Origin of the sequence: Streptomyces cinereospinus, assembly GCF_042430725.1 — a bacterium.
GTDB lineage: Bacteria > Actinomycetota > Actinomycetes > Streptomycetales > Streptomycetaceae > Streptomyces > Streptomyces cinereospinus.
Genome location: NZ_JBHMCY010000028.1, coordinates 1 through 56,718, shown reverse-complemented (window position 1 = coordinate 56,718; position 56,718 = coordinate 1). Strand labels below are relative to the sequence as shown.

General features: G+C 70.9%; 52 protein-coding genes (1 of these 52 only partly in view). 28 read left to right on the top strand and 24 right to left on the bottom strand.

Features of this window, described 5'->3' with window-relative positions; translation table 11 throughout:
* Positions 1 to 1,135, bottom strand: the 5' end (the start) of a protein-coding gene (locus tag ACFF45_RS16590; protein ID WP_381346813.1) for a ThuA domain-containing protein. 2,336 nt of this gene lie to the left of the window's left edge; only the first 1,135 of its 3,471 coding nucleotides appear in the window; its start codon is at positions 1,133 to 1,135; its stop codon lies beyond the left edge, outside the window.
* 2,676 nt (positions 1,136 to 3,811) lie between these two features.
* Here ACFF45_RS16590 and ACFF45_RS16585 point away from each other — a divergent pair.
* From ACFF45_RS16585 to ACFF45_RS16570, 4 genes are all read left to right on the top strand, one after another.
* Positions 3,812 to 4,198, top strand: coding sequence for a CPCC family cysteine-rich protein (locus tag ACFF45_RS16585; RefSeq protein ID WP_381346812.1), 387 nt, complete (start codon positions 3,812 to 3,814; stop codon positions 4,196 to 4,198).
* On the top strand, positions 4,195 to 4,926 hold the full coding sequence (locus tag ACFF45_RS16580) for a HEAT repeat domain-containing protein (RefSeq protein WP_381346811.1): 732 nt from the start codon (positions 4,195 to 4,197) through the stop codon (positions 4,924 to 4,926). Before ACFF45_RS16585 ends, ACFF45_RS16580 begins: the two co-directional genes overlap by 4 nt.
* 3 nt (positions 4,927 to 4,929) lie before the next feature.
* The gene (locus tag ACFF45_RS16575) at positions 4,930 to 5,562 is read left to right on the top strand and encodes a DUF6000 family protein (protein ID WP_381346810.1); all 633 of its coding nucleotides are present in this window, start codon (positions 4,930 to 4,932) and stop codon (positions 5,560 to 5,562) included.
* A gap of 195 nt (positions 5,563 to 5,757) precedes the next feature.
* The gene (locus ACFF45_RS16570) at positions 5,758 to 8,082 is read left to right on the top strand and encodes an RNA-binding domain-containing protein (RefSeq protein WP_381346809.1); all 2,325 of its coding nucleotides are present in this window, start codon (positions 5,758 to 5,760) and stop codon (positions 8,080 to 8,082) included.
* 92 nt (positions 8,083 to 8,174) lie between these two features.
* On the opposite strand, the gene ACFF45_RS16565 is transcribed toward ACFF45_RS16570, so the two are convergent.
* Together ACFF45_RS16565 and ACFF45_RS16560 are read right to left on the bottom strand one after the other, a co-directional pair.
* Positions 8,175 to 8,705, bottom strand: coding sequence for an NUDIX domain-containing protein (locus ACFF45_RS16565; RefSeq protein WP_381346808.1), 531 nt, complete (start codon positions 8,703 to 8,705; stop codon positions 8,175 to 8,177).
* A 1-nt stretch (position 8,706) separates the two neighbouring features.
* Positions 8,707 to 10,062, bottom strand: a complete 1,356-nt coding sequence (locus ACFF45_RS16560) for an NsdA family TPR-like regulatory protein (protein ID WP_381346807.1) — start codon at positions 10,060 to 10,062, stop codon at positions 8,707 to 8,709.
* A 223-nt stretch (positions 10,063 to 10,285) separates the two neighbouring features.
* Here ACFF45_RS16560 and ACFF45_RS16555 point away from each other — a divergent pair, with 223 nt between their 5' ends.
* The 5 genes from ACFF45_RS16555 (at position 10,286) to ACFF45_RS16535 (ending at position 14,853) form a co-directional block, all read left to right on the top strand.
* Positions 10,286 to 11,035, top strand: a complete 750-nt coding sequence (locus ACFF45_RS16555) for a hypothetical protein (RefSeq protein ID WP_381346806.1) — start codon at positions 10,286 to 10,288, stop codon at positions 11,033 to 11,035.
* 83 nt (positions 11,036 to 11,118) lie between these two features.
* The gene (locus tag ACFF45_RS16550; protein ID WP_381346805.1) at positions 11,119 to 12,030 is read left to right on the top strand and encodes a phosphotransferase family protein; all 912 of its coding nucleotides are present in this window, start codon (positions 11,119 to 11,121) and stop codon (positions 12,028 to 12,030) included.
* A gap of 1 nt (position 12,031) precedes the next feature.
* Positions 12,032 to 12,724, top strand: coding sequence for a class I SAM-dependent methyltransferase (locus ACFF45_RS16545; RefSeq protein WP_381346804.1), 693 nt, complete (start codon positions 12,032 to 12,034; stop codon positions 12,722 to 12,724).
* Between the two features lie 35 nt (positions 12,725 to 12,759).
* A complete protein-coding gene (locus ACFF45_RS16540; protein WP_381346803.1) occupies positions 12,760 to 13,305 on the top strand; it encodes an HAD domain-containing protein in 546 nt (181 codons plus the stop codon).
* A gap of 249 nt (positions 13,306 to 13,554) precedes the next feature.
* Complete coding sequence (locus ACFF45_RS16535; protein ID WP_381346802.1) at positions 13,555 to 14,853, top strand: hypothetical protein; 1,299 nt, start codon at positions 13,555 to 13,557, stop codon at positions 14,851 to 14,853.
* A 173-nt stretch (positions 14,854 to 15,026) separates the two neighbouring features.
* Here the strand turns inward: ACFF45_RS16535 and ACFF45_RS16530 are convergent, their stop codons facing one another.
* The 4 genes from ACFF45_RS16530 to ACFF45_RS16515 form a co-directional block, all read right to left on the bottom strand.
* On the bottom strand, positions 15,027 to 16,724 hold the full coding sequence (locus ACFF45_RS16530) for a relaxase/mobilization nuclease domain-containing protein (RefSeq protein WP_381346801.1): 1,698 nt from the start codon (positions 16,722 to 16,724) through the stop codon (positions 15,027 to 15,029).
* On the bottom strand, positions 16,714 to 17,289 hold the full coding sequence (locus tag ACFF45_RS16525) for a MobC domain-containing protein (protein ID WP_381346838.1): 576 nt from the start codon (positions 17,287 to 17,289) through the stop codon (positions 16,714 to 16,716). The genes ACFF45_RS16530 and ACFF45_RS16525 overlap by 11 nt, the downstream gene beginning before the upstream one ends.
* A 317-nt stretch (positions 17,290 to 17,606) precedes the next feature.
* Entirely contained in the window at positions 17,607 to 18,860 is a 1,254-nt protein-coding gene (locus ACFF45_RS16520) for a DUF3631 domain-containing protein (RefSeq protein WP_381346800.1), read from the bottom strand.
* A 499-nt stretch (positions 18,861 to 19,359) separates the two neighbouring features.
* Positions 19,360 to 19,554 carry a helix-turn-helix transcriptional regulator gene (locus tag ACFF45_RS16515; protein ID WP_381346799.1) on the bottom strand — a complete coding sequence of 65 codons (195 nt, stop codon included), beginning with the start codon at positions 19,552 to 19,554 and terminating at the stop codon, positions 19,360 to 19,362.
* A 121-nt stretch (positions 19,555 to 19,675) separates the two neighbouring features.
* Between ACFF45_RS16515 and ACFF45_RS16510 the strand changes: the two genes are divergently transcribed.
* Positions 19,676 to 20,176 carry a helix-turn-helix domain-containing protein gene (locus tag ACFF45_RS16510; RefSeq protein WP_381346798.1) on the top strand — a complete coding sequence of 167 codons (501 nt, stop codon included), beginning with the start codon at positions 19,676 to 19,678 and terminating at the stop codon, positions 20,174 to 20,176.
* A gap of 24 nt (positions 20,177 to 20,200) precedes the next feature.
* The gene (locus ACFF45_RS16505; protein WP_381346797.1) at positions 20,201 to 21,319 is read left to right on the top strand and encodes a tyrosine-type recombinase/integrase; all 1,119 of its coding nucleotides are present in this window, start codon (positions 20,201 to 20,203) and stop codon (positions 21,317 to 21,319) included.
* Between the two features lie 108 nt (positions 21,320 to 21,427).
* On the opposite strand, the gene ychF is transcribed toward ACFF45_RS16505, so the two are convergent.
* Positions 21,428 to 22,516 carry a redox-regulated ATPase YchF gene (gene ychF / locus ACFF45_RS16500; protein WP_381346796.1) on the bottom strand — a complete coding sequence of 363 codons (1,089 nt, stop codon included), beginning with the start codon at positions 22,514 to 22,516 and terminating at the stop codon, positions 21,428 to 21,430.
* A gap of 394 nt (positions 22,517 to 22,910) precedes the next feature.
* Between ychF and ACFF45_RS16495 the strand changes: the two genes are divergently transcribed.
* Complete coding sequence (locus ACFF45_RS16495; protein WP_381346795.1) at positions 22,911 to 23,303, top strand: DUF6542 domain-containing protein; 393 nt, start codon at positions 22,911 to 22,913, stop codon at positions 23,301 to 23,303.
* A 20-nt stretch (positions 23,304 to 23,323) separates the two neighbouring features.
* Here the strand turns inward: ACFF45_RS16495 and ppgK are convergent, their stop codons facing one another.
* Together ppgK and ACFF45_RS16485 are read right to left on the bottom strand one after the other, a co-directional pair.
* Positions 23,324 to 24,070, bottom strand: coding sequence for a polyphosphate--glucose phosphotransferase (gene ppgK / locus ACFF45_RS16490; protein WP_381346794.1), 747 nt, complete (start codon positions 24,068 to 24,070; stop codon positions 23,324 to 23,326).
* A gap of 149 nt (positions 24,071 to 24,219) precedes the next feature.
* The gene (locus ACFF45_RS16485) at positions 24,220 to 25,239 is read right to left on the bottom strand and encodes a 4-hydroxy-3-methylbut-2-enyl diphosphate reductase (protein WP_381346793.1); all 1,020 of its coding nucleotides are present in this window, start codon (positions 25,237 to 25,239) and stop codon (positions 24,220 to 24,222) included.
* 390 nt (positions 25,240 to 25,629) lie between these two features.
* On the opposite strand from ACFF45_RS16485, the gene xseA reads away from it, so the two are divergent.
* The 3 genes from xseA (at position 25,630) to ACFF45_RS16470 (ending at position 27,898) form a co-directional block, all read left to right on the top strand.
* Entirely contained in the window at positions 25,630 to 26,853 is a 1,224-nt protein-coding gene (gene xseA / locus ACFF45_RS16480) for an exodeoxyribonuclease VII large subunit (protein ID WP_381346792.1), read from the top strand.
* A 4-nt stretch (positions 26,854 to 26,857) separates the two neighbouring features.
* Positions 26,858 to 27,121 carry an exodeoxyribonuclease VII small subunit gene (locus tag ACFF45_RS16475; protein WP_381346791.1) on the top strand — a complete coding sequence of 88 codons (264 nt, stop codon included), beginning with the start codon at positions 26,858 to 26,860 and terminating at the stop codon, positions 27,119 to 27,121.
* A 186-nt stretch (positions 27,122 to 27,307) separates the two neighbouring features.
* Positions 27,308 to 27,898 (top strand): malonic semialdehyde reductase, encoded by a 591-nt coding sequence (locus tag ACFF45_RS16470; RefSeq protein WP_381346790.1) that lies wholly within the window; start codon positions 27,308 to 27,310, stop codon positions 27,896 to 27,898.
* Between the two features lie 72 nt (positions 27,899 to 27,970).
* Here the strand turns inward: ACFF45_RS16470 and ACFF45_RS16465 are convergent, their stop codons facing one another.
* Complete coding sequence (locus tag ACFF45_RS16465; RefSeq protein WP_381346789.1) at positions 27,971 to 28,507, bottom strand: DUF4245 domain-containing protein; 537 nt, start codon at positions 28,505 to 28,507, stop codon at positions 27,971 to 27,973.
* A gap of 126 nt (positions 28,508 to 28,633) precedes the next feature.
* Here ACFF45_RS16465 and glpX point away from each other — a divergent pair, with 126 nt between their 5' ends.
* The gene (glpX, locus tag ACFF45_RS16460; protein ID WP_381346788.1) at positions 28,634 to 29,665 is read left to right on the top strand and encodes a class II fructose-bisphosphatase; all 1,032 of its coding nucleotides are present in this window, start codon (positions 28,634 to 28,636) and stop codon (positions 29,663 to 29,665) included.
* A gap of 89 nt (positions 29,666 to 29,754) precedes the next feature.
* Here glpX and ACFF45_RS16455 read toward each other — a convergent pair whose 3' ends face one another.
* Both ACFF45_RS16455 and ACFF45_RS16450 read right to left on the bottom strand, forming a co-directional pair.
* Positions 29,755 to 30,132 carry a WhiB family transcriptional regulator gene (locus ACFF45_RS16455; protein WP_381346787.1) on the bottom strand — a complete coding sequence of 126 codons (378 nt, stop codon included), beginning with the start codon at positions 30,130 to 30,132 and terminating at the stop codon, positions 29,755 to 29,757.
* A 174-nt stretch (positions 30,133 to 30,306) separates the two neighbouring features.
* The gene (locus ACFF45_RS16450; RefSeq protein WP_381346786.1) at positions 30,307 to 30,990 is read right to left on the bottom strand and encodes a DUF1707 SHOCT-like domain-containing protein; all 684 of its coding nucleotides are present in this window, start codon (positions 30,988 to 30,990) and stop codon (positions 30,307 to 30,309) included.
* A 146-nt stretch (positions 30,991 to 31,136) separates the two neighbouring features.
* On the opposite strand from ACFF45_RS16450, the gene ACFF45_RS16445 reads away from it, so the two are divergent.
* The 4 genes from ACFF45_RS16445 (at position 31,137) to ACFF45_RS16430 (ending at position 37,446) form a co-directional block, all read left to right on the top strand.
* Positions 31,137 to 32,813, top strand: a complete 1,677-nt coding sequence (locus tag ACFF45_RS16445) for a fumarate hydratase (RefSeq protein ID WP_381346785.1) — start codon at positions 31,137 to 31,139, stop codon at positions 32,811 to 32,813.
* A gap of 76 nt (positions 32,814 to 32,889) precedes the next feature.
* Positions 32,890 to 34,275, top strand: a complete 1,386-nt coding sequence (locus ACFF45_RS16440) for a class II fumarate hydratase (protein WP_381346784.1) — start codon at positions 32,890 to 32,892, stop codon at positions 34,273 to 34,275.
* 83 nt (positions 34,276 to 34,358) lie between these two features.
* A complete protein-coding gene (gene fomD, locus ACFF45_RS16435) occupies positions 34,359 to 35,051 on the top strand; it encodes a cytidylyl-2-hydroxypropylphosphonate hydrolase (protein WP_381346783.1) in 693 nt (230 codons plus the stop codon).
* A gap of 289 nt (positions 35,052 to 35,340) precedes the next feature.
* A complete protein-coding gene (locus tag ACFF45_RS16430) occupies positions 35,341 to 37,446 on the top strand; it encodes an ATP-binding SpoIIE family protein phosphatase (protein ID WP_381346782.1) in 2,106 nt (701 codons plus the stop codon).
* 126 nt (positions 37,447 to 37,572) lie between these two features.
* On the opposite strand, the gene ACFF45_RS16425 is transcribed toward ACFF45_RS16430, so the two are convergent.
* A complete protein-coding gene (locus ACFF45_RS16425) occupies positions 37,573 to 39,903 on the bottom strand; it encodes a transglycosylase domain-containing protein (protein WP_381346781.1) in 2,331 nt (776 codons plus the stop codon).
* Between the two features lie 231 nt (positions 39,904 to 40,134).
* On the opposite strand from ACFF45_RS16425, the gene ACFF45_RS16420 reads away from it, so the two are divergent.
* From ACFF45_RS16420 to ACFF45_RS16405, 4 genes are all read left to right on the top strand, one after another.
* A complete protein-coding gene (locus ACFF45_RS16420) occupies positions 40,135 to 41,070 on the top strand; it encodes an SPFH domain-containing protein (protein ID WP_381346780.1) in 936 nt (311 codons plus the stop codon).
* Positions 41,067 to 41,312 carry a type II toxin-antitoxin system antitoxin gene (locus ACFF45_RS16415; RefSeq protein WP_381346779.1) on the top strand — a complete coding sequence of 82 codons (246 nt, stop codon included), beginning with the start codon at positions 41,067 to 41,069 and terminating at the stop codon, positions 41,310 to 41,312. The genes ACFF45_RS16420 and ACFF45_RS16415 overlap by 4 nt, the downstream gene beginning before the upstream one ends.
* A gap of 79 nt (positions 41,313 to 41,391) precedes the next feature.
* Entirely contained in the window at positions 41,392 to 41,934 is a 543-nt protein-coding gene (locus ACFF45_RS16410; RefSeq protein ID WP_381346778.1) for an ATP-binding cassette domain-containing protein, read from the top strand.
* Positions 41,931 to 42,188 (top strand): hypothetical protein, encoded by a 258-nt coding sequence (locus ACFF45_RS16405; RefSeq protein ID WP_381346777.1) that lies wholly within the window; start codon positions 41,931 to 41,933, stop codon positions 42,186 to 42,188. The genes ACFF45_RS16410 and ACFF45_RS16405 overlap by 4 nt, the downstream gene beginning before the upstream one ends.
* Here ACFF45_RS16405 and ACFF45_RS16400 read toward each other — a convergent pair.
* Positions 42,133 to 43,146, bottom strand: coding sequence for a LysR substrate-binding domain-containing protein (locus tag ACFF45_RS16400; RefSeq protein WP_381346776.1), 1,014 nt, complete (start codon positions 43,144 to 43,146; stop codon positions 42,133 to 42,135). The genes ACFF45_RS16405 and ACFF45_RS16400 overlap by 56 nt on opposite strands.
* A gap of 139 nt (positions 43,147 to 43,285) precedes the next feature.
* On the opposite strand from ACFF45_RS16400, the gene ACFF45_RS16395 reads away from it, so the two are divergent.
* Positions 43,286 to 43,840: a peroxiredoxin gene (locus ACFF45_RS16395; RefSeq protein ID WP_381346775.1), complete on the top strand. Its 555-nt coding sequence runs from the start codon at positions 43,286 to 43,288 to the stop codon at positions 43,838 to 43,840.
* A gap of 7 nt (positions 43,841 to 43,847) precedes the next feature.
* On the top strand, positions 43,848 to 44,381 hold the full coding sequence (locus ACFF45_RS16390; protein ID WP_381346774.1) for an alkyl hydroperoxide reductase: 534 nt from the start codon (positions 43,848 to 43,850) through the stop codon (positions 44,379 to 44,381).
* Between the two features lie 71 nt (positions 44,382 to 44,452).
* On the opposite strand, the gene ACFF45_RS16385 is transcribed toward ACFF45_RS16390, so the two are convergent.
* The 6 genes from ACFF45_RS16385 to ACFF45_RS16360 all read right to left on the bottom strand — a co-directional run bounded on the left by ACFF45_RS16385 (position 44,453) and on the right by ACFF45_RS16360 (position 52,689).
* Positions 44,453 to 45,775: an AI-2E family transporter gene (locus tag ACFF45_RS16385; protein WP_381346773.1), complete on the bottom strand. Its 1,323-nt coding sequence runs from the start codon at positions 45,773 to 45,775 to the stop codon at positions 44,453 to 44,455.
* 135 nt (positions 45,776 to 45,910) lie between these two features.
* Entirely contained in the window at positions 45,911 to 46,630 is a 720-nt protein-coding gene (locus ACFF45_RS16380; protein WP_381346772.1) for an aggregation-promoting factor C-terminal-like domain-containing protein, read from the bottom strand.
* A gap of 449 nt (positions 46,631 to 47,079) precedes the next feature.
* Positions 47,080 to 48,405 (bottom strand): RNA 5'-3' helicase PhoH2, encoded by a 1,326-nt coding sequence (phoH2, locus tag ACFF45_RS16375; protein WP_381346771.1) that lies wholly within the window; start codon positions 48,403 to 48,405, stop codon positions 47,080 to 47,082.
* Between the two features lie 312 nt (positions 48,406 to 48,717).
* Positions 48,718 to 49,491 carry an isoprenyl transferase gene (locus ACFF45_RS16370; RefSeq protein WP_381346770.1) on the bottom strand — a complete coding sequence of 258 codons (774 nt, stop codon included), beginning with the start codon at positions 49,489 to 49,491 and terminating at the stop codon, positions 48,718 to 48,720.
* 784 nt (positions 49,492 to 50,275) lie between these two features.
* Positions 50,276 to 51,085: a methyltransferase domain-containing protein gene (locus ACFF45_RS16365; RefSeq protein WP_381346769.1), complete on the bottom strand. Its 810-nt coding sequence runs from the start codon at positions 51,083 to 51,085 to the stop codon at positions 50,276 to 50,278.
* 731 nt (positions 51,086 to 51,816) lie between these two features.
* Positions 51,817 to 52,689, bottom strand: a complete 873-nt coding sequence (locus ACFF45_RS16360) for an LLM class flavin-dependent oxidoreductase (RefSeq protein WP_381346768.1) — start codon at positions 52,687 to 52,689, stop codon at positions 51,817 to 51,819.
* A gap of 145 nt (positions 52,690 to 52,834) precedes the next feature.
* Between ACFF45_RS16360 and ACFF45_RS16355 the strand changes: the two genes are divergently transcribed.
* The gene (locus tag ACFF45_RS16355; RefSeq protein WP_381346767.1) at positions 52,835 to 54,022 is read left to right on the top strand and encodes a DUF418 domain-containing protein; all 1,188 of its coding nucleotides are present in this window, start codon (positions 52,835 to 52,837) and stop codon (positions 54,020 to 54,022) included.
* A 119-nt stretch (positions 54,023 to 54,141) separates the two neighbouring features.
* Positions 54,142 to 54,507, top strand: coding sequence for a DUF192 domain-containing protein (locus ACFF45_RS16350; RefSeq protein WP_381346766.1), 366 nt, complete (start codon positions 54,142 to 54,144; stop codon positions 54,505 to 54,507).
* Positions 54,508 to 54,958: 451 nt separating this feature from the next.
* On the opposite strand, the gene ACFF45_RS16345 is transcribed toward ACFF45_RS16350, so the two are convergent.
* From ACFF45_RS16345 to ACFF45_RS16335, 3 genes are read right to left on the bottom strand one after another with little or no spacing between them, the layout of a single operon-like run.
* Positions 54,959 to 55,597, bottom strand: a complete 639-nt coding sequence (locus ACFF45_RS16345; RefSeq protein ID WP_381346765.1) for an OmpA family protein — start codon at positions 55,595 to 55,597, stop codon at positions 54,959 to 54,961.
* A gap of 7 nt (positions 55,598 to 55,604) precedes the next feature.
* Positions 55,605 to 56,186, bottom strand: coding sequence for a hypothetical protein (locus ACFF45_RS16340; protein WP_381346764.1), 582 nt, complete (start codon positions 56,184 to 56,186; stop codon positions 55,605 to 55,607).
* Positions 56,187 to 56,220: 34 nt separating this feature from the next.
* On the bottom strand, positions 56,221 to 56,667 hold the full coding sequence (locus ACFF45_RS16335; protein ID WP_381346763.1) for a hypothetical protein: 447 nt from the start codon (positions 56,665 to 56,667) through the stop codon (positions 56,221 to 56,223).
* Between the last annotated feature and the right edge of the window lie 51 nt (positions 56,668 to 56,718).

Genomic DNA, 56,718 nt, shown 5'->3' with positions numbered 1-56,718 from the left:
TCACCACCCGCTCGCTGGACATGACCAGCGCGTCGCCGGACACCGTGAACCGCGAGATGCGCGCGATGTCCTGGGTGCCGCCGGCCGGCGAGTACATCAGGTAGATCCAGCGGTTGGTGGCGAAGTCCGGGTCGAGCGCCAGGCCCGTCAGGCCGTCCTCGCCGCCGGTGTACACATTGAGCGTGGCCGCGGTGACGACCCCGCCGCCGTCCGGCTTGTGGATCTTCACCTTGCCGCCGTACTCGGCGTAGAACACCCGGCCGTCGTCGGCGACGTCCAGCGCGGCCGGACCCACGGTGCTCTCGTCCAGCGCGACCTTCTCGTAGCTGGACCACACCGTCGGGCCGCAGTCCGCCGCGAGCTTTCCTCCCGCCGTCTCGACGCCGCCCGCGACGTGGTCGCGGAAGAGCGGGTCCGAGTAGGTGGCGTCGTCGTGGCCCATGGCGGTGGCCCAGACACTGCCGCCCTCGGCGTTGCGGCACCAGGAGATCGGGTGGTCGTGGCCCATGGCCTCGCCGCCCGGGTTGTACGTGGTCTCGTCGGCGGTGACCAGGACGTGCACGTCACCGCGCGGGTTGGGGTCGAAGTTGTACCACTCCTCCGTGCGCTGCCAGCGGTCGGGAAGGTGCGCGGTGGAGGGGTGGACCCGGTCGGCGACCTTGGCGGTGCCCTGTTGGCCCCCGGCGGCGTGGGCGGGCATGTGGGCGCCGCCGTTGACCAGTTCGTCCCACCACGGGAACTCGTTCTCGATGCCCATGTCGAGCGTGTTGTGGATGGCCGCGATGCCGCCACCGTTGTTCACGTAGGTCTGCACGGCCTGCCGCTGGGCGTTGTTGTCCCACACCATGCCGCTCGTCTGCAGCATCACCACGACGTCGTACCTGGCCAGCTCGGCGTCGTTGAAGACCGCCGAGTTCTCACTCTTCGTCATCTCCCAGTCGCGGTCGGCGGCAATCCGATCGAACATCGCGATGCCCGCCGGGATCGAACCGTGCCGGAACGCCCCGGGCGCGGTCTTCGTGAACAGCAGGACCTGGAGGTCCCCCGGAGCGGCGGTGACCGGAGAGGCCAGCCCGGTCATGAGAAGGACTGCGCCTAGCATGGCCAGTAACAGTCGTACGGGTCTTGATCGCATTGCGGCTCCTTTGCGTGTCGGTTGTCTGGTGTCGCCGCGTGCGTGCGACGGTGGCCGGCCGGCTGCCGACCACCCGGGTCGCCGCGGCTTGGGAACGCAGCAACTCGCTGCTTCGGGTGTCGGGTGGTTTGTGCCGCGCGGGTCGCGGGCTCGGTCGACGCGTTCCAGTCCGCCCCGGCCCACGGCGTACAGGCGATCTCGGGCCGGTTCCGGGCCCTGCCGCAGGCCCGGAGGGCGCCGATGCCCTGGTCGCCCCAGTCGTCGACGTCGTACATCGCGGTGCGCCGGCCGCCGCAACCCTCCGGCGTCACGGTGACACCGAGTCCGCTGCCCCCGGTCCACGCCCGGCCGCCGTCGAACGAACGGCCCAGCCAGACCTCGTCGCCGCGAGCACCGTTGTCGATGGAGGCCCACCCCCGTCGAGTCGCCGCCGGTGAGGTGCAGGGCGATGGTGCGTGCGTGGAGCGTGGCGCCGACCGGTACGCGGTCGTCCGAGGCGTACTGCGGATCGCGGGCATCACCGTGGATGTCGCGGATCTCCGCCGCCGCTGCGGCGGCCACTGGCGTCGCGGAGTCTCCTGGCGTTGCCTTCTCTGCCGTCGCCGACACCTGAGACACGTACAGCAGGCCGGACACCACCACCGGCACCGCGAGGGGCCTACGGAAGGCGGACTGAGTCTCTTCTCCGCTCGCGTGCCGACCCGGCGACGGCCTGCTCCCGGTGCCGTGGTCAGCGGCGATGGCGTGCGTCTGGCGTGCAGACGCGCTCTCGCGGGCCGGCGCCCCGCCGAGTGCCGCGGCCCCCGCCCCGCCTGCCGGGGCCGCAGCCGCGAGCCGGGCGCCCAGCGGAAGGGCGCCGGGCGCGACAGAGCTGAGCGGGAGGACTGGGAACGTTCAGATGCTGAAGGCCCGGCGCGCACGGAGGTCTCCCAAGGTGGGGATGTCAGCGGGAAAACGCTGACCTGCTGGGAAAGTGGGTGTGCCAGGAGCGTGCGGACTCACCGTTCGCCATGGCATGACCCGTGCAGAACTAGTAACCAGAACAGAAGGTAGCGAGCTTAGTCCTGTGACGTAATCCCTTTCGCGCTTGATCCTCAATCTTTTTCCTTGATCAGGACAAAGCCTGGGATACCCTCGCCGTCAGACCGCACCACGCGCAAGAAGACACCCCGGCGGCGCTCCCCCCACGGGCGGCGGCGAGAGCAGCCCAGCGGGGAGCCGGCATCCAGCGGCGGCCGCCATTGGGCGATCAAGGCCGGTTGCCCCGCCGCCCGGTCGCCCAGTCGCCCGGTCGCCCAGTCGCCCGGTCGCCCGCCCAAAATCGGGTCGGGTTCCCGCTCGTGGTGCAGCAGCGATCTCCGCGAGCGTGATCTGTGCACCGGTCGTCCAAGGAGACCGGCGGTCGTGCGGCACTGTCTGTGCGGGCTGACGTCCTGCCAGAGAGCGGAAGCCGGCAGAAGCTTGCGATGGGTATCGTGACCTGCGTCTTTGGGTTTGTCGCTGCTACACCACTTGGCGGACGCGATCCCCGGCTCACGTCCGCTGAAGTGGTGTACCAGCCTCGGCGTTTCGGTTGGGTGCGCTGACCTGGGGTTTGGTGCTGCTGGGCGGTTCGTGGGGAGCGGGCGTGGCTGGGGGCCGAGGCTTCACGTCGGTGGTGCGGCCTTCGTTGACCCCGGAACTGTAGGGGGCGGCGATTCCCTGGGCGACGGCCTGCCGGTCTTCACGCAGGGCTCCGGCGAGGCCGGCAAGAGGGCGCAGTCCGCTGTCTGTGAGGTCGTCGAGCCAGCCCGGGAGGGCTGTCGCGTCCTAGACATCCTTCAGGACGTACGGGGCGCCGGCGGCCTGCGGCAGCTTCTCCAGTGGTGCACGGATGGCGCATTCGGGCCAGGGAGTGTCGATCATGAAAGGTCCGCGGGTCTTCACACAGCACCTCCAGCCATCGATCGGGACCGTCACCCATCTCGCCCTCGAAGACTGCCGCGTTCTTCACGGCCCTCGGCCAACAGCCTCACCTCTCGGTCGAGATACCCGCCGTCGATCCTCCCGGTCCACGGCGACGCGCACCCGAAAGGCCTGCACCCGCACCGTCCGAGTCGTAACGCGGCCGAGGTGCGGATTAAGCAGGTTCGTCCAGGGCGGCTTGCCACGCACCGACGTCGCGCAGCGCCCAACGGGCACACCCGTTTCCGCACAAAGAGCCCCACCCCAGGAAAGTCCCCGCTCAGAGCCCTGGAAGCAGACGAGCCGGGCACTACGCGGGGTTCAGCCCCAGCACGAGCAGCTCACCCACAGCCCAGCGCAATCCCGGCACGCGGTAGGGACGAGCAGGGGTGATGACAGGTCACGAAAGGTCAGTTACCCAGCACCATCCCAGCACGGGAAGCAGGCAGGGGCCCGGCTCCGAGGAGCCGAACCCCTTCCAACTTGCACATGTGCCAGATCAGCGACGTAGCGGTATCTCACCCGCTAGACATTGAAGCGGAATGTCTGAAGCCAGATCCTGACCTGCGGCGGAGCCCCCTCCAGGGCTCTGAACTGGGATTTCCTGGTTGGCACGCGTTGGCTCCCGACGGCCGTTTACGGGTGTCCTGCGGACTGGCTGCGGACTGCCCGAGGGCTCCGAGGCGGCGAAATCCCTGGCACACCGGCTGGGCCTGCAAGGAGACTGCGCAGGTGAGCGACTCCTACCCCTGTCCCTGTTGCGGGCACCGCGTGCTGGACGAGATGCCCGGCTCGTACGAGATCTGCCCCGTCTGCTTCTGGGAGGACGACGGGGTCCAGTTCCGCTGGCCCACCATGAGCGGCGGCGCGAACAAGGTCTCCCTGATCGAGGCCCAGCGGAACTATCAGGACTTCGGCGCCTGCGACGAGCACGGCCTCCGGTACGTCCGCCCGCCGGCCGAGGATGAGCCGCTCGACCCCGCCTGGCGGCCCATCGACCTGACGCGCGACTCCTTCGAGGACTGGGAATCCGAGGACCGCGCCCCGTGGCCAGACGACCGCTCGGTGCTCTGCTGGTGGCTCCCCACCTTCTGGCGCCGGGACCACTCCGCGTCATGACCTCCCACATCGAGACACTCGTCCAGCAGCTCGACGGCAAGGCCGACGAGTCCTACGACGCCCGCGCGGAGCTGATCTGGATCGGCGCCGACGCCATACCCGCCGTCATCGACGGCCTGCCTTCCCTCGGCGGCTTCGGCCAGCTGACCGCCATCGAGGTCTTCGAGGAGGTGGGCGATCCCCGTTGCGGCCCCGCTCTCATCGGCCTGCTGGACAGCGACAACCCGACCGTCCGCGAATGGGCGGCCATGGCCCTGGCGAGCCTGGAGATCGACGGCGCCATCGAGCCCCTGCGCCGCGCCTACCGCGCCTGCCTGGAACGCGCGACCCCACCGGACTGGACCGAGTCCGTCGGCATCCGCTGGGCGCTGACCGAACTCGGCGCCCGCACCCCCGTCGTCCCGCCGCTCACCGCGCACCTACGCACCACCGTGGCAGACGACGCCCCGGGCTGGCCCTCGGCCCACTTCACCGAGATCATCAACGACCTGGCCGACCACGCCCAGGTGATCCTTTACTCCCAGCTCTGGCGCGTGGACTCCGGCCGCACCTACGGCATCTCCGGCACCGGCCTGGACTGGGAACTCGACTGGACCGCACCGTGGGGGCACCTGGTCGAGGAGTCCCGCACCTGGTCCCTGCTCGAAGCATCCGAAGCCCCCGCCGGCGACAACATCTTCGTCGCCCCCACCTGGATCGACCGTACCGACCTCTACCCGGAAAGGTGACCGATGCCATCCCAGCACCCCGAGGAAGTTGGCTACGGCCATGTGGTCGAGAGCTACGTGACGAGGATGTACGGCGGCCTCCCGCGCTACCTCGTACTGAACGGCGGGCGGTTCCTGGGCCCCCGGTGGTGGCACACCACCCGCTTCACCCGACACCTACTCAATGACGCCGCCGCGATCACCGACGAGGAACTGGAAGCCCTCCTCGGGTACGAATGGCGCTCGCGCCTCACCGCCGCCTGGCTGATCGGCATCGACCGCCGCGAACGGTTCCGGGCACACATCGGCGACCTGCTCCTGGCCAGCGAGGTCTGCTACTCCGGCAGCGCCTACTGCTTTGCCCTGGCCCGCTTCGGCACGCACGCCGACGCCGAGATCCTCACCGCCTACCTCGACCGCTACCTCCCCCGCACCGACCTCCGCTACGACCAGCCCGCAGCCCTCGGTGCCCTCCTCCGCCTCGACGCCCACCTCGACACCCACCACGCCGACCGCTTCACCCAGCCCGGCGGCCTCTGGGACCAGTGGGTCAACGCCCTGACCCACCTCCGCGACCATCCCGCTTACACCCCCGCCGAGCAGCGCCGCTGGACGAACCTCCACTGCGACTTCGCCAACAGCTGGTCCCGTTCCTGAGCGTCCGTTGGCGGTCATGGGGCGAGGGAGGGATGCAAAACCTCACAACGCAACTGGCGTCTCGTCACTTTCGTTCAGGCACAAGGACTTGGCGTGGTCAACTTGGCGCCAAGACACTGCTCTTCGGACACGCCGTACCGATACGATGCTGATCCTGCGACGTCCGGCCGTTGGCCAGAGAGCGAGTAGCCAAGAATGAACCTCGCCACGATCGAGCGGATGGTTCGAGACGGAGATCTGAGCCTTGATGCACTCAAATACCTAGTCGACTGCCGCGGCGAGTGCGAGTGGCTGGATTTTAAGCAGCTCTTCCGACTTGAGTCGGACTATGACATTGCCGCCTTCGCTAGAGACGCGCTCGCAATGAAGAACACAGGAGGCGGCTACCTGGTAATTGGTGTCCAAGATAAGACATGGGTACCCGTCGGCCTTAACTCCGAACTGCCGTACGACGCAAAACTCCTCCGCGACAAGATTCGCCGCGCGACTGGACTTGACATTTCCGTAGACATTGTCCAGCACCAACTCCGGTACACGGGAGAACCTCAATGGTTCGCCGTTATTCTTGTCCGTGCGGCGGCAAAAAGAAGGAAGCGGCGCACACCTTCCCTTGTTAAGCATGACTTCCATCCGAAAGAGTCATACGGACTACGTCGCGGCGAGATCTACTTCCGTCGGGGCGACTCAACCGTACGCCTTGACAGCGCAGAAGAGCTAGAGGAACTTCTCGACGACCTAGAGGAGAGGGCAGACCGGGACAGCCTCGAACGCGACCAGCCCAAGACCCCCTTTGCTGTAGACACAGGAACCTATCGCCTACTGGAGAAAGACTACCAATTCTTTGTTGGACGTGAGCAATTGAGGGACCAGCTAATCACGGCTGTAACGAAAGACCCACGGATCTGGATTATCAACGTTCATGGCCCCGGCGGTGTCGGAAAGTCTGCTCTCGCAACCTGGGCTGCTTACCATTTCTACGACCAAAGGGATTTCGAGGCAATCCTGCAGCTAACAGCCAAGGAAACGGCGCTGACTTCCGGCGGGATCTCCCGCTCTCAGACCCGAACGCTTTACTCTCTCGAAGGTCTCCTTGATCAGATCCTACTACTATTCGGGGAGGAGCCCCCCTCAGCCCTTGATGAAAAAAAGCTGCTAGTTCTGGAGTGGCTGTCCGTTTGGCCGACCCTCATCGTCCTAGATAATCTCGAGACTGTCGATGACGGGAGGATCATCTCCTTCATTCAGGATCTTCCACCAGCTTCACAGGCCAAGGTGATCATTACAAGTCGCCGCAAAACTGGCGGATGGGAATACCCCGTCACGGTACCCGAACTGAACCATGAGGAGACTCGCGACTTTGTTGCAGTGAAGTCGGGCGAATTCCGAATCGACCTCTCGCTCACTGAACGACGAATCGATGGAATCAATAAGGCATGCGGGGGGCTACCACTCGCCATCCAGTGGGTCCTCGGCAGATACAAGCTATGCGGGAATCTAAACGATGCCCTAGGTGCGGTCAAGGGTGAAGACTCCCCCGTCCTTGAATTCAGCTTCCGTAACATCTGGGACGTACTGTCCTCCGACGCGAAGCGCGTACTAAGCGTAATGTCCATCTTCGATACCCCACCTGGAGACCAACTCCTTGCTCTGGCTTCGGAGATTTCTCGCGAGCGATTGGACTCGGCCCTCCGCGAACTCGAAGAGGCTACGCTGGTAAGCCGCCAGGTTCATCCTGCCGACGGCCAAGCAACTTATACCAGCCTTCCCATCACCCTCTCCTTCGCGGCGAACCAACTAGCGCGTTTCGGCGACCTGGAGACCAGCGCCCGACGACGCGTCCAGCAATACACGCAACAAATGGAGCTGAAGTCGTGGGAAGTTGATAGATTCGTCGGGATATTCGAGCGATTCGGAATCGAAGCAGACAACGAGAAGCGTGGAGCGATCCTCTGCCGGCGAGGTGAATCCGAAACATTCTCCGGGAATATGGAAGCAGCCGACGCCCTCTTCAAACAAGCGCGCGATATCGCTCCGACGAGCGCTTACGTGTTTGCGATGAGTGCTAGCTACGAGCTCGCACGGAAAAGAATTGGGCAGGCGATGAAGTTCGCAGATGTCGCATGCGCTCGTGCGAATCGGCTCACCGGCAGTCTCGCATACAGCACCAAGGCGAGAGTGTGCGACGCACAGCGGGACAAATACGGTCGCGTCAACGCATTGCGGCGAGCCGTGGAGTTCGCACCCAATGACATGGTGCTACGCCATCAGCTTGGCGTTGCACTGAGTCGGGCCGGGGAGACCGATGAAGCAATCGCCAAGTTCACGGAGATCATTAGTGTTGAGTCTGCACGAGATATCCCGAGCGAGACTCTGCTCATGGCCCTCAAGACTCGAATCATCAACTACCGGCGGGCCGGGCGTACTCAGCAAGCGCAGGAAGACCTAGCACTGGCAAAGGACCTAATGGCACGACACCCCCACCTGAGCTCTCAGGCGCATCATATTGCGGAACTCGAATAGTCCGCATCTAATGGTCCGACACTCGTTGCTCACCGAACGAGAATGCGGTATCCAGAGTGAGTGCGGGCAGCCCTCTTGATGGTTGGCACTGCTCAGCGCCAACCATCAAGGGAAACTTGTGTGCCGCCCGCCAAGAAATGCCGGAGGGCAATGGCTGTAGTGTCCACGAAATCGTCGGGGATGGCGTTGGCGTCGACCCAGCGGACCTGGGAGTGCTTGCGGGGTTCGCGGTTCTCGGGCTCGCCGGTCCAGTCGTGGGCGGCGAAGACGACGGTGAGGAAGCCGTTGGGGGCTTCGACCCCCCAGGCGCCGTGAATGATGTGGGCGACCTTGAGGGACTCAGGCTTCACCGTGAGGCCCGTCTCCTCGTAGAGCTCGCGGACTGCGGTCTCCGTGATGGGTTCGCCCGGCTCGCTCTTGCCGACGGGGAGGTCCCACATGCCCTGGGCGAACTTGGCGTTTTCGCTGCGCTGGAGGAGGACGACGCGGTTGGTGGCCTTGTCGTGGACGATGACGGCGGCAACCAGCAGGGTCATCGATTCGAGCGCCGGCTTGAGGGCTTGGGAGCGGTCGTCGGTCTGCTGGGCCACGGTGTTCCCTTCGTCGGGCGGGTTGTTGGGCATGTTAGGCGAGGGCCTCGCGGGCGCGGCGGGCGAGATCGGCGGCACCGGGAACGCGGCGGCGCTGGTAGACCGCGAGCGTGGAGCGAATTGAGGTGATCGCCTTCCGGGTCCGGTCGGAGGTCATGCCCTCCATGAGGATCAGGGCCTGGGTCCAGGCAGCGACGGCCTCGTCGGCGCGGGCCTGGGCGGCGAGGCTGTCGCCGAGGTCGGCGTGGGTGAGGGCGTGGACGCGCTTGTACTTCACGGGGTCCCAGCGGGTGAGGGCGTCCCGGTGCTGCTGTTCGGTGCCGATGTGGTCGGCGAGGTCGGTCAAGGTGCGGGCGGTGTGACTGGCCACGGTGCCGGCGGCGGGGCCGCTGACGCGGGAGTAGCTGGGCTGGGGGCCGTCGTCGCGGAGGAGGGCGTCCTCGGCAGAGAGCAGGGCGCGCGCGGCCAGGGAGTTCTCGTCGGTGGCAGCGTAGGCGCGGGCATGGGTGATGTGGAGGAGGGCCTCGGTCTGGCCATCAACGTGGTCTAGGCCGCGCCGGAGGGCGCCTTCGACGAGGTCGACGCAGTGGTGGGGTTGCTTGAGGCTCAGGGCCTGGTGGGCGAGGGCTCGCATCATCCAGGCGGCGTGGCCGTGGGGGTCGGCTTCGCAGGCGAGCTTGTAGCCGACCTGGTAGTAGCGCTGGGCGGCGCCTTCCTGGCCGAGGTCGTGGTGCTTCCACCCTGCGAGGTAGGCCAGCTCGGCGACCGCGCCGAACGCTGCCCGGCGTAAGCCTTCGCTGGGGAAGCGTCCGCGCAGCATGGGGGCGGCTGTGTCGGCGAGGTACGCGGTGACGGTGGTCAGGCCGTGCCCGCCGCCGAGGCGCTCGTCGGCCGCGCTGAAGGCCGCGGTGATCTGCCGTACGACGTCCACGTCCTCCGCCCCGACCAGGAACATGCCGGTGCGAGCGCGGAGCATGCGGGCGGTGGCCTCGTGGTCGTAACCGAGCGGCATGGCGACGCCGGCGGTGGTGAAGGCCGCGATGGCGAGGAAGCGGCGGCGCTCGACGTCGGCGCGGCCCAGGTCCGTGACCGCGAGGACGGGATCGGATTCCGCAGGCTCTTCGTCATCACCGGCCTGGAGGCCGATCTCGGTCTGGGTGATCGTGCGCCCCGCTCGGCGAGACAGCGCCTCGGCCAGGTACTGACCTACTCGGCCCGACGGGGCACGGGTGCCGTTCACCCAGTGCGAGATGGCCGACTTGTTGGTCTGTTGGATCTCGCCGTTCTCGGCGGCGACGCGCCGCACGTCCCTGGCGAGAGCCTCGTAGGTGCAGCCGACCGCGTCGATGACGTCGCGCAGACGGGAGTTGGGGTCTCTCTGCGCCGTCACGATCGCCTCCACCCTGGAGCTGTAAACCGCGTATACCGCTTCAACTGCCTTCCACCGTACCCACTGAGCGTGACCACCGGTTCACTTATCAGCAGCCGCCCGGAACGGCGCGACCATGATCCAGGCTCCCCCTTGGCCCGGGCGGCACCCCGAAGTTCCGTACGCCCACACCAGGCTCGGGCATTCCTGTGCCCGAACCTGACCGATCAGAGACGGAGACACGGTGACCACCATCGACACCACGGCCATCACGGTCGAGCTGCCCAAGGCGTTCGACCCGCGCTGGAGCCGCCTGCCCGGCATCCAGGTCGACGGCCGGCGCATCACGATCGACCCGGCCGAGTATTTCTTCCGCTTCGAGTCGAGCACGTGGCTCGTCGCCGACTGGGAGCTGGTCAAGTCCCAGCTCCTGGAAGTGGACGAGACGACCGAGAGCGCGGTCGAGCAGCTCGCGCTCGACTTCATCAAGCACCACGGTGAGTCCACCTCCGACGCGGCCCGCGTCCTGGCCACCGCGTACCAGGTGTACGCCCACCTCTTCCGAGAGGAGCACCTCGCCGGCCTCGGACTCCCGCAGATCACCGCCGACCACCTGCGGATGCTGCGCGAGGCCGCCACGCTCATGGCGCTCAACAAGGTCGAGCTGGACGGGCACATCTCCAACGTCGGCCCGTGCTGGTTCTTCCCCGCCGCCACCTCCGTCGTCTTCGACCTGGACAACGAGATGGGCGGCATGCTCGACGAGGTCTACCACGGCGGCTGGTTCAACGAGCACCGCCGGATCGAGTCCATCAAGGCCCACGCCGCGCTCGGCGGCCGGCTCGTGCACGGCTGCCAGTCCGTGCCGGACCAGTCCGGCGGCGTGGTCGCCCCCTACGGTGCCTCGATGGTGAACTTCCGTGACGACCTCGCCGCGTTCAAGGCGGGCTGGATCGAGCAGGTCTACGCCCACCGCGTGAACCCCGCCGCGTAACCCACCACCCGATCAGGCTCCGGGGCGGGCCAGGCATCTCCCGCCCGCCCCGGACGCCACCACCCCTCCCCGGAGCCCCTCACGTGACCACGAACCCCAGCGCCGAACTCCTCGACAACCTGCTCACCGCGACCGGCCAGACCACCGCCGTACGGGAGGAGGTACGCGTGTGGTCCATGTCCGGAGTCGAGCGCGTCACCTTCCACGACGGCACCACGGCCATCTTCAAGTACGCCAAGAAGCCCTTCGACAGCGAGGACCAGGCACTGCGCCTGGCCCACACCCTCGGCGTACCCGTCCCCCAGGTCCACGCCTCCGCCGTCCTGGACGGCTGGCTCGGCATGCTCATGGAGGACCTCGGACCGTCCGTCCGCGAGGCCGACGACCTCGACGGTGTCGCCGCGGCCGTGGTCCTGCACGGCACCCGTACGGCTCCGCCCTTGCCCGTCCTCAACCAGGACCGGCTGCGTACGCTCCCGGCCCGGGCGCTGGAGCATCTCGAACAGCTGAGAAAGGCCGACCGGTGGCAGGACGCCGACGACGTCGAGGACGCGCTCGACCGTATCGCCCAGGCCGCAGGGGCCCGCTCGGCCGGAGCGACACTGGCGCCCTTCGGCTGGGTGCACTCCGAGTTCCACCCCACCAGCCTCCACATCGGGGAGCGCGGCTGGCGGCTGCTCGACTTCGCCCGCGCCCTCACCGGCCCCGGCTTGCTCGACCTCGCCAGCTGGCACGGAACCATCGAACCCCCGCACCCCGTCCGCTTGCGCGTCTTCCTGGAGCAGTACGTCACTGCCGGCGGCACCCCCGACGCCCTCGCCCCGCGCGGCGGACTCACCGCCGAGAACTGGGCCCTGGGCTGGCACCGCATGTGGGCAGTCGAGTGGTTCATGGAACAGTCCATCCGCTGGATCAACGACCCGGCCACCGACCCCGCCTACACCAAGGCCGTCCGCCGCCACCTCACCGACGTCCTCCACCTCCTGGAGATCTGACGTGCTCGCCCAGGCATCCCCATGGCACGCCCACGCCCTCCAGCGCACCGCCACCGGACTTGCCGAACCCCTTTCCGTACCCGCCCGAATGGAATGGACCACGAGACCCGGCCAAGGGCCTGCAGCCGACGTCCTCGGCCCCGACCTGCGCGGCAAGCGGCTCCTGGAACTCGGCTGCGGCCCCGGCCACAGTGCCGCCCACCTCGCCACCCGCCACGGCGCCCACGTCACCGGCGTCGACCTGGTCGGCCTCCAGGTCCGCCGTGCCCGCTCCCACTACGGACGGCTGAACAACCTCACCTTCGTCGCCGGTCACGCCCTGCACTACCTGCATGCCTCCGACGAGCAATTCGACGCGATCTACTCCGTCTTCGGCGCCGTCGGGCTTGTCGCGCCCGAGCTCCTGCTCCCGGCCATTGCCCAGCGCCTCACGCCCGGCCGGGTGCTCGCCTTCTCCATCCCGCACCCGCAGCGTGGTGGCCGAAGCCCTTCGGGTGACGACCGTCCTCGCCGCGACTACGTCACCCTTCCCGACCGCACCCGGCTCCCCATCGCCCGCTGGGAGTTCTCCACGGACCGGTGGGAGAAGCGCCTCAGCCAGGCGGGTTTTTGGCTCACCTCGGCCCAGGAGTTCCACGACCCCCGTATGGGCCACTGGCCCACCACCCTGCTGATCCGCACTCGCAAGCTCTGACCAGCCATTCGCCCGGGCTTCCCTTGGAGGAACCGATGCGCCCGCCCTATCTGCTCCTCGACATAGATGGCGTCCTCATACCCTTCCCCAACGCGGACGGCTCGACCCCGGCCACCCACGCCCGCCACGACGTCGTCCCGACCGGCCGGAACGCCGACAACCCGGTCACCGTCTGGCTCGACCCTGCCCACGGCCCCATGCTCATGGATGTGATCCGTGCCGGCCTGGTCACCCCCGTCTGGTGCACCAGCTGGCGGCAGGACGCCACTGCCCTGATCGGACCGCTCCTCGGCCTCCCGTCTCTGCCGCACGTGGACCTCTCGCGTCCGCAGATCACCACGAGCCACCCCAGCGGCTACCTGTGGAAACGCGACCACGTCGACGCATGGCTGGGCGACGCCCCCGCTGTGTGGATCGACGACGACTTCACCGGCCTCGACCACGACTGGGCGGCGGAGCGCACCGCCACGGGAACGCCGACCCTCCTCGTTCAGCCAGACCCACACCTCGGGCTGCAGCCCGAGCACCTGACCGAGGTCACGACATGGGTCTCGCAATTACCCACAGCCCGCGCCGCCTGACGACTGATGCCCTCGCTGCCACGAGCAGCGAGGGCATCAGAGTATTGCTCGAGCGTGAGCCGCCTGCGGTTTGTGGCATGTATCGGCGGCGCTGATGTCGGAGTCGGCTGGAACACTGCGGCCGTGATCAACGAGATGACCCCAGACCTTCCTGATGCTCCCGCCGGCTCTCTGCCACCCAGAGCACAGGCAGAGCTCGCCAGCACCGCCTGGGAGGGGCTGCCGCACGTCTGTACTGGCCAGCACGGTGTGCCTGACACACCGGACATCCTCGGCGCTGTGCTCGCCACCGACCCGGCCCGCCGGGTGCGGGCGGTGGGGGATCTGTATCGGCTGCTCCTCAATCGGGAGCAGGTGTTTCCGGCGACCGCTCCGGCGGCCTTGGTCCTCGCCCGTCTTCTCGACGATCCGCGCACCCTCGCCGAAGGCCGGTGGGAGCGCAGGGCCGGTCGGCGGTCGCTTCGCGCCGAACTGCTGAACTGGCTGGCTTCGTTCGCCGACATCGCCCGCCTGGACGTCGAGGACGGCGTCGGCACGACGCAGGATCTGGCTACCGCTCGTGCGGCAAGGCCGATACTCCACGACCACATCGCGGATTTCTGCGACGACGACGAACCACTGGTGAGGGAGGCCGCGCTCGCGGCCACCGCCCTGCTCCTGGCCGACCCCGCCCTCGCCTCGTCCGTACCCCGGTACGCGCCCGCCGTTCGCGAGGTCCTTGCCGTGAGCGCGGACTCGTACTACCGGTGGATCGCCCGGGAACGGCTGGCTGCCTGGGGGAAGGATGTCACCGGCCTCGTCACTGCGGAGGACGAGCGCCGCGCGGCCCTGGACCGGGCAGGCGAGTTGGCGGAAGACCCGTTCGGCCAGGACCAGGAGCAGGCGATCCGCTGGCTGGAAGAGCAGCCCGAGGACACCGCGGCTCCGGAACGACTCGGCCGTCGGCGTGAGGACCGGACCACGCCCAGATCGGCCGCCTCGCAAGAATCTGCACCCGAGCCGCCCGTGGTCGCCCCGGGGAGCGAGGCGGGGTACTGCGGCCCGTGGCGGATCGCCCGGGAGGAGGAGCGTGCCGAGTGGACGTTCACGCCGTACGTAGGAGTAGGCCCCCTGCACTTCGGGATGACCTTGGAGGAGATCACCCGCGTCCTCGGCGAAGGACCGGCTGTCTCGTCCTACTCCCACCACGGCGAAGACCAACAGCTCAACTACGCCGACTTCACTGAGAGCGGGATCAGGGCCCTCTTCCATGACAACCGCCTGGGGTGCGTCGCCGCAGACGCTCTCACCGGCCCCCAGGTGAGATTGGACGCGGCCCCGCTGACCGGCTGCGCACCTTCCCAGGTGGAGGACTGGCTCGTCCACCGCCCAACACGGCCCGGCAGCCTGGCGTACAGCGTCGCTGGCGATCCGGTCTTCGCCGACCTCGGCCTGGCGATCCGCTCCCAGCGGGCCGGTGACATCGTCCTGACCCGCCCCCTCTTCCTGCTCCACGACTGGCTCGACCTGTGGCACGCGCTGCCCAGCGAGGAGTGGAACTGCTCCTGAAGCGTGATTCGCCGGTCGGCCTCACCTGAGTGCGAGGCCGACCGGAGCGACACACCTGTCCACCGGAGCGCGTGGGGAACCAACGTGAGCAGCTTGTGGCTGGCAAGCAGCCGGCCGTTGAATCGCCCGGATGTCCCCGCCATGGTGTGTGGCGCGGACATCGGGCCGTGGCGTCAGCGGTGTCGACTGCGTTCTTCGGGCCTCGTGGCCACTGGTGGGGCCGGAGGGTGTGACGTGGCGGACATGGCCGACGTTCCGCTGGTGGCGCTTCGCATGCGAGCCGCTTGCGTCCGCCGGTTCGGCTGAGCGGCGATGCGCCAGTTGAGGACCTCGGCGGGGCGTTCCGCGCTGTCGAGTTCCCGCTGGGTGCCCACCTCGGCTAGGAGACGTCGGGGGTTGTGGCCGGCGGTCTCGGCTTGGGCGAGGGTTATGGTCAGGGCGGTCCAAGTGGGGTCGGCGAGGATCCGGTCGGCGTAGTCGGGGAGAGCTGCACGAAGATCCTGTTCGAAGCGGCGGGCGGTTGCGGCTCGCGGTGCTCGGCGGGCCAAGTCCGCCAGGACGGGTGTGGCGGCCTGCTGGTAGCCCGCCTGTAGGTGGCGGAGGGCTTCTTCGGCCGCGGCTGCTTGCTGTTCGTGGCCGCGTTGGGCGTGCCAGTGGGCGGCGGCGCGGGCCAGGTGCACGGTGGCGAAGAGCAGGGCGATGGCGAGTCCGCCCGGCTCGCTGGAGGCGTAGGCGAGTTCCTTGGCGGCCTTGCGCAGGGCGGTGGCGGCCTGGTGGTCGGCGCGGGTGGCGGAGCGGCGGGCGCGGTTGAACGCCATCGCCGCCGCTCGTAGTTCCGTCCGGTGTGGGCCGGTCGTGGCGCTGGCGATGTTGTACAGGGCGTCACCGAAGGCGGCCAGGTGGCCCTGGGCGGCGGCATCGTCACCGGAGCCAAGGACGGTGCGTGCCGCGTGTATGGCGGTGGTGGTGTGGCGCCATGGGTCGGCTGGGTCCGCCACGTACTGCGGGTGGTCGGCCACCTTCTGGTCGGGGAGGCGTTCGCGTAGACGGTTGATCGAGAGGTCGGGGGCAAGTTTGGAGCCTCCGTACCAGACGGGTTCGCCGGCCGCGTTGGTGTCTCCAGGTGCGGCAAGGCTGTAGCCGATCACATCGCCTGTCTCGGGGCCGAGGCGCGTCTTGACCTTGATGCCCAGGGAGTCCAGCACGGTGAAGTAGTCGGCTTCGGTTTGTACGGCGGCGGCGACCGCGTACGCCTGCTCGCGCAGCCACTGCCGTGCCGTGACGGTCTGGCCCTGGCGTTCCGCCTTGGCGCGTTCGGCGCCGGTGGGGGTGCGGGGCGCGGTGAGGTCGCCGGACTTGAGGCGGCGCAGGCCGAACTCGGCTTCGATCTTGCGGCACTCGGCTTGGGCGCGCTGTCCGTCGTGGTGGGTGCGGGGGCGGCGTCCGTCGGCGCGGCCGGTGGTGGCCATGATGTGGATGTGGTCGTCGGCATGGCGCACAGCGATCCATCGGCATGCCTTGTCGTCGCCTTCGGGGGCGATGCCTGTGGCGTGCACGATGCGGCGGGCGACCTCTGCCCACTCGGTGTCGGTGAGGTAGCGGTCGCCGGGCGCGGTACGGACCGGGCAGTGCCAGACATGCTGAGGTGGCTTCTTGCCGCCCAGCTCGCGGGTGCGCAGGTCGACGTGGTGGTCGAGGCGCTTGGCAAGGTGGGTGTAGGTGGCTGCCGGGTCGCGGCCCGGGTCGGGGGCGCCGGCCATGTCCCAGGCGGCGACGATGTGCGGGTCGGTGTGCTCGTCGCGGCGGCCTGGGCCGAAGAGGTAGACGATCAGTCCGCGGGTGTCGGAGCCGGTGGAGACGTCAGGAACCATGCGCGGTGCCTTCCGCCAGCAGCTGGTCGATCAGCCGGTAGCTGCTTTCGGCCGCTTGCTCGACGCGGTCCAGCACCGCCTCGGCACGCTCGGGCACCGTTCCTCGGTGAATGGCTGCGGTGATCTGGTTGAGGTTGCCGCCGATGCGATTCAGCGCGACCGTCTGTGCCTCGACGGCCTCGATCAGCGGGCGGAGAGGATCGTCGTCCGGGCTGCCGACCAGCCCTGCCTTGCCCAGGGCGACAGCGAGGGCGGCGTCCCCGACGAATCCGGCGAACCTCTGACCGCGCTGGTGAGCGGCGGCGCTGATCACGCTTACAGCGGTCCGGGTGAATCGGATGGTCTTCTCCTGGTCGCGCTTCTCCACGGTGCGCTTGCGGTTCATCAGCGCGGGCAGGACGGGGGCATCGAGATCCCGCCAGGAGGGCTGCTCGGCGGGCGGCGGGACATCGGCCGGCGGCTGAGTGCGAGGGACGACTGAGTCGGCTGCGGGCGGGCAGCCGGTCTCGGCTATGCCCTCCTCCGGCTCGGGCGCGCCCTGGCGCTCGGCCTCCTCCTCCGCCACCCCTGGGGCGGGGGCAAGCGCGGACGAAGCCTCGTTAGAGGCTCGTTCGCTCCAGCTTGCTGCTGATCGGAAGGTCAGGCCGAAGAATCCCTTGCGACGGCGGGTGGGGGAGTTGTCGGCGCTCGTTTCGGGCATGGTGGTGCTCCGGTGGTCGTGTGCCGGGGGGGGCTTCGTCACGTCCGTTGCATCCGTCCCGTAGCTGGTCAGGACAGGTACGGAGACGGTCGCAGGTACGGAGTGATCCGTACCTGCGAGGAACTCCGTCCCCGCGCTGACCTGCGCGGGGACGGATGCGACGGATTGATACGGAGCTGGGGTCAGCGCGTGGGCCTGGGGCCGGCAGGCGCGCCGGGCGGGCCGATGGGCAGCGTCCCGGACGGAGGGGCGGGCGGCTTGCCCGGGACTCGACGTACGAGCACGGTCTCCGCTGCTGCGGGTGCCGGTGGGGCGGGGTCGGGGCAGTAGCGGGCCCAGGCGTCGAGGAACTGGTTGCGGGCGTACGCCTTGGCCTGCCTGCCGTTCTCGAAGCGGTGGTTGGCCGGGCTGATACCGAAGTCGCGCAGCAGATTGGCCAGGTGGTAAGCGTTCAAGCCCTTCGTCCCGTACTCGGCCCACGGCGCCTCGGCGTCCTGGATGAGCGCGGCGAGCAGGTCGTGGCTGCGCAACGCCTCCGTGTCGCCCTGCTGCTCGAAGACGCGTCGGACGTCCCGGAGCAACCGGGTCTTCAGCGTCGTCTGCTCGTCCTGGACCACCTCGTTGCGGGTCATCGCCAGGCAGGCGGCACGGGCCCGCGAGGGCCAGTGGCCGTCGGCCAGGTCGGCGACGATCACCAGGGGCTCCCACGTATCGGCAGCCCGGTCTTCGACCGGCATCGGCGGCACCAGTCGGTGCGCTGCCCCGCGAAGTGGGCTCAGCCATGCGGCCAGCCGGTCGCGCAGCGCGTTCAGTTCCGGGACGGAGTGCCGGGACCGGAAGGGAGCGACCTTCTCGCCGGGCTTGCGCTTCTGCATGCGGAGCACGACCGCCCGGTCCATGATCGTGTCCGGCAGGTCGCCGATGCCTGCCAGCGCGGCCATGGCGAAGGTGGGGAACGCGGTGGGCTTGTGTTCCGGGCCGGAGATTCGCCAGGCGGGGCGGTTGCGCTGGTGTCCGGCGTTCAGCAGGCCCCGGAGGTCCTCCTTGTCTCCGGCCTTGGGGCCGAAGATGGTGTCGGCCTCGTCCACCAGGAGCGTGGGCGGGTCCTCGCCGATGATCCGGAAGACCACCGCTGGCGAGGTGTTCACCGTCATCATCGGCCGGGACACGGTCTCGTGAAGCACGTCCAGGACACGGGACTTTCCGCATCCCTTGGTCGGTCCCACCACCGCCAGGCGCGGCGCGTGCTGTAGGGCGGGCTGGATGTGGGAGGCCGCCACCCAGAGGGTGACTGCCGTCAGTGCCTCGTCGCTCGGCAGCACCACGTACCGGCCGATCGCCGAGCGCAGGTCGTCCAGCAGCGCGGCTCCCTCGTCGGCCGTCTCGCCGCCCGTACCGGCGCGGTCCCCGGTCCCCGATCTGCCGTCGGGGGCCACGGTCCCCGCAGATGCGTGGGGACCGTGGCTCTCACCATCGGCTCGGGGTGCGCCGTGCTCGCCCGGAATTTGGGGACCGGGTTCGGGGACCGGCGGACCGAGAGTCACTGTCCGGTCCCCGGCTTCCGCTCCGGCGGGACCGGTCCCCAAGGCGCTGACCTGCGCAGGTGTCGCGCTGGGGGAGTTTCGGTCCCCGACCGGAACACCCGTCGAAGCAGGGGACCGTGACTCCGTTCGGTCCCCGCTTCGTTCCCCGTTGCGCCATGGGATGCCCTGGCCGGGGACCGCAGCGGCAGGCCAGACGACCTTGTGGGATGTGTTCGAGGTGGAGGGGGACGTAGAGTCCTCCATAGACGTTCCTCTCAGGTGAGGGACGGGACGGGTAAGGTCCCACCCCTCACCGGTTCGTTCGTTCAGGGATGGGCGACGTGCAGGGGAATCTCCGGCCCTCGGCGTTGGCGCGCCGGGGGCCGTTGCTGTGTCTGGGCCTGTCGGTGGCTCACGAGGCCAGGCCCCATTCCTCCTGGCCGTCGATCAGCGTGCGCTCGTAGCGCAGCAGCTCGACCTCGGGGTACAGCACCCGCTTGCCGATCTTGATGCCGCGCGGCCCCTTCTGGATGTGGCGCCAGTAGCGGACGGTGCTTTCGGCTGTGCGGTAGCGCTTGGCGACCTCGGAGGTGGTCAGGTATCGCATGCATTCCCATTCGGCTAGATGACGATTCGATCTGCATAGAGTTGCATCCCGGGATCGGCGGTTACCCAAATCGGGAAGCTCATGTTTCAATTTGGATAGCACCGGGGATGATGGAGGTTCGATGGCAGGCGACAGGCCCGAGGGCGGCGAGGTGCCGCTGCTCTACAGCGAAGGGAACGTGGCCGCGCGCGTGGCACTGGAGCGCCAGGTCAGAGGATGGAGCACGACCGAGCTGGCCGAGCGGGTAACCAGAGCCGGCATCAAGATGAACCAGACGGCGGTCTGGCGCATCGAGAACGGCACCCCCCGCCGGCGCATCAACCTCGACGAGGCCCTCGCCTTCTCCCGCGTCTTCGAGCTACCCCTCGAAGAGCTGATGTCCCCGCCCCTGGAGGGGCTCGACATCGACAGCCGGCGACTCGTCCAAGAAGCCGTCGAGGCGTTCTACGAGGCCTGCGACGCGCGCGATCGTCTCCACCACGCCGTGGTCGCCATCGCCGACCACATCAAGGCCCATCCCGACAGCTCGCGGGCGATCCACGAGCAGTGCCTCCGCCTCATGGGCGACGAGCGGGACGCTCGCACCCTCAGCGGCGACATCGAGGACGGCGGCCACCACTGACAACCGACACGAAGGAGAGGCCACTTGGCCAACATTCAGAAGCGCCCCAACGGCAAGTGGCGGGCCCGCTATCGCGACCTCGATGGCAAGGAGCACGCGCGCCACTTCGAGCGGAAGATCGACGCCCAGCGATGGATCGACGAGGTCACGGCCAGCCTGGTCACCGGTCAGTATGTCGATCCGCGATCGGCGAAGAAGCCCTTCAAGGAGTACGCGGAGGAATGGCGGGCCATCCAGCCGCACCGGCCTTCCACGGCCAAGGCGGTGGCCCAGCACCTGCGGTGCTATGTCTACCCGGCCTGGGAGAAGCGGGCACTCGGCGCCATCAAGCCCGGCGACGTGCAGAGTTGGGTCACCAGCCTGACCACCACGCACGGGCTGGCCGCCAGCACCTCACGGACCGTCTTCAACACGGTCAACGCCGTCTTCCGGGCGGCCGTCCGTGACCGGATGATCCCTCACAACCCGTGCGCCGAGGCGAAGCTGCCCTCGGTACCCAGGAAGAAGATCGTGCCGCTCGCCGTCGAGCAGGTACGGACTCTGGCTGAGGAGATACCCGCGCGCTACAAGGGCCTCGTGCTGCTCGGCGCGGCCACCGGGCTTCGCCCGGGCGAGCTGTTCGGCCTCCAGCTCCGGCACGTGGACCTGCTGCACGCGACCGTCTCGGTCGAGCAGCAGATCCAGCAGACCGCCAAGCACGGCGTGTACGTCTGCCCGCCCAAGACCGCTCGCTCGCACCGCGCGGTCCCGCTCCCCCGCATGGCGGTCGATGCGATGAAGACCCACCTGCGGGACTTCCCCGCCGATGGGCCCGAGAGCTGGATCTTCACGGCGCCGCAAGGCGGACCCGTGGTCTACACGCACTTCATGGACGGGTCCTGGAGGCCCGCCTGCGCGAAGGCCGGCATAGCGAAGGGCACCGGACCTCATGCCCTGCGGCACCACTACGCCAGCCTGCTGATCAAGCACGGCGAGTCCGTGAAGACGGTCTCCGAGCGCCTCGGCCACACTAATGCGGCCATGACGCTGAACATCTACACCCACCTGTGGCCCGACTCCGAGGAGCGGACCCGGGCGGCCGTCGACAAGGCGTACGCGAACCGCCCCGCGGACGACGAGACGACGGTAGACGAAGCGGCGTAACCGCTCCCCCGCGTGCCGGACTCATCCAGCACGCTGCGGACTCTGTGCGGACCGCAAAGGCCGCCCAACCCGCTCCGCCGCAGGTCAGACGGTCTTTCGCCGGACGTATTAGACGTTGAAGCGGAACTCCACCACATCCCCGTCCTGCATGACGTAGTCCTTGCCCTCCATCCGCGCCTTCCCCTTCGCGCGGGCCTCCGCCACCGAACCCGTCTCGACCAGGTCGCCGAAGGAGATGACCTCCGCCTTGATGAAGCCCTTCTGGAAATCGGTGTGGATGACACCGGCGGCCTCGGGGGCGGTGGCGCCCTTCTTGATGGTCCAGGCGCGGGACTCCTTGGGGCCGGCCGTGAGGTAGGTCTGCAGGCCGAGGGTGTCGAAGCCGACGCGGGCGAGGGTGGCGAGGCCGGGCTCGGTGGCGCCGACCGACTCCAGCAGCTCCATGGCGTCCTCCTCGTCCAGCTCGGCGAGGTCCGCCTCCAGCTTGGCGTTGAGGAAGATCGCCTCGGCGGGGGCGACCAGGGCGCGCTGCTCGTCCTTGAAGGCCTCGTCCGTCAGCTCGTCCTCGTCGACGTTGAAGACGTAGAGGAAGGGCTTGGTGGTCAGCAGGTGCAGGTCGTGCAGGAGCTCGGCGCGCTCGCTGCCCTGGACGATGCCGTGCGCGAAGAGGGTGTCGCCCTTCTCCAGGATCTCCTTGGCCTCCTCGACCGCCTTGACCTTGGGAGCCGTGTCCTTCTTGATCCGGGACTCCTTCTGGAGGCGCGGCAGGACCTTCTCGATGGTCTGGAGGTCGGCCAGGATCAGCTCGGTGTTGATCGTCTCGATGTCGTCCTTGGGCGAGACCTTGCCGTCGACGTGGACGACGTTCTCGTCCTTGAAGGCGCGGATGACCTGGCAGATCGCGTCGGACTCGCGGATGTTCGCCAGGAACTTGTTGCCCAGGCCCTCGCCCTCGGAGGCGCCCCGCACGATGCCCGCGATGTCGACGAAGTCGACCGTGGCCGGCAGCACCCGCTCGGAGGAGAAGATCTCGGCCAGCTTCGCCAGGCGCGGGTCGGGGACGCCGACCACGCCGACGTTCGGCTCGATCGTGGCGAACGGGTAGTTGGCCGCCAGCACGTCGTTCTTGGTCAGGGCGTTGAACAGGGTCGACTTGCCGACATTCGGCAGACCGACGATTCCGATCGTGAGCGACACGTTGCGACTTCCCGTACGTGAGAGGGGCGTGGAGGCCGGTGGGCCGGGGGCCAGGAACCGGGGACCGGCGGGGCCGGTCCACCAGTTTACGCGGTGGCGCACTCCGGCCGGGCGTCCTGTCGAACGCTTGGCCAAGCTCTGCCCAACGGCGTGTCGGACGGGCTATTCAGCACATTAACCGACCTAAGTTGGGCCGGTGGAGCAACGCAGGACGCGATTTTCCCAGCACGGACCGCGACGCGGGACCTCGCCGCCGGCCCCGCTGCCCCCGCAGGCGCGGCGGGACGGTGGCGGTGGCTCCCCGGCGCGGCCCGTGCGCCGCCCCGCCGGTGCCGCCCGGCCCCCGTCAGCGGTACGCCGGCCGGCCCCGCCGCTCGTCCGGGCGGTCCGCGGGATGCCCAACCCCCGGCTCACCGGGCTCGGCTGCGGGCTGTTCTGCGGCACGGCGATGCTGGTCCTGGGCTGTCTCGACGCGCTGCTGCTCGGGTCGTCGCTCCTCGTGTACGGCCTGCTGTTCCTGCCGGTGTGCGTGCTGGCGGCGGTGTGGGTGCGGGCGGCGGACCTGGTGACCGTGCCCGTCGTGGTGCCGATCGCCTTCGCGCTGGGGCTGGTGCCGGTCGCCCCGAGCGGGGACGGGCTGAGCGGGCGGGCGGTGGCCCTGTTCACCGCGCTGGCCACGCAGGCGGGGTGGCTGTACGGGGGGACGCTCGTCGCCGGGTCGATCGTGACCGTGCGCAAGGTCCGCCGGATGCGGCGGCGGGTGGCGCGCAACCGCCCACCCGCGTGAACACCGCCACGGGGCCGGCCCTACGCGCCGTGCGCGGCTCTCATCGCCGCGCCCACGATGCCCGCGTTGTTCTGCAGCTGCGCCGGGACGATCTGCGCATTGACGCCCTCGATGAGGTGCAGGAACTTGTGGGCCTTGCGGCTGACGCCGCCGCCGACGATGAAGAGCTCGGGCGAGAAGAGCATCTCGACGTGCGCGAGGTACTGCTGGACCCGGTGCGCCCAGTGCTCCCACGACAGGTCGTGGTCCTCCTTGGCCTTGCTGGAGGCCCGCTTCTCCGCGTCGTGCCCGTGCAGCTCCAGGTGGCCCAGCTCGGTGTTGGGCACCAGGACGCCGTCGGTGAAGACGGCGCTGCCGATGCCGGTGCCGAAGGTCAGCATGATGACCGTGCCCGTGCGGTCGCGGCCGGCGCCGAAGGCCATCTCCGCGACGCCCGCCGCGTCCGCGTCGTTGACCACGGTCACCGGGGCGCCGCCCAGGCGGCCGCCCAGCAGCACGCGCGCGTCGGTGTCGATCCAGCCCTTGTCGACGTTGGCCGCCGTGCGGATCATGGCGCCGTCCGTGACCACGCCGGGGAAGGTCACGCCGACCGGTCCCGTCCAGCCGAAGTGGTCGACGACCTCCTTCACGCCGTCGGCCACCGAGTCCGGCGTGGCCGGGTGGGGGGTCAGCACCTTGTAACGCTCGTCCGTGAGGTCGCCCCTGTCGAGGTCCACAGGGGCGCCCTTGATCCCGGATCCACCGATGTCCACGCCGAAGATCTGCATGTCACCACGTTACGACGGACCACTGACAGTCACGACGCCGGAGTCCTCGCCGGCTGCCGCATCCCGCCGACGGCCCACCGCACCGCACCGACAGCCCACCGCATCCCGCCGACGGCCCACCGCACCGCACCGGCGGCCCGCCGCCCGGCTCACCGCTCGGCGGTGCCCGATCCGCCCGTGCGCTGCTCGATCAGCGCCGCGGCCTCCTCGCGCAGGTCGCGGCGGAGCTCCTTGGGCAGCGAGAAGGTGATGGACTCCTCGGCCGCCTTCACGATCTCGACGTCCTCGAAACCGCGCTGGGACAGCCACTCCAGCACCTGCTCGACCAGCACCTCGGGGACGGAGGCACCGGAGGTGACGCCGACCGTGGTGACGCCCTCCAGCCAGGCCTCGTCGATCTCGTCGGCGAAGTCGACCAGGTAGGACGCGCGGGCGCCGGCCAGCTTGGCGACCTCGACGAGCCGCTTGGAGTTGGAGGAGTTGCGGGAGCCGACGACGATGACGAGGTCGGCCTCGGCGCCCATCTGTTTGACCGCGAGCTGGCGGTTCTGGGTGGCGTAGCAGATGTCGTCGCTGGGCGGCGAGATCAGCTGCGGGAACTTCTCCTTGAGGGCGTCGACGGTCTCCATGGTCTCGTCCACGGAGAGCGTGGTCTGGGAGAGCCAGACGACCTTGGACGGGTCGCGGACCTCGACCTTCGCCACGTCGCCGGGGCCGTCGACGAGCTGGATGTGGTCGGGCGCCTCGCCGGAGGTGCCGATGACCTCCTCGTGGCCCTCGTGCCCGATCAGGAGGATGTCGTAGTCCTCGTTCGCGAACCGGACCGCTTCCTTGTGGACCTTGGTGACCAGCGGGCAGGTGGCGTCGATGGTGGCCAGCCGGCCCCGCGCCGCCTCCTCGTGGACGACCGGGGCGACCCCGTGCGCGGAGAACATGACGATGTTCCCCGGGGGGACCTCCTCGGTCCGCTCGACGAAGACGGCGCCCTTTTTCTCCAGGGTCTGCACGACGTACTTGTTGTGGACGATCTCGTGCCGGACGTACACCGGAGCGCCGTACTGCTCCAGGGCCTTCTCGACGGCGATCACGGCGCGGTCCACACCCGCGCAGTAGCCCCGCGGGGCGGCGAGCAGGACACGGCGGCCAGTCGAAGCAGTCATGGCACCCATCGTAAGGCCGCGTCCGGGGTCGCAGATCGCGCTCTGGTGGCGTTCCCGGGGAGACCGGCCCGGAGCCGGGAGGGGTGGGGCGGGGCGCCCCGTACGCGACCGCGGAGGCGGCTGATGTCCGGGACCGGCACGGCGGCGCCCGCGGCGAAGGGCGCCGCCACCGGCCGCGGCGCACCCCGGGCCGGCGGGACCTGGTGGTGTACGTGCCGGTGCCGGGCGCGCGCTGATCACCGTCACGGTGATCGTGGAGGCGTCGCGGAGCGCTCGGGTGGCGGGGGCGGTGTGGCCGGCGGCGGGTGCCGTGGTGCTGGTGGCTCGGGACCGCGGGAAGGCCCCGGCCGGCACCTGAGGACGGGCCGGGTTGTCGGTGCCGCCCACTACGCTCGCGGCATGGCAGTCAACACGTCCCCGGAATCCCCCCTGCCCGTCGGCGAGGTGTCGCGGCTCATCGGGCGGTGGATCGACCGGCTCGGGGCGGTCTGGGTGGAGGGGCAGATCACGCAGTTGTCACGGCGGCCGGGCGCGGGCGTGGTGTTCCTGACGCTGCGCGACCCGTCGTACGACATCTCGGTGAGCGTCACCTGCTACCGGCAGGTGTTCGACGCGGTCGCCGACGTGGTGAGCGAGGGCGCGCGGGTCGTCGTCCTGGCGAAGCCGGAGTGGTACGCGCCGCGGGGCCAGCTGTCGCTGCGGGCCGCCGAGATCAAGCCGGTGGGGGTCGGGGAGCTGCTGGCGCGGCTGGAGCAGCTGAAGCGGAAGCTGGCGGGCGAGGGGCTGTTCGCGCCGGAGCGGAAGCGGCCGCTGCCGTTCCTGCCGCAGCTGATCGGGCTGGTGTGCGGGCGGGCCTCGGCGGCGGAGCGGGACGTGCTGGAGAACGCCCGGCACCGGTGGCCGGCCGTGCGCTTCGAGGTGCGCAACGTCGCCGTGCAGGGGGTGCACGCCGTGCCGCAGGTGGTGCAGGCCGTCAAGGAGCTCGACGCGGTCGACGAGGTCGACGTGATCGTCGTGGCGCGCGGCGGGGGCAGCGTGGAGGACCTGTTGCCGTTCTCCGACGAGCAGCTCGTGCGGGCCGTCGCGGCCTGCCGGACGCCGGTGGTGTCGGCCATCGGGCACGAGCCCGACAACCCGCTGCTGGACCACGTCGCCGATCTGCGCGCCTCCACGCCCACCGACGCGGCGAAGAAGGTCGTCCCGGACGTGGGTGAGGAGGCCGAGCGGGTGCGGCAGCTGCGGGACCGGGCGCGGCGGTGCGTGGCGGCGTTCGTGGAGCGCGAGGAGCGCGGGCTGGCGCACGCGCTGGCGCGGCCCTCGATACAGGACCCGCACCGGATGATCGAGGAGCGGGCCGAGCAGGTGGCGGCCCTGGCCGAGCGCGGGCGGCGGTGCCTGGGGCACCATCTGGACCGGGCCGAGTCGGAGCTGGCGCACACGCACGCGCGCGTGGTGGCCCTGTCGCCGGCGGCGACCCTGAAGCGGGGGTACGCGGTGCTGCAGAAGGCCGACGGCCACGTGGTCCGCGCCCCGGACGAGGTGACCGCCGGAGAGCGGCTGCGGGCACGGGTGGCGGAGGGGGAGCTCCCCGTCCGGGCCGGCACCGGACAGGACCTAGGGTGAACGGATGAGCAGCAGGGTGGACGGCAGGGTGGACGAGGCACTGGGCTACGAGCAGGCGCGCGACGAGCTGATCGAGGTCGTACGGCGGCTGGAGGCGGGCGGGACGACGCTGGAGGAGTCCCTCGCGCTGTGGGAGCGCGGCGAGGAGCTGGCGAAGGTGTGCCGGCGGTGGCTGGAGGGCGCGCGGGCCCGGCTGGACGCGGCGCTGGCCGAGGAGGCGGCGGAAGAGGCGGGCCGGGAGCCGGCCGACGGGGACGCGGGCGGGTAGGCGCCGCCGACCGGTCCGCGGCGCGTCCGCGGGCGGGGTGCGCCCCCGGTCGCGCGGAGCGCTTCTTGCTGTGAAGCCGATCACCCCACAGCGTTTATAATTGAACGTTGAAACTTCGCTCGCGTACCGTCGGTCCGTCAGCCGATCCGGTCCACGGATCCGACACACGTCCCGAGAAGGTTCACCATGTCTCTCGTTCTTGACCCCGCCGCCCAGGACCTGCTGTTCCGGGAGGCCCGCACCGCCAACACCTTCACCGACGAGCCCGTCACCGACGAGCAGGTGCAGGCCATCTACGACCTGGTCAAGTACGGCCCCACCGCCTTCAACCAGTGCCCGCTGCGCATCACCCTGGTCCGCTCCCCCGAGGCCCGCGAGCGCCTGGTCCAGCACCTGGCCGAGGGCAACCGGGCCAAGACGGCGACCGCCCCGCTGGTGGCCATCCTCTCCGCGGACAACGAGTTCCACGAGGAGCTGCCGGCGCTGCTCCCGCACTACCCGCAGGCCAAGGACGCCTTCTTCAGCGAGCGCTCGGCGCGTGAGAGCGCCGCCGCGCTCAACGCCTCCCTCCAGGCCGCGTACTTCATCGTCGGCGTCCGGGCCGCCGGGCTGGCCGCCGGCCCGATGACCGGCATGGACTTCGAGGGTGTCCGCAAGGAGTTCCTGGACGACGACCACACCCCGCTGATGGTCGTGAACATCGGCCACCCGGGCCCGGACGCGTGGTTCCCGCGCCTGCCGCGCCTGGCGTACGAGGACGTCGTCACCACCGTGTGACCGGCCCCCGCACGACGGGAGAGGCCCCCGGCTGCCGCCGGGGGCCTCTCCCGTGTCGCCACGACTGCGGTGTCACGACGTCCTGAGCGCCTTCACCATCGTCGCCAGCTGGTCGAACGAGCCGGTGCCGGCCACCACCGTGGTCGTGCCCCTGGTGTCGTCGTCCGCCGCCAGGACCAGCGCGTCGTACCGGCCGCCGGTGTAGCGGACCCAGGTGCGGCCGCCGATCTCCTCGGTGACCTCCGTCTCCTGCGCCCCCTGGGTGGCCTCCTCGATGAACGGGATCCGCTTGCCCGTGGACTGCTTCACGGTGACGTACTCGCCGTCGGGAGCGTGGAAACCCAGGTGCCAGGTGTCGTGCTCCTGGCCGTCGAAGCGGACCGACGTCGCCTTCCAGGTCTGCGGCAGACCCTGTGGTGCCGCCACCGGGTAGGCGGCGGCACGGCGGGCCGTGATCACCTCGATGCGGTAGTCGACCCGCTGGATGTCGGGTTCCTGGTCGTCGTCGTGCGGGACGAAGAGGTACATGACCATTCCCGCCAGCACGATCAGGCCCAGGGAGAGAACCATGTCCCGGACCGTCTGCTGCTTGCCTTTCGTACCTGCCACGCCCTCTATCGTCGCAGGTGCCCCGGCCGCTCATCCGTGGGGGGTGCTGCTCATTCTGTCGCTCTGGCGATAGAGTCGTGCCCGAACCCTCATCCGGCCGTCGTCGTATCAGAAAGGTGCGCTCCGATGACCGAGCATCACTTGCCGTCCGAACTCGATGTCCCTTCCGAGGCCCCCGACCGCAACCTGGCCCTGGAGCTGGTCCGGGTGACCGAGGCCGCGGCCATGGCCGCGGGCCGCTGGGTGGGGCGCGGTGACAAGAACGGCGCCGACGGTGCCGCGGTACGCGCCATGCGCACCCTCGTCTCCACCGTCTCCATGAACGGCGTCGTCGTCATCGGGGAGGGCGAGAAGGACGAGGCGCCGATGCTCTTCAACGGGGAGCGGGTCGGCGACGGGACCGGGCCCGAGTGCGACATCGCCGTCGACCCGATCGACGGCACCACCCTCACCGCCAAGGGCATGCCGAACGCGATCGCGGTGCTGGCCGCGGCGGAGCGGGGCTCGATGTTCGACCCGTCGGCCGTGTTCTACATGGACAAGCTGGTCACCGGTCCCGAGGCGGCGGACTTCGTCGACATCGACGCGCCGGTGTCGGTGAACATCCGCCGGGTCGCGAAGGCCAAGCGCGCCACCCCGGAGGACGTCACCGTCGTCATCCTCGACCGGCCCCGCCACCAGCGGCTGATCGAGGAGGTCCGGGAGACCGGCGCGCGCATCAAGCTGATCTCCGACGGGGACGTCGCCGGGTCGATCCTGGCGCTGCGCGAGGGCACCGGCGTGGACCTGCTGCTGGGCATCGGCGGGACGCCGGAGGGGATCATCTCCGCCTGTGCCGTCAAGTGCCTCGGCGGGACCATCCAGGGCAAGCTGTGGCCCAAGGACGACGAGGAGCGGCAGCGGGCGCTCGACGCCGGGCACGACCTGGACCGGGTGCTGACCACCGAGGACCTGGTGACCGGGGAGAACGTCTTCTTCGTGGCCACCGGCATCACCGACGGGGAGCTGCTGCGCGGGGTCCGCTACCGGTCCGAGACCGCCCTCACGGACTCGATCGTGATGCGGTCCAAGTCGGGCACGGTGCGGCGGATCGACTCCGAGCACCGGCTGAGCAAGCTGCGCGCCTACAGCGCGATCGACTTCGACCGGGCCAAGTAGGACCACCCGGAGGGCCGGCACGCCGGCCACCGGCACCACGAAGGCGCCCCCGGTGCGGAGGGGGCGCCTTCGCCCGTGCGGGCCCGCGGTCAGCCGGCTGCCGCTATCCGGCTGTTCGCCCGGGCCGACTTCTTCAGCTCCAGCTCCCGGCGGCGGCGCCGGGCCAGGACCACGCGGCGCTCGGCGGCGGTCAGACCGCCCCAGACGCCGTACGGCTCGGGTTGCAGGAGGGCGTGCTCGCGGCACTCGACCATGACCGGGCAGCGGGCGCAGACCCGCTTGGCCGCCTCCTCGCGCGAGAGGCGGGCGGCGGTGGGCTCCTTGGACGGCGCGAAGAACAGGCCGGCCTCGTCGCGCCGGCACACGGCCTCCGTGTGCCAGGGGGTGTCCTGGTCCCTGTCTCGCTCTGGCACCCGCTGGGCCGGAACGCCAGCTACCTGCAGGGACGAATGCGGCGGTTGCAGCACGGTCTACTCCTGACGACGGCTTCGCGAGCGAGAGACGATGCAGCAAGGTCTACCCGCTGTGCGCGCGCCTATGCAGGGAGTCCCCGGCCGCCGGGTTCCGGCGGGGCGGACGCGCCGCCCGGGACGCGGCGGACGGCGGCCGCACCGCGTCCGGTCAGGCCGGCTTCACGACCGTCAACGGTCCAGGTGCTTGCGCAAACCGCCGTCGGCCTTGCGCTGCACGCGGTCGAGGATGTCCGCCACGAGCCTGCCGCGCTTCGGCCGGGCCTCGATGCTGCCGAGCACGGCCCAGCCGTCCACGAAGACGACGGGCGCGTCGGGGTCGGCCGCGTCCAGCGTGTCCACCTCGAAGCTGCCGAGGACGCCACCGCCGGAGCCGCGCAGCGAGACGTTCTCCGGCACCCGGACCTCGACGCTCCCGAAGACCGACCAGGCCTTGATCACGACCTGCTGGTACTCGAAGATCGCCTCGCTGAGGTCGAGTTCGACACTGCCGAAGATTGAGTAGGCGTGGATCCGGCGGCCCGCGCGCCAGCGCCCCTTGCGCACCGAGGCGCTGAACACCGCGACCACGTTCTCGTCCGGGTCCGCCGGTATCGCGCCCGCCGTCGGCCGGCGGGGCGCCGCGGTGTACGCCGGGGTCGCGCGGGCCCGCCGCCCGCCCGGCAGGTCCCGTACGTACGGCTCGAGTTCGCCGACCGTCCTGGCGCGGTAGACGCCCTCGATCCGCTCGGCGTGCTCCTCGGCGGTGAGGCGGCCCTCGGCCAGGGCGTCGCGGAGGATGTCCGCGACGCGGTCGCGGTCGGCGTCGGAGGCGCGGAGCTCGGAGACGGGCGCGGTCTGCTTCTGAAGGTCCACGGCAGCAGCGTACCCACACACGATAGATCGCGACACCGCCGGGAGCCGCGAACTGAGCCCTACCTCACAGAGTTCCCGCCGGTGGCACGTCCTACGCTGGTGGACGCTGCCAATGGAGGCCAGCCGCTGTCCGCCGTGAGTGAGGAATGGGCGAGATGCCTGAGTTCGCGTACACCGATCTGCTCCCCATGGGAGAGGACACCACCCCGTACCGGCTGGTGACCTCCGAGGGTGTCTCCACCTTCGAGGCCGACGGGCGGACGTTCCTCAAGGTCGAGCCGGAGGCGCTGCGCAGGCTCGCCGAGGAGGCCGTCCACGACATCCAGCACTACCTGCGCCCGGCCCACCTGGCCCAGCTGCGCCGGATCATCGACGACCCGGAGGCGTCCGCCAACGACAAGTTCGTCGCGCTCGACCTGCTGAAGAACGCGAACATCGCGGCGGCGGGCGTGCTGCCCATGTGCCAGGACACCGGCACGGCGATCGTCATGGGCAAGCGCGGCCAGCACGTCCTCACCGCGGGCGAGGACGAGAAGGCGCTGTCCGAGGGCATCTACGACGCGTACACCAGGCTGAACCTGCGCTACTCCCAGATGGCCCCGCTGACCATGTGGGAGGAGAAGAACACCGGCTCCAACCTCCCCGCGCAGATCGAGCTGTACGCGACGGACGGCGGCGCCTACAAGTTCCTCTTCATGGCGAAGGGCGGCGGCTCGGCCAACAAGTCGTTCCTCTACCAGGAGACGAAGGCCGTCCTGAACGAGGCCTCCATGATGAAGTTCCTGGAGGAGAAGATCCGCTCCCTCGGCACGGCCGCCTGCCCGCCGTACCACCTGGCCATCGTGGTCGGCGGGACGAGCGCCGAGTACGCGCTGAAGACCGCGAAGTACGCCTCCGCGCACTACCTGGACGAGATCCCCGCCGAGGGTTCCCCGCTCGGGCACGGCTTCCGGGACAAGGAGCTGGAGGCGAAGGTCTTCGAGCTGACGCAGAGGATCGGCATCGGCGCCCAGTTCGGCGGCAAGTACTTCTGCCACGACGTCCGGGTGGTCCGCCTCCCCCGGCACGGCGCGTCCTGCCCGGTCGCCATCGCCGTGTCCTGCTCGGCGGACCGCCAGGCGGTCGCCAAGATCACCGCCGAGGGGGTCTTCCTGGAGCAGCTGGAGACCGACCCGGCGCGCTTCCTGCCGGAGACGACCGACGAGCACCTCGACGACAGCGGCGACGTCGTGCGGATAGACCTGAACCAGCCGATGGACGGCATCCTCGCCGAGCTGACCAAGTACCCGGTCAAGACCCGCCTGTCGCTCTCCGGCCCGCTGGTCGTGGCCCGCGACATCGCGCACGCCAAGATCAAGGAGCGGCTGGACGCGGGCGAGGAGATGCCGCAGTACCTCAAGGACCACCCGGTGTACTACGCCGGTCCGGCGAAGACCCCCGAGGGCTACGCCTCCGGCTCCTTCGGCCCCACCACGGCCGGCCGGATGGACTCCTACGTCGAGCAGTTCCAGGCGGCGGGCGGCTCGAAGGTGATGCTGGCCAAGGGCAACCGGAGCAAGCAGGTCACCGAGGCCTGCGGCACGTACGGCGGCTTCTACCTGGGCTCCATCGGCGGCCCCGCCGCCCGCCTCGCCCAGGACTGCATCAAGAAGGTCGAGGTCGTCGAGTACGAGGAGCTCGGCATGGAGGCCGTCTGGAAGATCGAGGTGGAGGACTTCCCGGCGTTCATCGTGGTGGACGACAAGGGCAACGACTTCTTCCAAGACCCGGCTCCGGAGCCGACGTTCACGCACATTCCGGTGCGGGGACCGGGGCTGGCGTAGGTCCGGCGGGGCGGCGGGGGCCCTCCCGCCCCCGCCGCCCCGGAACACCACACCGCTCCCGTTCGCTGTAGCCGGTATGAGCGAATACCGGATCGAGCACGACTCCATGGGCGAGGTCAGGGTCCCGGCCGATGCCAAGTGGCGGGCGCAGACGCAGCGGGCCGTGGCGAACTTCCCCCTCTCCGGGCAGCGGCTGGAGCGGGCCCACATCGAGGCCCTGGCCCGCGTCAAGGCCGCGGCCGCCGCGGTCAACGCCAGGCTGGGCGTCCTCGACCAGGACGTCGCCGACGCCGTCCAGGAGGCGGCGCGGGAGGTCGCGGAGGGGCGGTGGGACGAGCACTTCCCCGTCGACGTCTTCCAGACGGGCTCCGGCACCTCGTCCAACATGAACGCCAACGAGGTCATCGCGACCCTCGCGAGCGAGCGGCTCGGCCGGGACGTCCACCCCAACGACCACGTCAACGCCTCCCAGTCGTCCAACGACGTCTTCCCCTCCTCGGTGCACATCGCCGCCACGGCCGCCGTGCTGCACGACCTGATCCCGGCGCTGAAGCACCTCGCCGCCGCCCTGGAGCGCAAGGCGGAGGAGTTCGCCGACGTGGTGAAGTCGGGGCGGACCCATCTGATGGACGCCACGCCCGTGACCCTGGGGCAGGAGTTCGGCGGGTACGCCGCCCAGGTGCGGTACGGCGTCGAGCGGCTGGAGACCTCGCTGCCCCGGCTCGCCGAACTGCCGCTCGGCGGTACGGCGGTCGGCACCGGTATCAACACCCCGCCCGGCTTCCCGGCGGCCGTGATCGCGGAGGTCGCCCGCGCGACCGGGCTGCCGCTCACCGAGGCCCGCAACCACTTCGAGGCGCAGGGCGCCCGGGACGGCGTCGTGGAGACCAGCGGGCAGCTGCGGACCATCGCCGTCGGACTGACGAAGATCTGCAACGACCTGCGCTGGATGGCGTCCGGGCCGCGCACCGGACTGGCCGAGATCAGCCTGCCCGACCTCCAGCCCGGTTCCTCGATCATGCCCGGCAAGGTCAACCCGGTGGTCCCCGAGGCCGTGCTGATGGTCTGTGCCCAGGTCGTCGGCAACGACGCCACCGTCGCCACCGCGGGCGCCTCCGGCAACTTCGAGCTGAACGTGATGCTTCCGGTCATCGCCAAGAACGTGCTGGAGTCCGTCCGGCTGCTCGCCAACGCCTCCCGCCTGCTGGCCGACCGGACCGTCGACGGCATCACCGCCGACCGCGAACGGGCCCGCGAGTACGCCGAGTCGTCGCCCTCCGTGGTCACCCCGCTCAACCGGTACCTCGGCTACGAGGAGGCCGCCAAGGTCGCCAAGAGGTCGCTGGCCGAGCGGAAGACGATCCGTCAGGTGGTGCTGGAGGGCGGCTACGTCGAGCGCGGCGACCTGACGGTGGAGCAGCTCGACGAGGCGCTGGACGTCCTGCGGATGACGCGCCCGTGACCCGCCCGCGGTGCCGGATGACCGGCGCGTGAACCGTGACGCGCGCCGCAGCGTCGTATGCCGGTGACACCTAGTATCTGTGCATGACGGACGGCGGAGCGGTGAGACGCGTGGAAGCGGGCGGAGCTACGGCCTTCTGGGCCCCGGGCAGTCACATCCTGTGGCGCTACCGGGAGAACGCGGGCGACCGCTTCCACATCGCGCGCCCCGTCACCGTCGTGCGCGACGACGCCGAGCTGCTGGCCGTGTGGATGGCGCCGGGCACGGAGTGCGTCAAGCCGGTCCTCGCCGACGGGACGCCGGTGCACCTGGAGCCCCTGGAGTCGCGCTACACCAAGCCGCGGACCGTGCAGCGCGACCACTGGTTCGGCACCGGCGTGCTGAAGCTGGCCCGGCCCGGTCAGCCCTGGTCGGTGTGGCTGTTCTGGGACCCGGGCTGGCAGTTCAAGAACTGGTACGTCAATCTGGAGGAGCCGCTGGCGCGCTGGGACGGCGGCGTCGACTCCGAGGACCACTTCCTCGACATCTCCGTGCTGCCGGACCGCAGTTGGCACTGGCGGGACGAGGACGAGTTCGCGCAGGCCCGGCGGGACGGCCTGATGGACGCCGCGCAGGCCGAACGGGTCCGCGCGGCGGGGCGGGCCGCGGTGGAGGTGATCCGCGCGTGGGGGCCGCCGTTCTCGGACGGCTGGCCGCACTGGCGCCCGGACCCGGCCTGGACCGTACCCTCGCTGCCGGAGGACTGGGACCGGGTGCCCGCGCCGGTGTCCTCGTGAGACCCTTGCCGCGCCCCCGGGCAGGAAACGTAGGATCGTCCTCCGCAAGGGCGCGCGGCGGCAACTCGACGGGCGCGCAATGGGCTTGGCCACATGTCACCGAGGGGCGGCAGGACGTGAGCGAGGGGTACCAGGGCAACACCCGGGCGGGCCGCGGCCGGCCCGCCGGTGGCACGGTCACGGCCTTTGACCACGCGGGGATTCCGTTCCTGGGACATGCATTGCGGGTATCGGGACTTCAGCGGGAGGAACCGCACGCGCGGCGCAAGGCGCGCACGGCCCCGGACGGATGGATGCGACACGCGTGACGGAGCAGCCGACCTCTTTCGAGCGCCCGCAGACGGGCGTCGACCCCGCGGATCCCCGCGGGGCGCTCCTGCGTTCCCCGGCGGCTCCCGCGGCGCCCGGCGCCGCCGCCTTACCCGCGCAGGCCCGCAGCACCGGCGAGACGCCCTCGGGCACGTCGGTGACGCCCGCCGACGGCACCGGCCCCGAGCACGCCCAGCCGTCCGCCGAGGAGCCCCTGGCGGCTCCTCCCGGGCGGGCGCGGCAGAGCGTGGGCGACCACCGTCCGCGCCCCGCCCCGGAGATCATCCCGGCGCAGCCCGGCACCGACCCGGAGCGCTCCGGTCCGGCCGGCCAGGAGCGCCGTACCGGCCAGGCGGCCCCGCTCGGCCGGCCCACGCCGATGCGGCGGGACGGCGACCGGCTGCGCTTCGTGGGGGCGGCCACCCGGCGGATCGCCCGCGGCATCGACCTCGACGAGATCGTGATGGGGCTGTGCCGGGCGACCGTGCCGACCTTCTCCGACGCGATCCTCGTCTATCTGCGCGACCCGCTGCCGGTCGGCGACGAGCGGCCCACGGGCCCGGTCGTGCTGCGGCTGCGGCGCACCGACCGGATCCCCGAGGAGCGGGACACCGAGGGCGGCTTCCTGCCGATGCTCCAGCCGGAGCCGTCGGAGCTGTCGACGCTCACCGCCGAGCTGTGCGAGGTGCGGCCCGGTGGCGCGCTCGCCGAGGTGCTGCGCGGGGTACGTCCGGTGTTCGCCGACGCGCCCGCCGCCCGCGCCGCGCTGCCCGAACTGCTCGGCGAGGGCGGTGAGTCGGTGATCCCGGCCGGCCGGCGGGCGGTCCTCGCGCCGCTGCGCGGCCGGCGCCGCGTCATCGGCGCCGCGGTCTTCCTGCGCCGCCCGGAGCGGATGGCGTTCGAGGCGGACGACCTGCTCATCGCCGCCCAGCTCGCCACGCACAGCGCGCTCGGCATCGACAAGGCGGTGCTGTACGGCCGGGAGGCGTACATCGCCGACGAACTGCAGCGCACCATGCTCCCCGAGACGCTGCCGCAGCCGACGGGCGTGCGGCTGGCCTCGCGCTACCTGCCGGCCGCGGAGACCGCGCGGGTGGGCGGCGACTGGTACGACGCCATCCCGCTGCCCGGCAGCCGGGTCGCGCTCGTCGTCGGTGACGTGATGGGGCATTCCATGACGTCCGCCGCGATCATGGGTCAGCTGCGGACGACGGCGCAGACCCTGGCGGGGCTGGACCTGCCGCCGCAGGAGGTGCTGCACCACCTCGACGAGCAGGCCCAGCGGCTCGGCACCGACCGCATGGCGACCTGCCTGTACGCCGTGTACGACCCGGTGGCGCACCGGATCACCATCGCCAACGCGGGCCATCCGCCGCCGGTGCTGCTGCACCTGGGCGGGCGCGCCGAGGTGCTGCGGGTCCCGGCGGGCGCGCCGATCGGGGTCGGCGGCGTCGACTTCGAGGCGGTGGAGCTGGACGCCCCGGCCGAAGCGACGCTGCTGCTGTACACGGACGGGCTGGTGGAGTCCCGGCTGCGGGACGTGTGGACCGGCATAGAGCAGCTGCGCGAGAAGCTCGCCGCGACCGCGCAGCTGACCGGGCCGGACCATCCGCCGCCGCTGGAGGCGCTGTGCGACGAGGTGCTGGACATGCTCGGGCCGGGCGACCGGGACGACGACATCGCGCTGCTCGCCGCCCGGTTCGACGGGATCGCGCCGAGTGACGTGGCGTACTGGTTCCTGGACCCGGAGGAGACGGCGCCGGGCAAGGCCCGGCGGCTGGCCCGGGAGGCGCTGGCCCGGTGGGGGCTGGAGGAGCTGACGGACTCCGTGGAGCTGCTGGTCAGCGAGGTCGTGACGAACGCCGTGCGGTACGCGTCGCGGCCGGTGACGTTGCGGTTGCTGCGCACGGACGTGCTGCGGTGCGAGGTGGGCGACGACGTGCCGCAGCTGCCCCGGCTGCGGCAGGCCCGGGCCACCGACGAGGGCGGGCGTGGGCTGTACCTGGTGAACCGGCTGGCGCGGCGGTGGGGGGCGACCCGGCTCAGCACCGGCAAGGTGGTGTGGTTCGAACTGAACCGGGGGTAGGCGCGCGCGTTCGCCGCGCGGGCTCGTGACGTGTGGCGCGTGCGGGGTGCGGGGGCCTGTCGCGCGGTTCCCCCGCCCCTGGGAGCGTCGAGGGCGCCCGGCGTTCCCTGCCGGGCGCCCTCGTTGTCACTCGTCGCCGTCCGGGAAGGACGAGGGGTCCGGGCTCGTCCCGTCGGTCGGTGTCGACGTCGGGGGCTGGGCCGTCGGCGTCGGGGACGGGGTCTGGGTGGGCGTCCGGCTCGGCGTCCGGGACGGTGTGCCGGCCGGGGACGGGGACGCCGGGGGCGCCGACGACGTGGGCGGCTGCGACGTGGGTGCCTCGGTGGTTGGCTCCTCGACGGGGGGCGGGGTGTACGTCGGCCGCACCGCCGCGCCCTGCGTGGTCTCCAGGTCGAACGCGCTCACCTCGTCCATCACGCCGAAGGTGTACGCCGCCCAGATCTGCGCCGGGAAGCCGCCGCCGTTGACGCGGCCCTTGCCCGGGAGGGTGCCGGTGGCGCCCGCCATGCTCACCTGCCGGCCGGTTTCGGCGTCCTCGCCGAACAGGCCGACCGAGGTCACCAGGTCGGGGGTGTAGCCGGTGAACCAGGCGGACCTGCCGAAGTCGGAGGTGCCGGTCTTGCCGGCCACCTGCTGCCCCTGGCGCGCCGGGTTGTCGCGCACCGACGCGCGGGCCGTGCCGTCGTCGACCACGCCGGTGAGCACCGAGGTGACCGTGTCGGCGGCCTCGCGGCTGATGACCTGGCCGCCGACCGGGTCCGGCAGCTCCACCACGGTGTCCTTGTGCTCGGCGGAGGCCAGGACGGCCGGGGTGACCTTCTTGCCGTGGTTGTCGAGGGTGGCGTAGATGCCCGCCATCTCCAGCGGGCTGGCCCCCATCGAGCCGAGCGTCTGGGCCGGCACCGCCTGCATCCCGTCGGTGTCCATGCCGAGCTCGCCGGCGACCCGCATCACCTCGTCCATGCCGACGTCGACGCCCATCTGCGCGAAGACGGCGTTGACGGACTTGTTCATCGCGGTCTGCACGGTGACGTCGCCGTAGTCGACCTCGTCCTCGTTGGGCGGGGCGAAGCCGGCCTTTCGGCCGTCGTCCATGACCTGGTGCCTGCTGTCACCGTCGTAGAGGGTCTCCGCGGTGATCGGCTCGCCGTCCTGGGTCTCGGCGCCCTCCTCCAGCGCGGCGGCCAGGATCACCGGCTTGAAGGTGGAGGCCGGCTGGTAGTCGCGGCGGGTCGCGTTGTTGCGGTAGTGCTCCAGGTAGTCCGCGCCGCCGTACATCGCGACGACCTTGCCGGTCCCGGGGTCGACGGAGACGGCGCCGGGCTGGACGTTCCCGTCGACCGTGCGCCTCTCCGGGTCGAGCTTGCCGGTGAGCTGCTCCTCGGCGGCCTCCTCCAGCTGCTTCTGCTTCTTCCTGTCGATGTTCAGTGTCAGGGTCCAGCCGCCGTGTTCGACCATGGCGAGCGCGTCGTCCTGGCTCTCCGCCGCGCCCTGGGCCACCAGTTGCCGGGCCAGTTCCGCGTTGGCCGCGTCGACCAGGTAGCCGGTCTGGCCCCCCATGCCGGGCGTGCCCTGCGGCGCCTTCGGCACCGGGAAGGTCATGCCCCGGCGCTCGGAGGCGGCCAGCCAGCCCTCCTCGACCATGTTGTCCAGGACGTAGTTCCAGCGGTTCCGCGCCAGTTCCTTGCTGGTCGGCGAGGCGACCGCCCAGTCGTACTGGCTCGGCGCCTGGAGCAGGGCGGCGAGGTAGGCACCCTGCTCGACGGTGAGTTCGTCGGCGTCGACGCGGTAGTAGGCCTGCGCGGCGGCCTGGATTCCGTAGGCGTTGCGGCCGTAGTAGCTGGTGTTGATGTAGCCCGCGAGTATGTCGTCCTTGGACATCCGGCGGTCCACCTTCAGCGAGATCACCAGCTCCCTGAGCTTGCGGGTGACCGTCTGCTCCTGGCTGAGGTAGTAGTTCTTGACGTACTGCTGGGTGATGGTCGAGCCGCCCTGCGCGCCCTTGCCGCTGAGGGTGTTGACCAGACCGCGGGCGGTGCCCTTCAGGTCGACGCCGCTGTCCTGGTAGAAGGTCTTGTTCTCGGCCGCCACGAAGGTCCGCTGGACGTCCTTGGGCACCTCGGCCAGGTCGACGACCTCGCGGTTGACCTCGCCGTCGCGGGCCAGGACCGTGCCGTCGCCGTACTTGTAGACGTTGCTCTGCAGCTTCGCCGCCGCGTTGCCCTCGGGGACCGGCACGAGCAGGTACAGCAGGACGAAGCCGCCGATGCCGAGCAGGCACAGGCCGAGGAAGGTGCCGAGGACCCGCTTCCAGGTGAACAGCGCGCGTGTGCCGGTCCTCCCGGACCCGCCGGGCCGGGCCCTGCCGCGGCCGGCCGGGCCCGGCGAACGGCGAGGCCGGGGTGAAGCGCGGTGGCCGCCGCGCTGTCGCGCTCGTCTCTCTTCCGCTCGTCCCATGAGTCCGTTCGCTCCGCTCCGCTCTCGGTGGTCACATCGGTTTCGTGGCTCAGGTCAGCTCCGAAAGCTAACACCGCTCTCTATGACAAAGTCCGACTCATTCGGCCTTTTACGGGCGTGACAATCAGCACGCCTCCCTACGGAACCGACGCCCCGGAGCGGGCCGGGGTTGTCATGACGCGATAATCTGATATCACTTAGCTAGAATCGAGCTAGAGAACGGGGGACTTCATGTCCACGCACGACTCCCCGGCCGTCGCCGACGTCCCGGAGATGCCCGCCCCACGCGTCCGCGAGTTTCCGGCGCACAGCATCGGCGGCGGACTCGCCCTGCTCCTGGGCCTGACCGGGCTGCTGGGCGGCGTGGCCATGGCGGTCGCCGCCACGACCGTCGCCGCGACCGGCGTCAAGGCCGCGCTGATCGCCGCCGGCGTCCTGGTCACCGTCTGCGCCTTCGTCGCGATGTGCGGGCTGAACATGGTGGCGCCGGGCGAGGCCCGGGTCGTCCAGCTCTTCGGGCGCTACCGGGGGACGATCCGGCGGGACGGCCTGCGCTGGGTGAACCCCCTCACCTCGCGCACCAAGATCTCCACCCGTGTCCGCAACCACGAGACGGCGGTGCTGAAGGTCAACGACGCCTACGGCAACCCGATCGAGCTCGCCGCGGTCGTGGTGTGGAGGGTCGAGGACACCGCGCAGGCCACCTTCGAGGTGGACGACTACATCGAGTTCGTCTCCACGCAGACCGAGGCGGCCGTGCGGCACATCGCCATCGAGTACCCGTACGACGCCCACGAGGAGAACGGCCTCTCGCTGCGCGGGAACGCCGAGGAGATCACCGAGAAGCTCGCCGTCGAACTGCACGCGCGCGTGGAGGCGGCCGGCGTGCAGATCATCGAGTCCCGCTTCACGCACCTCGCCTACGCCCCCGAGATCGCCTCGGCGATGCTCCAGCGGCAGCAGGCCGGCGCGGTGGTCGCGGCCCGGCGGCAGATCGTGGACGGCGCGGTGGGCATGGTGGAGATGGCGCTGGGCCGGCTGACCGAGCGGGACATCGTGGAACTGGACTCCGAACGGAAGGCGGCGATGGTGTCCAACCTGATGGTGGTGCTGTGCGGTGACCGGGCCGCCACGCCGGTCCTCAACACCGGGTCCCTCTACCAGTGACCGAACCGTCCGAGGGTCCCTCGAAGCGGCGGCCGCAGCAGCAGCGCAAGCAGGTGCTGCTGCGGCTGGACCCGTCGGTGTACGAGGCGCTCGCCCGCTGGGCGTCGGACGAGCTGCGGTCGGCCAACGCGCAGATCGAGTTCCTGCTCCGCAAGGCCCTCAAGGAGGCGGGCCGGCTGCCGGGCGACGCGGGGCCGCTGCCCCGCCGGGGCCGGCCCCCCGGGGACGCCGGACCGCCGTAGCGAAACCGTGACAACCGGACCCCACCCGTGGAGACGCACCACGCTCCCGGCGCCGCACCCGGCGTGTGCACGGTGTGCCGTGTCCTCCGCGGCGCGACGCCGCCGCCGTCCCCGACACCCCGCGCTCCGAGCACCCGCGATCCGCTACGACCGCCGCGGGACGGCCGCGAGGAACGACGCCGGGCGCGGCGCGCTGCGGCGCCCGGAGTTCGGGTTCGCCTTCCGGTTCGACCGGCTCGTGCCCGAGCTCACCCGCGGGGAGAACGTGGCCCTGCCGCTGCGCCCGGCCGGCACCTCCCGCAAGGCCGCCGAACGCACCGCCCTGGCCCGCGGCTGGAGCGCCTGGAGGTGGCACGGCGTCGGCGGCAAGCGGCCCGGTGAGGTCTCCGGCGGCCGGGGCCGGCGCGTCGCCGTGCCCCGCGCCCTGGTCGCCGGCCCGCGCGTGCTGTTCGCCGACGAGCCGACCGGCGCGCTGGACCGCCTCAACGGGGAGCGCGTGAGGGAGTTGCTGACCGACGCGGCCGTCGTCCTGGTCACGCTGGAGGCGCGGGTCGCCGCCTGCTCCGGCCGCGAGATCGTCGTACGGGACGGGAAGTCCCGGGGCGTGGAGCGGCCCGCATGAAGGCCCGTCAGGCGGTGCGGGACCTGGCCATGGGCGTCGGGTTCGCGTTCAGCGGCCGGGTGCGGGCGGTGCTCACCGCGGCCGGCGCCGGACCGGGGGTGGCGCTGCTGCTGACGGCCACCGGGACGGGCGTCGGCTGGGCGAGCTCGCTGCCGACGACCGGCATCGGCGCGGGCGTCGTCCTCCTCGTCACGCTGCTCAGCCCGCCGCCGCCGCTGCGGCTGATGCGCCCGGAGGGCCGGCGCACCGAGTGAGCCGCTCGGGGCCGTCCAGCACCCGTACCGGCAGCGGCCGCAGTGCCTCGCGCAGGGCGGCCGCCAGCTCCTCGTACTCCGCGCCCCGCGCCGCCCCCGTCCGCATCGCCAGCGCGATCCGGCGGGTCGGCGCGGGGTCGGAGAAGTAGCCGGTGAGCAGCTGGTTGCTGCGGGTCGTCTCGACCTTGACGGCGGTGCGCGGCAGCAGGGTGCAGCCCAGGCCGCCGGCGACCAGCTGGACGAGGGTGGACAGTCCGGCGGCCGTGGTGGTGACCGGCGCGTCCTCGCGGCCGGCCTCCCGGCAGATGTCGAGCGCCTGGTCGCGCAGGCAGTGCCCCTCGTCGAGGAGCAGCAGGTTGAGCTCCTTGAGTGCCTCGCGCGGTATGCCCTCCCGCCCGCCGAGCCCGTGGTCGAGGGGTGTGACGAGCACGAAGTCCTCGTCGAACAGGGGCAGTTCACCGACGCCCGGGACGCCGAGGGGCACCGCGAGCAGCAGCAGGTCGAGCCGCCCGGAGGTGAGCCCGTCGAGCAGGTTGGCGGTCTGCTCCTCGTGCACCTGGAGGTCGAGATGGGGGTAGCGGTCGTGCACGAGCCGCAGCACGGTCGGCAGCAGGTAGGGCGCGACGGTGGGGATCACGCCGAGCCGCAGCACCCCGGTGAACGGCGCCCGCACGGCCTCGGCCTCCTCCATCAGGGCGCCCATCTCGCCCAGCACCGCCTTGGCGCGCACGGCGAGCCGCTCACCGGCGGGCGAGAGCAGTACCTTGCGGGTCGTCCGCTCCAGCAGTGTCACGCCGAGGACCTCCTCCAGCGCGGAGACGGCACCGGAGAGGGCGGGCTGGCTCATGCCGATCGCGGCGGCGGCGTCCCGGAAGTGCAGGTGCTCGGCGACGGCGGCGAAGGCACGCAACTGGGCGAGACTGGGCTGACGCCTGCGGGCGGTGTTACCTACGGTCACTGATAGCTACCTCCGATCAACCCGACCGAGTGTAGCTATTTCCCGAATCAATGCGCGCTGTGTCACGATCAACCTCGTCCAACCCACGGGAAACACCTGCCCGAGCGGGTGTTTCTTCGCTGCGCTGCAAGGAGAGCCAGTGCTCACTGTCGGTGACAAGTTCCCCGAGTTCGAACTGACCGCCTGCGTCTCGCTGGAGAAGGGCAACGAGTTCGAGAAGATCGACCACAAGACCTACGAGGGCAAGTGGAAGGTGATCTTCGCCTGGCCCAAGGACTTCACCTTCGTGTGCCCGACCGAGATCGCCGCCTTCGGCAAGCTGAACGACGAGTTCGCCGACCGCGACGCGCAGATCCTCGGCTTCTCCGGTGACTCCGAGTTCGTGCACCACGCCTGGCGCAAGGACCACGACGATCTGCGCGACCTGCCGTTCCCGATGATGGCCGACTCCAAGCACGAGCTGATGCGCGCGCTGGGCATCGAGGACGAGGAGGGCTTCGCCAAGCGCGCGGTCTTCGTCGTCGACCAGAACAACGAGATCCAGTTCTCCATGGTGACCGCCGGCTCCGTCGGCCGTAACCCCAAGGAGGTCCTGCGGGTCCTGGACGCCCTCCAGACGGACGAGCTGTGCCCGTGCAACTGGACCAAGGGCCAGGACACCCTCGACCCGGTCGCCCTGCTGGCCGGGGAGTGAGCGGCGCATGTCCCTCGACTCCCTGAAGTCCCGCATACCGGACTACGCCAAGGACCTGAAGCTCAACCTGGGTTCGGTCATCGGCAACTCCGACCTGCCGGCCCAGCAGCTGTGGGGCACGGTGCTGGCGACGGCGATCGCCTCCCGCTCCCCGATCGTGCTGCGGGAGCTGGAGCCGGAGGCGAAGGCGGCGCTGTCGCCGGAGGCGTACACGGCGGCGAAGGCCGCCGCGGCCGTCATGGCGATGAACAACGTCTTCTACCGCACCCGCCACCTGCTGTCCGACCACGAGTACGGCACCCTGCGCGCGGGCCTGCGGATGAACGTCATCGGCAACCCGGGCGTCGACAAGGTCGACTTCGAACTGTGGTCCTTCGCCGTCTCCGCCATCAACGGCTGCGGCATGTGCCTCGACTCGCACGAGCAGGTCCTGCGCAAGGCCGGCGTCGACCGCGAGGTCGTCCAGGAGTCCTTCAAGATCGCCTCCGTCGTGCAGGCGGTGGCGGTGACCCTGGACGCCGAGGCGGCGCTCGCCGAGTAGTCCCGCGGCGACCGCGCGCCGCGCGAAAGGACCCCGTCCACCGTCGGTGGGCGGGGTCCCGGCGTCGCGGCTCAGCCGGCCGAGCCGGGCGGGCGGTCGGTCGCGGCCGGAGCGGCGTCCGACGCGGTGGCCCCGCGGGGGCGCGGGGACTGGCGTACGGCCCGCTCGTGGGAGTAGGCCCGCAGATAGCCGACGACGGTGTTGGTGACCGCCACCAGCGGCACCGCCACCACCGCGCCGCCGATCCCGGCCACCAGGCCGCCGGCCGCCACCGACAGCACCACCGCCAGCGGGTGCACCCGCACCGCCCGCCCGAGGATGAACGGCTGCAGGATGTGGCCCTCGATCTGCTGCACGGCGAGCACCACGACCAGCGTCATCACCGCCGTGAAGACGCCCTGCGTGACGAGGGCCACGACCACCGCCAGCGCGCCGGAGACCACGGCACCCACCAGCGGGACGAACGCCCCGAGGAAGATGAACACCGCCAGCGGCACCGCCATCGGCACGTCCAGGAAGTAGATGCCGAGGCCGATGAAGATGGCGTCGATCAGAGCCACTATCACCGTGCCGCGCACGTACGCCGTGAGCGTCCGCCACGCCCGGGGTCCGGCCCCCGCGACGCCCGGCCGGGCCGCCGCCGGCACCAGCTTCAGCGTCCACTCCCAGATCCGCCGCCCGTCGTAGAGCAGGAACAGCGTCGAGAACACCGCCAGCAGAATCCCGGTGAGCGCCTCGACGACGACCGTGACGCCCTCCAGGCCCGCGCTGGTGATCTGTTCGGTGTTGGCCCCGACCGCCTCGCGCAGGTTCTCGGCGATGTCGTTGATCTGCTTGTCCGTGACGTGGAACGGACTGTCCAGCAGCCAGCGGCGCAACTCGTCGATGCCGTCCTGCACCTGACTGGAGAGGTTGTCGATGTTCTCCATGACCTGCCAGGTCACGAACCAGCCGATCAGCCCCATCACCACGAACCCGAGGATCGCGGTCATCGCCGTCGCCGGTCCCCGCGGCACCCCGTGCCGCCGCAGCCACGCCACCGTGGGCTGCAGCAACGCCGTGATGAGCAGCGCCGCCACGAAGGCCAGCACCACCAGCTGTACGGCGCTGATCACCCGCATCAGCACCCACACGGTGCCCGCCAGCACCAGCAGCCGCCATCCGGCCTCGGCGGCCACCCGCATCCCCCACGGCACGGCGTGCGCCGGTTCGGAACGGGTCACCGCCGGGACGGCGGGCGCGTATCCGGGCGCGCCAGCCTTGGCCGACTCCTCGGGCTCCGGCTCCGGCTCGGCGTGGGCTCTCTCGGCCTCGGCACGGCGCTGTTCCCACCGTTGCCCCATCTCGGTCAGCCGGGTACCGACCCGGCCGAGCCACCCTGGCACTCGCGACATGATGCGTCCCTTTCCCCCAACTGTCCCCACCACTCCCCCCGGAGTCGTCCCGTCCGACCGTACATGCCAGAAGCCCCTCACCGAAGGACGGTGAGGGGCTGGGAGAAGTCGCGTGGGTGGCTACCCGACCGGGGCTCAGTACCAGTGGTTGGCCTGCCAGAACGACCAGGCGCCGCAGGGGCTGCCGTAGCGCTCGTTCATGTAGTTCAGGCCCCACTTGATCTGGGTGGCCGGGTTGGTCTGCCAGTCGGCGCCGGCGGAGACCATCTTGGAGCCGGGCAGCGCCTGGAAGAGGCCGTAGGCGCCGGAGGAGGGGTTGACCGCCTGGTAGTTCCAGTCGGACTCGTGGTCCACGATGTTGCTGAAGCACTGGAACTGGTCGCCCGGCACCATCGACGCGGCCATCGCCTGGATCTGGGCGATGGAGTACGAGCTCTGGACGGCGAAGGTGGACGCCTCCCGGACGGCGGAACGGCTGGCCGCCGCCTCCTGCTCCGCCTCCTCGCGCTCCTTGGCCTCCTGGGCTGCCTGGGCTGCCTGGGCCGCCTTCTCGGCGGCCTCCTTCTTCGCGATCGCGGTCTCGGCGGCCGCCTTGCGCGCCGCCTCCTCCGCCTCCTTCTTGGCGCTCGCGTCCGCGGCGATGGCCATGACGTCGGCCTGCTGCGTGAGGGACGCGGTCTGCACCTGGGCCTGCTGGCCCGCGGGTATGTCCGCGAGGAGCGTCAGGTCGGTTGCCGCCGCCTCGGCGTCATTGGTCTGCGCGGTGCTGCCCGAGGCAACGCCGACGACGCTTCCGACAGCGGTGACCGCGGTGGCCGAGGCCACTGCGAATCCCCGGACCGAAATCCGGCTCACACGGTTTCCTTCCAGCATCGCCCGCTTCGGTGACCCTGGCGGACGCGATCGTGCCCCTGGCACTGGCCTCCCCAACTGCGGGTCACGGAAGGCACGGGCCCGGTGGGCAACTCCCGGCTGAGGAGCGCCCGATGGTGCGCGGGCGGCATACGACGACGCTATGGAATTGGCTGTGGTGCTCCGGTGGTGCCGTACCTCCCCCACCACGGAAGTGCGGGGGCACCCCCAGGGGTACAGGTGTGTCGCATGCGGGGCCTGACAGGAGTGAGACTCTGCCGTAACCCGGCGCCGCAAGGCAATTCCGAGTTGCGTGTGAAAGCTCACATGCCACTTGGCCCCCACAGTTTCCAGAAAAGCGGGACGCGCGAAGGCGCCGCCCGGCTAGGCTCTGATGCCTTTGCCGAACGGCGCCAACTACCCGGTGACCGCCCCTTCGTGGGGCGTAGGCGTCAGATCGCTGCGTCCTCCAGCATTTCGGTCACAAGCGCCGCGATCTGGGACCTCTCGGACCGCGTCAGGGTCACATGGGCGAAAAGCGGATGCCCCTTCAGTTTCTCGACGACGGCGACCACACCGTCGTACCGGCCCACCCGCAAATTGTCCCTTTGCGCCACATCGTGCGTCAGAACGACCCGGGAATTGGCGCCGATCCGGGACAGCACGGTCAGCAGCACATTGCGTTCCAGTGACTGCGCCTCGTCCACGATCACGAACGCGTCGTGCAGCGAGCGGCCGCGGATGTGGGTGAGCGGGAGCACCTCCAGCATCCCGCGCGCGGTGACCTCCTCGATGACCTCGCGGCTGGTGACCGCGGAGAGCGTGTCGAAGACCGCCTGCGCCCAGGGGCTCATCTTCTCGGCCTCGGTACCGGGCAGATAGCCCAGTTCCTGCCCGCCCACCGCGTACAGCGGGCGGAAGACCATGATCTTCTCGTGCTGTCGGCGCTCCAGGACCGCCTCCAGCCCCGCGCACAGCGCCAGCGCCGACTTGCCGGTGCCCGCCCGGCCGCCCATCGACACGATCCCGATGTCCGGGTCGAGCAGCAGGTCCAGCGCGATGCGCTGCTCGGCGCTGCGGCCCTTGATGCCGAACGCCTCGCGGTCGCCGCGCACCAGCCGGACGGTGCCCTCCGGCGTCACCCGGCCGAGTGCCTTTCCGCGCTCGGACTGGATGGTCAGGCCCGTGTGGACGGGCAGGTCGGCGGCTTCGGGGACGTGGACGTGGCCCTCCTCGAAGAGGATGTCCACCTGCTCGCCGGGCAGGGTCAGTTCGGACATCCCGGTCCAGCCGGAGGAGTCCGTGATGGCCAGTTCCGCGCGGTACTCCTCGGCGAGCAGACCGACGGAGGAGGCCTTGATCCTGAGCGGGAGGTCCTTCGACACGACGGTGACGTCGAACCCCTCGGCCTGCAGGTTCCGCGCCACCGCGAGGATGCGGGAGTCGTTGTCCCCCAGGCGGTAGCCGGTCGGCAGCACACTGGGGTCCGAGTGGTTGAGCTCGACACGGAGCGTTCCGCCGAGGTCCCCGGTCGGGATGGGGGCGTCCAGACGGCCGTACCGCACGCGGTAGTCGTCGAGCAGACGCAGGGCCTGCCGGGCGAAGTAGCCGAGTTCGGGATGGTGCCGCTTGGCCTCCAGCTCCGTGACCACGACGACCGGGAGCACGACCTCGTGCTCGTCGAAGCGGCTCAGTGCGTTCGGGTCGGCCAGCAGGACGCTGGTGTCGAGAACATAGGTGCGCCGGTCGGGCTTGTGGCGCTTTGTGCTGGTCACCACGGAAGGACGTACCCCCTCGGATGAGGTCGGGGAGCGACGGAGACGATCTGGACCGGTTGCCGGCCGCGATGCACGGGCCGGAACCGGCCCTGTCGCCTCTTCGTCCGTGCGGTGACCGCACGATCGGGCTGGTGCAAGGGGCCTCCCGGGCGGACGGCCCCGTGCCGTCCGCTGAGATCCGACACCCGTGGTTCGGGCGTCGACCTGCTGGGTTTATGCCCGTCGAAACGCGCCGCCATGCCACGGCATATGACGGCGCGCCGATGAACTCCGCGTGAAGCGCGGTACGCCCGGGATGTCCGTGCGGGTCCGTCAGCCGCCGTACCGGCGGTGGCGTGCCGCGTAGTCGCGCAGGGCGCGCAGGAAGTCGACCTTGCGGAAGGCCGGCCAGAAGACCTCACAGAAGTAGTACTCCGAGTGGGCCGTCTGCCACAGCATGAAACCGGACAGCCGCTGCTCGCCGCTGGTGCGGATGACCAGATCGGGGTCGGGCTGGTCACCCGTGTAGAGGTGGCGGCCGATCGTGTCGACGTCGACGGCCTCGGCGACCTCCGCCACGGAACGGCCCTTGTCGGCGGCGTCGAGCAGCATCGAGCGGACGGCGTCGGCGATCTCCTGCCGGCCGCCGTAGCCGATGGCGACGTTGACCAGTATCCCGTCGACGTGCGCGGTGGCCTCCTCGGCCTCCTTCAGCGCGGTCTGCATCGGGCCGGGCAGCAGGTCGGGGGTGCCGACGTGGTGCACCCGCCAGCGGCCGTCGGCGGCGAGGGTGCGCACGACGTCCTCGATGATGCCGAGCAGCGGGACGAGCTCCTCCTGCGGCCGGTCGAAGTTGTCCGTCGACAGCAGCCAGAGGGTGACGACCTGGACGTCCGTCTCGGTGCACCAGCCGAGGAACTCCTCGATCTTCTCGGCACCGGCCCGGTGGCCGTGCACGGCGGTGGATCCCGAGGCCTTCGCCCAGCGCCGGTTGCCGTCCATGATGACGCCGATGTGCTGGGGCACCTGAGCGTGGTCCAGGTGACCTTCCACCCGGCGTGCGTACAGCCTGACCAGCAGGCCGCGCAGCTTGTCGCGCAGGTTCACGTGATTGTCAGCCCCTCCGTACGGATCGGACAGGTGCGGCCGGGCGCGACGTCTGTCCGTGTGACGGTCCCCGGGGGCGAAGCCTACCCCCGTGCCATGACAGCGCCCCAACGGGTGGGGGCGCGAAAAAACGGGCCGGTCCGTGGGGGGGAGACGGACCGGCCCGAGGGGGGGCTTCCACCATAACCCTTCGTAAGGGCTGCTGCGTGCATCAGCGCGCCACAACTACGCTCCGAAATCGCCCGGCGACGCGCCGGTGGCCGCGGAATGCCTGGTTCACGGCCTTTCCGTGGCCGCATCGCAGAGGACATACAGGACTTGTCCGGCGTCCCCCTGATGGGCTACCCGCCCCTTGACGGCACCTTGACGATCGGCAACGGGCCCGGGGCGCCGCGCAGCCCCCTCCACTGCGCGGTGCCATCCGCGCGACTTTGCTGGCGCGAATTACCTTGGTCTGAACTTACGTGAGGGGTCAGGGGTGACGCGAGGGGTCACTGATAACGATGTGGAAAACCCTGGCCAACGTTCGTCGGGACTCGGTCTCAGGTCGGGCGCCCGGGGCCGTGGTCGGGGCGTCCCGCGCCGTCACCGTCCGGTGCTGCCGACGCGGGGCGAGGGCGACCGCTTCCAGGGCCGGGCTGCTCTCCTGGGCGTGCGCGGGAGCGTGCGGAGCGAACAGCTTCCCGGGGGCGGGCCCGGGAGTGCGCCCGGAGCGGCGGTTCCCGGCCAATCCGGCGCCGGACCGGTCGGCCGGTGCGCCGGCCGGTGCGCGCCGGCCGGCCGGTCAGCCGGTACCGGCCGGCTTGCGGACGTCGAAGAGGTGGCGGGTGCTGTGGGCCACGAAGGGGCCCTCCGTCGCGATCCGCTCGTGCAGGGCGCGCAGCCTGTCCTCGTACGCCTCGACGGTGAAGTCCGGCACCATCCAGACCACCTTGCGCAGGAAGTGGACGACGGCGGCGATGTCGTGGAACTCCCTGCGCAACCGCTCCGCGCGCAGCACGACCACCTCACGTCCCGCCGCCTCCGCGTCCGCGCGCTCGCGGTCGGGGTGGCGGGCGCCGCGCTGCTCCTCGGGCCGCGGTCCGCGGAAGTACTCCACGAGTTCGAAGACGCTGGCCGGTCCCACGTGCTGCGCGGCGTACGTACCGCCGGGCTGGAGCACCCGCGCGATCTCGTTCCAGTGGGGCCGGACGGGGTGGCGGCTGGAGACCAGGTCGAAGGCGCCGTCGGCGAAGGGCAGCGGCGCGTCGTCCGGGACGGCGACGACCACGACGCCGTACGGGCGGAGCAGGGCGGTCGCCCTGGCGACGTTCGGCGGCCACCCCTCGGTCGCGGCGACCGGCCGGGGCCGGTGCGGGGCGGCGCCGAGCGCGAGGCCGAGGACCTCGCCGCCGCCGGTCTGGACGTCGAGGGCGGCCCGCGCGCCCGCCAGGCGCCCGGCCAGCGACTCGGCGTACCGCCAGGACGGCCGCGCCTCGGTGGCCCGCCCCTCGAACCAGGAGAAGTCCCATCCTTCGGTGGGCACGGCGGCCCCTTCGGCGACGAGTTCCTCGAAGGTGCGGTGGGGTCCGGTGCGGCGCTGTCCGTGCTGCATGCGCCCGATCGTCCCGGACGCGGCCGGCGACCGCCGCCGAATGTCCACCAGGACGCGTACCGAGCGGCCCCCGCCCGCACCCGCACGCCCTCCGCCGACTTCCGGCAGACCGCGTCCCGGACGGCCCCCGCCCGCACCCCTCACACCCTCCGCCGATTTCCACCAGGACGCGTACCGAGCGGCCCCCGCCCGCACCCGCACGCCCTCCGCCGACTTCCGGCAGACCGCGTCCCGGACGGCCCACGCCCGCACCCGGCACGGACGCCCTCGGCCGGCCCCGCCCGGACCGGCACAGACACCCTCGGCCGGCCACCGCCCGCACCCGGCCCAAACACCCTCGGCCGGCCACCGCCCGGACCCGCTGGCCGGCTGCGGAGCAACGACCCGCAGGCGACCTCTCCGGCCCGGCAGCCGGTACGGGAGGGCAACCCCCAAGCCACCCGCCTACCGGCCCGCCGCCGGCTACGGCACGGCACCCCTGGGCACCCCTCCGGCCCGGCGGGGCTGCGGAGCCGGCCGCCGGGCCATCCCTCGGCCCGGCGGCCGGCTACGGAACAACGACCCGCGGGCCGCCCTTCCGGCCCGGCGGGCCCGCTACGGACCAACACCCCCCGGACCACCCCCCACCGGCCCAGGCGGACGGCTACGCGACGGCGATGCCCGGACCGCCCCTCCGGCCCGGCCACCGGCTGCGGAACGGCGGCCCCCAGGCCCTTCCCCTCGGCGGACGGCTACGGGAGGAGGGGTCGGACCTGTTGTGCGGCGAAGCGGATGAAGCCCTCGGGGTCGGGCTCGTCGCCGGTCGGCTGGAGGATCACCGTGTCCGCGCCGGCCTCGGTGAGCCGCTCGACGGCCTGGGCGACGTCCCGCGCGTCCCCGGCGACACCGAGGCCGGGGACGTCGGCGACGCCCTCGGCGGCGAGTTCGGCGCGCAGGCGGCCTTCGGCGTCCGGGCCGGTGGCGGTGAGCAGGTAGACGACGACGCGGTGCGGGTCGGTGCGACCGGCCGACGCCCGCCCCTCCTCGATGACGGTGCGGGCCCGGCGGACGCCCTCCAGGGGTGTGGCCGCGGTCAGGACCGTGCCGTCCGCCGCCTCGCCGGAGAGCCGCAGCGTGCGCGGGCCGGTGGCGCCGGCGAGGATCTCGACCGGGGCCGGCGGCGGCCAGTCGAGGGCGACGTCGTCGAGGCGGACGTACCGGCCCTCGGTGGTGAGCCGCTCGCCGCGCAACAGCGCCCGGAGCGCGGCCAGATGCTCGCTCAGCAGCGTCAGCGGGGATTCGGCGCGGGCCCCGACCTGTCCCATCCAGTCCTGCACGCCGTGCCCGACGGCGAGCACCGGGCGGCCGGGGAACATGCGGTGCAGGGAGGCGGCCTCCATCGCGGTGACGGCGACGTTGCGCAGCGGCACGGGGAGCAGCCCGACACCGATCCGGACCCGCTCGGTCCAGGCGAGGGCGGCCGCGGCGGTGGAGACGCCGCCCTCGCGGAAGCAGTCCTCCCACAGCCACAACTCGTCCAGGCCGGTCTCGTCGGCCAGTCGGGCGAGGGCACGCAGCCGTTCGGGGGGCAGTTGGGGACGGAAGACAGCGCCGAGTCCGGTCATGCGCCCTTCCTACCCACCCTTCCGCGCCCGGACAACCGCTTCACCCGCGGGCGCGTCGGCCCGGCCGGCGGTGCATCGAAGGATGTACGGCGGTTTCGTCCGGCCGCAGGACGTTCCCGGCGGGATGTGCCGGGAGCCTGGAGGTATGCCTGGTATCCCCTCGAACAGCACCCGTACGTCCGCGGACGCCAGGGCCTCCCGCCCCGTCCCCGGCGGCCGGCTCCCGCTGCTGGACGTCCTGCGCGGGGTGGCGATCCTCGGCACCCTGATGACGAACGTCTGGATCTTCGCCACGCCCGGTTCGGAGTGGACGTACCTCCAGGGCGCGCCCATGGCGGACCCGTGGACGGAACCGGTGGAGGCGCTGTTCCGCTTCCTGGCGGACGGCAAGTTCCTGTCCCTGCTGACGGTCCTCTTCGGTGTGGGACTGGCCATCCAGTACGACTCCGCCTGGCGGCACGGCACGCCCTGGCCGCGCGGCTACCGGCCCCGCGCCCTGTTCCTCCTCGCCGAGGGCACGCTCCACTTCGTCCTGGTGTTCGGCTTCGATGTGCTGATGGGCTACGCCGTCACGGCTTTGCTGGTCGCGCGGTTGCTGGTGTGCTCCGAGCGGGTGCGGCGCGGGGTGACGTGGCTCGCGGTGAGCCTGCACCTGGCCGTGATGTCGCTGATCACGGCGGCCCTGGTGACCGACGGCTCGGCGCCGGACCGGGCCTCCGCGCGGTCCGTGGAGCTGTACGCGCGCGGCAGCTGGCCGGAGCAGATCGCCTTCCGGCTGGAGAACGCCGTCGCCCTGCGCATGGAGCCGGTCCTCAGCTTCGGCCTGCTGGTCTTCCTCTTCCTGCTCGGCGTCCGCCTGTACCGCGCCGGCGCCTTCGCCCCGACCGGGCGGGGCCGCCGGCTGCGCACGCGTATGGCGGTCTGGGGCCTGGGCGTGGGCGTCCCGTGCAACGCGGCGCTCACCCTGGGCGGTGAGGACTTCTTCTTCCTCGGCCGCTACGTGGCGGCCCCGCTGGTCGCACTCGGCTACCTGGGCCTGATCGGCGTCGTGCTCGACCGCGGCCGTCTCCCCGCGGCCGTCGTCCACGGCCTGTCCTCGGTCGGCCGCACCGCCCTGTCGTCGTACGTCCTGCAGAACGTGCTGTGCGCGCTGCTCTGTTACGGCGTCGGCCTCGGCCTGGCCGAACGGTTCGGGCCGGACGGCGGGCCGTGGTGGGTGATGGCGATGTGGACGCTGGTGTGCGCGCTCCTCGTCGTGGGCTCGACCCTGTGGCTGCGCCGCTTCCCGCACGGGCCGCTGGAGTCGGTGCAGCGGTGGGCGCTGCGGCGCTGAACCGGGGCCGGACGCGAGGCCGGGCGCTAAGCCGGGCGCTAAGCCGGGCGCGGGCGGCCCGCTGCGGATACGGTCGGTGCGCACACCGGATGCGGACGGACGGCGGAGGGGGCCCGGACATGGGGCGGCGGCGTTGGCGGGACGGGCGGGGGGAGCTGGTGGTGCCCGGGGGTGCGACGGTGCCGCTGGAGCTCGCCACGTCGTACCGGGCCCGTACGAGGGGACTGCTCGGGCGGGACGCGGTGGACGGTGCGCTCCTGCTGTCCCCCGCGAACAGCGTCCACACCGTCCGGATGCGCTTCCCGATCGACGTCGCCTACCTCGACCGGCACCTGGTCGTCGTCGCCGTCCGCACCATGCGGCCGGGGCGGCTCGGCCTGCCGCGGCCGCGGGCCCGGCACGTGCTGGAGGCGGGCGCCGGGACGATGGCGGGGTGGGGGCTGCGGGTGGGGGTCCGGGTGTCGGTGGCGGCGGCGCGGGGCTGAGGCACCGGCGCCCCGGCGACCGCCGGGGCCCGGCGCCCGGGCCGGTACCCGTGGTCGCCGGCCCTCGTACGGCCGGGCCGCCGTGGGCGGCGGACGTGTGCCGTCATCCGGCGTAGGTCTCGAACTCGGCCACCCGCGGTGCGCCGCTCGCACCGGTGACGTCGAACGTGACCTTTCTCAGCGAGGTCTGCGGGAAGGGATGGTGCCCGCACCGCTGCCCGAGGTCGGGACGGCGCCGGTGTCGTGGTTGACGACCCGGCAGCATCCGAGTGGTGCCCGAGCTGCCCGGGGGCTCCGTGATGACGACGCGGGGAGACCGAGGTGACCGAGGTGACCGAGGCCCACGTGACCGGGACGGAACCGCTTCATGTGGGTGAACGCCGGGCGACGCGCACCGGGCCGCCCGTCGCCCGGCGGTGGGGCGGGCGGGGCGGCCCTCGGGGCGCTCCGGTCAGCTCGCTCCGCGCGGGAAGGAGACCTCGACGCGGCGGTTCTTCTTGCGGCCGGACTCCGAGGAGTTGTCCGCGATGGGGTACTGCTCGCCGTAGCCGCGGACCTCGAAGGTGACGTTCGGGTCGTTCAGCTCCGAGTCCAGGACGTCGTGCACGGCGTTGGCACGGCGGCGGGACAGGGCGTCGCCGTGGGCGGAGGAGCCGAGGTCGTCGGTGAAGCCGAAGACGCGGATCTTCGTCGCGTTCTGGGTTTTGATCTCCTCGGCGATGGCGAGGATGCGGGCCTGCGCGGCGGAGCTGAGCCTCGCGCTGTCCTTGCCGAACAGGACCTCGGCCTGGAGGGCGAACTTCACGTCCGCGTTGGTGTCCTCACGGCGTTCCTCCCCGCTCTGGTCCTCGACGACCTGCTTGATGTCGAGGACCTTGGGCTCGGCGAGGGTGGCGCCTTCCGGGATCTTCAGGTCGGGGTCGTTGGGGTCGACCTCGACGGGGGCGGAGGCGGTGGCCTCGGTGCCCGGGGGGACGCTGGGGCTGTCCTCGGCGTACGCCGCGGTGGCGCCGTGGAAGGTGGTGGTGAGGAGGAGGGTGGCGGTGGTGACCGTGAGGGTGAGGGTGGCGGCGAGGCGGGTGTGGGTCATGGGGGCCTCAACCGGAGACGGGGAAGGTGGCGCTGGCGAAGGTGGGCAGTTGCAGAATGACTTCGGCGCTGCTCGCCGGCGGGGACGGGAACTGCATGAAGACAGCCAGCGACTCACCCGCCTTCAGTGAAGAGAAGCCGGTGGTCGTCAGTGGACGGCCGTCCGTGTCGCGCAGCACGTAATAACGCTTCTTGTCCTTGCTGTCGACGAGCGTCGCACCACCGAGCGACATTCCGTGCCGCAGGATCTCGGTCTCGTTGCCCCTCACCGCACCGTTCACGGTGACTCGCTCGGCACCGTCGTTCTTGAGGTTGCCGCTGACCGTGACGAATCCCCCCGCGTCACGCTGAGCGGACGTCACCTGGAGCAGAAGACCGTCCGGACCCTTCAACTCCGCGAGGAGCGCTTCATCCTGACCCTCCTGGGGAGTCGGCTGGGATCCCCGGTCCTGCGAAGCGGAGGCCGAAGTGTCCGGCTTGTCGTCCTGGCCGCCGCCGGTGCCGCAGCCGGCCACTCCGAGGGCCAATCCGGCCGCAAGGGACAGTGCGACCGCTCCCCTGCGCGCCTTCGTCGTGAACCGAACGCTCATGCCTCTGCTTCCTTCGTCACTCGTCGTTCGCTTGTCAGTCGGCCAGATGGACGTCGAAGAGGTCCTCGGGCTCCGGAAGAACGTCCAGGTTGTCGGGGTCCAACTCCCACTGCTCCTCGCAGTCGAGAGTGGGGAGGACATCGTCTCCCGCATCCTCGCCGGGCGGGTCGAACGTGCAACGTGGCTCCACGACCGCGACGGCGGATGCCGTCGCGAATCGCCCCTCGGTACCGGGCACGATGGTGTCCCCTACGGGCTCGTCGGTCTCGACCTCGACTCTGTAGCCCAGCAGGCCCTCCGCCAAGCAGCCCTGGACATGAGCCCCGTTCAGCGCCGCGAGCTGGTCCGCGCGTGCGCAAGGGTCGCCGAGGAGCTCAACATCACCGCCGAAGATGTCGTGCCACGAGTCGGGGTCCAGCACGTTGTCCAGCCACTGCCCTGCGAGCTGGTCCCGTAATTCCTGACCCGCTGCTAGTGCCAAGGCCGTGAAGTTTGCGGTGGGGTGGGGTCGTCAAGTGGGTGAGACGAGCAA

Coding starts and splice junctions, on each gene's coding strand:
- ACFF45_RS16580 (WP_381346811.1), top strand. CDS start 4,195: ATGACCTCCCACATCGAGACACTCGTCCAGCAGCTCGACGGCAAGGCC.
- ACFF45_RS16575 (WP_381346810.1), top strand. CDS start 4,930: ATGCCATCCCAGCACCCCGAGGAAGTTGGCTACGGCCATGTGGTCGAG.
- ACFF45_RS16570 (WP_381346809.1), top strand. CDS start 5,758: ATGAACCTCGCCACGATCGAGCGGATGGTTCGAGACGGAGATCTGAGC.
- ACFF45_RS16565 (WP_381346808.1), bottom strand. CDS start 8,705: ATGCCCAACAACCCGCCCGACGAAGGGAACACCGTGGCCCAGCAGACC.
- ACFF45_RS16540 (WP_381346803.1), top strand. CDS start 12,760: ATGCGCCCGCCCTATCTGCTCCTCGACATAGATGGCGTCCTCATACCC.
- ACFF45_RS16530 (WP_381346801.1), bottom strand. CDS start 16,724: ATGGTTCCTGACGTCTCCACCGGCTCCGACACCCGCGGACTGATCGTC.
- ACFF45_RS16515 (WP_381346799.1), bottom strand. CDS start 19,554: ATGCGATACCTGACCACCTCCGAGGTCGCCAAGCGCTACCGCACAGCC.
- ACFF45_RS16510 (WP_381346798.1), top strand. CDS start 19,676: ATGGCAGGCGACAGGCCCGAGGGCGGCGAGGTGCCGCTGCTCTACAGC.
- ACFF45_RS16495 (WP_381346795.1), top strand. CDS start 22,911: ATGCCCAACCCCCGGCTCACCGGGCTCGGCTGCGGGCTGTTCTGCGGC.
- ppgK (WP_381346794.1), bottom strand. CDS start 24,070: ATGCAGATCTTCGGCGTGGACATCGGTGGATCCGGGATCAAGGGCGCC.
- ACFF45_RS16485 (WP_381346793.1), bottom strand. CDS start 25,239: ATGGGTGCCATGACTGCTTCGACTGGCCGCCGTGTCCTGCTCGCCGCC.
- xseA (WP_381346792.1), top strand. CDS start 25,630: ATGGCAGTCAACACGTCCCCGGAATCCCCCCTGCCCGTCGGCGAGGTG.
- ACFF45_RS16475 (WP_381346791.1), top strand. CDS start 26,858: ATGAGCAGCAGGGTGGACGGCAGGGTGGACGAGGCACTGGGCTACGAG.
- ACFF45_RS16470 (WP_381346790.1), top strand. CDS start 27,308: ATGTCTCTCGTTCTTGACCCCGCCGCCCAGGACCTGCTGTTCCGGGAG.
- glpX (WP_381346788.1), top strand. CDS start 28,634: ATGACCGAGCATCACTTGCCGTCCGAACTCGATGTCCCTTCCGAGGCC.
- ACFF45_RS16445 (WP_381346785.1), top strand. CDS start 31,137: ATGGGCGAGATGCCTGAGTTCGCGTACACCGATCTGCTCCCCATGGGA.
- ACFF45_RS16440 (WP_381346784.1), top strand. CDS start 32,890: ATGAGCGAATACCGGATCGAGCACGACTCCATGGGCGAGGTCAGGGTC.
- fomD (WP_381346783.1), top strand. CDS start 34,359: ATGACGGACGGCGGAGCGGTGAGACGCGTGGAAGCGGGCGGAGCTACG.
- ACFF45_RS16430 (WP_381346782.1), top strand. CDS start 35,341: ATGGATGCGACACGCGTGACGGAGCAGCCGACCTCTTTCGAGCGCCCG.
- ACFF45_RS16425 (WP_381346781.1), bottom strand. CDS start 39,903: ATGGGACGAGCGGAAGAGAGACGAGCGCGACAGCGCGGCGGCCACCGC.
- ACFF45_RS16420 (WP_381346780.1), top strand. CDS start 40,135: ATGTCCACGCACGACTCCCCGGCCGTCGCCGACGTCCCGGAGATGCCC.
- ACFF45_RS16405 (WP_381346777.1), top strand. CDS start 41,931: ATGAAGGCCCGTCAGGCGGTGCGGGACCTGGCCATGGGCGTCGGGTTC.
- ACFF45_RS16390 (WP_381346774.1), top strand. CDS start 43,848: ATGTCCCTCGACTCCCTGAAGTCCCGCATACCGGACTACGCCAAGGAC.
- ACFF45_RS16385 (WP_381346773.1), bottom strand. CDS start 45,775: ATGTCGCGAGTGCCAGGGTGGCTCGGCCGGGTCGGTACCCGGCTGACC.
- ACFF45_RS16365 (WP_381346769.1), bottom strand. CDS start 51,085: ATGCAGCACGGACAGCGCCGCACCGGACCCCACCGCACCTTCGAGGAA.
- ACFF45_RS16360 (WP_381346768.1), bottom strand. CDS start 52,689: ATGACCGGACTCGGCGCTGTCTTCCGTCCCCAACTGCCCCCCGAACGG.
- ACFF45_RS16355 (WP_381346767.1), top strand. CDS start 52,835: ATGCCTGGTATCCCCTCGAACAGCACCCGTACGTCCGCGGACGCCAGG.
- ACFF45_RS16350 (WP_381346766.1), top strand. CDS start 54,142: ATGGGGCGGCGGCGTTGGCGGGACGGGCGGGGGGAGCTGGTGGTGCCC.
- ACFF45_RS16345 (WP_381346765.1), bottom strand. CDS start 55,597: ATGACCCACACCCGCCTCGCCGCCACCCTCACCCTCACGGTCACCACC.
- ACFF45_RS16340 (WP_381346764.1), bottom strand. CDS start 56,186: ATGAGCGTTCGGTTCACGACGAAGGCGCGCAGGGGAGCGGTCGCACTG.